Here is a 57,274-nt window from a genome sequence, read left to right as displayed (position 1 = left end):
CTGCGTACCGCCTCTCGCAGTTCCGGCAGGATGAAGCGGCGGTTGAGGGCGGTGAAGCCTTTGTGCGTGTTGACCGTCAATACACGCAAGCGATGAATGGCCGGGGGACTGGTCAACGGCACCGATTCGGCCGTCTGCGACTTGGAATGGGTGGTCACGATCACTCCTCTGAATCCGTGTGGCATATGTATGCGACTGATGCACCGCCGGGCAGTTCAGTTTGAGCGATTGCAGGATCGATACCCGTAAAGTCTTGCCACGGGATGATCCGTTCAGACAAAGACGATTTCATAGGGCAAGCGCATTCGCTCCAGCAGCACGCGGGGCAAGGGCGGAGCGATGCCGATGGCGGGCTCGCCGTCCAGTTGGCTGGCGTAAGCGTGGGTGGCGTGGCTTTTACGCGCAACCGTCCAGGTGTCCAGGCGCAGTTTGCGAGCGCGATGCCACGGGATCAGTTCGCGATCCCGCGCTGGCCAGTGCCACGCCCAGACGGGTACTTCGTTGAACGTCGCGCCGGCGATGGCCGACGCCTGGGCGCTGGCTCGGCCCACGGCGTCATGGTCGCTGTTGCCGTCTGCGGCCCAGGTGCTGAACACCACGTCGCCGGGGCGCAGGTAACGGGCGATGAAACGGGTCAACTCCAGTTCGTGCTCGGCCAGGGCGTTGTCGGTGAAGCCGCCGCGAATCCATTTCAGGCTGTGCATCGGCAAGCCGAGCCGGCGCAGGGCTTCGACACTTTCCTGGGCGCGGAACACACTCAGGCGTTTTTCCGACCACTGCTGCGACCCCGGGTGACTGGCACTGCCGTCGGTAACCGAGATCAATTGCAAGGGATGGCCCATATTGCTGAGCAGTTGCAACAGACCGCCGCAGGTCACCACTTCGTCGCCGGGATGTGGGGCAATTACCACCACGCGGGCGCCGGGCGGGACCAGGGATTGGGTGCTGATGACCGGAACGTTGTCCAGTTGCAGGGCGCTGTTCCAGATCTGTGCTGGCAGGCTGCTTTCGTTGATGGAAACAGGTTTCATGGGATTACGTCCTTGTTTCATGTCGCCTTCAGTCGTGCGCGATGCTGCGACAGGCAAGCACGGCAGACCCGTGAGGGCGGATTGATAACGATCGCGGCATTACTAACCCTGAAATGCCGCGCACCGAGTATTGCTCATGTAACGTTATTCGTCGCGTCCGAGGCCCTTCAGCGGCAATTTTTTAGCTGACCGGTACGTTGCAAATTGTTTACTCCTCTTGTTCATGTTGTAACTCGAACAGCAGCAACGAGCGGCCAGTGACCGAGTACTCGTGGCCGAACTCGAATCGCTCCTGGCCGCGTATCGATGGCTGATTGGTGTCGATCATGCAGGTCCAGAAGCCGCCGTCAGGCACTTCCGGCAACAGGAAGTTGACGATGTCGTGATGGGCATTGACCACCAGCAGCAGTGTCGCATCGGCCCCTTTTCGACGGATGCCGGTTTCCTGTGCGCGACCATCGAGCAGCATGCCCAGGCAGCGATTGTGCGCATCGTGCCAATGTTCGGTGGTCATTTCGCTGCCGTCCGCCGCCAGCCAGGTCACGTCCTTGACACCGATGTCCTCGTTGTAATTGCCGACCAGAAAGCGCCCGCGACGCAGGATCGGGTAAGCCAGGCGCAATTTGATCAGGCGTTTGACGAACTTGAGCAGCGCCTTGCCGTCTTCGCTGAGGTCCCAATTGACCCAGCCGATTTCGCTGTCCTGGCAGTAGGCGTTGTTGTTGCCGTCCTGGGTGCGAGCGAACTCGTCGCCGGCCACCAGCATTGGCGTGCCTTGAGCGAGCAGTAGCGTGGCGAAAAAGTTACGCATCTGCCGGTGGCGCAGTTCGTTGATTTGCGGGTCGTCGGTCGGGCCTTCGACGCCGTGGTTCCAGGACAGGTTGTTGTTGCTGCCGTCCTGGTTGTTTTCGTCGTTGGCTTCGTTGTGTTTGTCGTTATAGGACACCAGGTCATTGAGGGTAAAACCGTCGTGGGCGGTGATGAAGTTCACCGATGAATACGGCCGTCGACCGCGCTGATTGAACATCTCGCCGGAAGCGGTCATGCGACTGGCGAAGTCAGCCAATTGGCCATCGTCGCCTTTCCAGAACGCTCGCACGGTGTCGCGAAACTTGTCATTCCACTCAACCCAACCGGGCGGGAAATTGCCGACCTGATAACCACCGGGGCCGCAGTCCCAAGGCTCGGCAATCATTTTCACCTGGCGCAACACCGGGTCCTGGCGGCAGGCCACGAGGAAACTGTGACGTTCGTCGAAACCGTCGTGGTAACGCCCGAGAATGGTCGCCAGGTCAAAACGGAAGCCGTCGACGTGCATTTCCGTGGCCCAATACCGCAACGAGTCGGTGACCATTTGCAGCACGCATGGGTGGCTCAGGTCGAGGGTGTTGCCGGTACCGGAGTCGTTGATGTAGAAGCGTTTGTCGTCGGGCATCAAGCGGTAATAAGAGGCGTTGTCGATACCACGCATGGACAGGGTCGGGCCTTGTTCGTTGCCCTCGGCGGTGTGGTTGTAGACCACGTCGAGGATCACTTCCAGGTTGGCTTCGTGCAGGTGCGCGACCATTTCCTTGAACTCGGCGATCTTGCCGCTGGCCAGGTAGCGCGGGTCGGGGGCGAAGAAGGCGATGCTGTTGTAGCCCCAGTAATTGGTCATGCCCTTGTGCAGCAGGTGCTGGTCGTTGACGAAGGCATGGATCGGCAACAGCTCCACGGTCGATACGCCGAGTTTGCGAATGTGTTCCAGCACGTCGTCGACCATCAAGCCGGCGAAGGTGCCGCGCAGGTTTTCCGCAACGCCAGGGTGGCGCATGCTGATGCCGCGCACATGTGTCTCGTAAATGATCGTCTTGTCCCAAGGCACGCTGACGCGGTGGTCGTGACCCCAGGTGTGCGCCGGGTCGATGACTTTGCATTTGGGTACGAAGGGCGCGCTGTCGCGCTCATCGAAACTGAGGTCGGCGTCGGGGTGGCCAATGGTGTAGCCGAACAGTGCTTCGGACCACTTGAGTTTGCCCACCAGTTGTTTGGCGTAGGGGTCGATCAGCAACTTGTTGTGATTGAAGCGATGCCCGTTTGCGGGGTCGTAAGGACCGTAGACACGGTAGCCATAGATCAACCCCGGATGGGCGTCAGGCAAGTAACCGTGGTAGATCTCATCAGTGTATTCCGGCAGTTCGATGCGTTCCAGTTCCACTTCCCCGGCATCATCGAAAATGCACAGTTCGACCTTGGTGGCGTTGGCGGAAAACAAGGCAAAGTTGACCCCCAGACCATCCCAGGTCGCACCCAGCGGAAAGGGCAGACCCTCACGGATACGCGAGGGCTCGGCACGGGGTGCTGGCGTGTCTTTTTTTGGTCGGGTCATAAATGCTCCTGCAATGGAGGGAAATCGGCGTGTTTTTTGCGGGCGAGTGAGCCCGTTGTGACGAGCAGGCTCGCCACATGTTCATTCAGGGCAACAGCGGAAACGTCAGACCGCAGGCGGTTTTCGTGCTGCGCGAGGCTTTTTCTCGGCGGCTTTTTCCCCGGGAGGAATGACGGAGGACGCCGCAGCCGGTTTGGTTTTGGCCTTGGGCGCCGTCACCTTGACCTCGCCAGCCTTGCCATTGGCCGTCTTGCTGACGGTGGATTTGCTCGCCGGCGCCTTTGCCGGCTTTTTCGGCGCAAGGGCTTCGGCCTCGGCCAACTTGCGAGCCATTTCCCAGTGCCGGGCTTCCTGACCTTCAGGTTTTCCTTCTGACTCCCAGATCTGATAGGCAAACTCGCGGATGCGTTTATCGTCGGTACTCATCGCTATGCTCCTGCACTGAACTCAAGTGTCGGTAGTTTGGATAAAGAGATTGACCGGGAAATCCCCCAGCGCGGCGCTGATCATCAGCTCCCTGTTTTTTGTGACTGCGACGCCAGAAAAAAGTCCCTTCAGATTTTCCTCAGCGGTGGTGAACGGCAGACTGATGCGGGTATCGCCCCACTGCGGCGCATCCACGTGCGGTACGGCACTGTTTTCCAGCAGCGGCGCACAGCGGATTGGCACGATGACGATGGCGCGTTTTCCCTCCCATTGGCGAACAAACCCAAGCACCCTATGTGCCTGGTTGCCGATGACATCGAGTGCCTGGTAGGTGCCGTGGCGAAACAGTTCGGCATGCTCGGCACGCAGGTTCAGGGTCTGTGCGATCAAGGCTTGCTTGATGCGCCCGTCATGCCAGTGTTGCAACAGATCAGGCAGATCCAATGGTTGCGACAAGGCCTGTTGGCGGCTGGCGTAATCCACCGGGCGACGGTTGTCCGGATCAACCAGGCTGAAGTCCCAGAATTCGTCGCCCTGATAGAGATCCGGCACCCCAGGCACGGTCATGCGCAGCAAGGTTTGCGCCAATCCATTGAGGGCGCCGGGGACGGCGATGGTACGTGCCACCTTGCCAAGGGCGCTGCGCAGCAGGTCACCCTCCGGGCTCAGCAGCAGGCGCCGGGTGAAGTTTTCGCTGGCTTGTTCGTAAGCATCGTTGGGTGCACTCCAGCTACTTTGCAACTTGGCTTCGCGCAGGGCTTTGCGTTGCCATTGGCTGACACGCGCGGCGTAGGCTTCAAGCGCCGATGGGTCATCGGCCTGCAAATCGAGCGGCCAACTGCCAAGCAGTGCCTGATAAAGAATCAACTCGTCACCGGCAGACGGCATCTGGTCATCGTCGCGCAGTGGCCGGGCGAGGGCGCGCCACAGGCCGATCTGTTCAACGTACCATTTACTGCGCTCACTCAAGATCGCCAGGCGCGCGCGCGTATCTTCACCGCGCTTGTGGTCGTGGGTCGCGGTGGCGAGCAGGTTGTCGGGAAACAGTTCTAAGCGCTTGAGGCAGGCCTCATGGAAGTCAGCCACCGGCGCACTGAATTGCTCGGTGTTGAAACCGACGTCATTGCGTGACAGCAACACCGCGGAGCGATAGAACGCCGTGTCTTCCACGGCCTTCGCGGCGGCGGGTGAAGTCAGCTGCTGGAAACGTACGCAAGCATGCTTGAGGCGCTTGCGCAGGCGGCCGGCGGGGCGTTCGCGCCAGGTTTCACCGCCCAACCATTTAGCCAGGCAATCGAGCACCGGCCAGTCGGCTTCGCCCAGGGTTTGGCGGGCACCGTCCATGGCCTGCTGGAAAAACACCTCGTCCTGGGCTGACCGCCCAAGGGCGCTGATATAAGTGCGGTACACCGAAAAATGCACGATCAGTTCCTGCAAGGCGCGACGGATCGCGCCCAGCGTCAAATCGCGGGTCATGAGGTCATCGCGGGCCACCTGCAGCAAGGCCTGGGCTACGCTTTCGAAATCGCCGGCCAGTGAACCGTTGAGAATCTGCTGACGGGCCAGTTGTGCTTCCTGGCGGAAGTCGGCCGGGCGTTCGCTGTAGCGGTGCCAGACTTCACCCAAGGTGGTTTGCCCGTCGGGATCGTGTTGCAGCAGTGACAACTGATTCATGAATTCATAGCCGGTGGTGCCATCCACCCACCAATCACGGCGCAAGGTTTCACCGTTGCCAAGGATCTTCTCGACGTAGATCGGCAAGTGGCGGCTCGCTGACAGGCTTTCGACCCGCCGCCGCAATTTGCGGCAGTAGCCGCGCGGGTCGGCCAGACCGTCAATGTGATCGATGCGCAAACCGTCGATCAGCCCTTCAGCCACCAATTGGAAAATCTTCGCGTGGGTCGCCTCGAACACCGCTGGACGCTCCACCCGCAAACCACCCAACTCATTGACATCGAAAAAACGCCGCCAGTTGATGTCGTCTGCGGCGGTACGCCAACTGGCGAGGCGATAACTCTGCCGCTCCAGCAGATCGTGCAAGCGTTGGAAGCCTTCAGGGGCCAGCGAATCGTAGGCTTTGAGGTTGTGCTCGATGGTTTGCAGAATCGCGGGGTCGCTGGCCAGTTCGCGCAATTGATCCTTCAATGGACCCGCCAGACTGTGGGCGTCGGTCTGATAGCTCAAGGTGCTGAAGTGGTCCGCCAGCTGTTTGAGCAGCTCGTTGTCCGACTTGAGCAGTTCGCCGTAATGCATCGGGCAAATCGGAAAGTGGTGGTCGTAATGCTCGACATGAAAGGCACCGTTCTGCGCATCGAAGCGCAGGGGCAGTGTGCCATCCTGCAGGGCCACGCCATAATCGCTGCCGAGAAATGGCAGCAGCAGTTGGCCTTCCATCAACGGATCGGGCGAGTGCCATTGGATATCGAAGAACTCGCCGTACGGGCTCAAGCGTCCCCATTCCAGCAAATCCAGCCACCAGGGGTTGTCGCAACCACCCACAGCCATGTGGTTGGATACGATGTCGAGGATCAGCCCCATGCCTTGCCCGCGCAATGCGTCGACCAGGCGCCGCAATGCGGCCTCACCGCCGAGTTCCGGGTTGACCGAAGTCGGGTCGACCACGTCGTAGCCGTGCATGGAGCCGGCGCGGGCTTTCAACAAGGGCGAGGCATACACATGGCTGATCCCGAGGCGGGCGAAGTACGGCACCAGTGGCACGGCATCGTCCAGGGTGAAGCCTTTATGGAATTGCAGTCGCAGGGTTGCCCGCAAGGGCAGCGTCGTCACTTGATTCATTGGTCACGCTCGGCCGCCTGGAGTCGCGCACAAGCGAGCAGTTCCAGACGCCGGGCTGCGTCGGCGTTATCGAGCAGCGCTTCGCTGTAACCGGGCAGGCGTCGCGACCAGTTTGGGTGGGTATCGATGGTGCCGGGCAGGTTGGCCTGCTGTTCTATACCCAGCGCATCTTCCAGCGGCAGCAACACCAGCGGCGCGCGGGTGTGGCCGAGGAAGCGCACGCTGGCATCGAGCACCTGATCGGTCTCGTGGGACTCTTCGCGAAAGTTCTGCGGGTCCTGGCTCAGTGTCCGGCGCAAGCCTTCGCGCTCGCGTTCGCGGTGTTGACGCCATTCGATTTCGCCGCTGGCATCGACCAGGCCGAGGCGGGCGTTCCAGTCGATGTCGCGGCCATGCCACCAGCCATTGAGGGTCGGCAGGTCGTGGGTGCTGGTGGTCGCCAGGGCATTGTCCGGCCAGTCGAGGATCGGTTTGAAATGGGTGTTGTCCTGTTCAAACAGCAACACACGCATGCCCAGCATCGAGCGGGCGCTGAGTTTTTCCCGCAGGCCCTCGGGCACTGTGCCCAGGTCTTCGCCGAGGACGATGGCCTTGTGACGATGGGATTCGAGCGTCAGCAGACGCAGCAAGTCGTCAATCGGGTAGTAAAGGTAGGCGCCGTCGGCAGGCGGTGCGCCGTTAGGGATGACCCATAAACGTTGCAGGCCCATGACGTGGTCGATTCGCAGTCCGCCGGCGTGGGCGAAATTGGCCCGCAACATTTCGATGAAGGCACGAAAGCCGTTGCGTACCAGACCTTCGGGCGAAAATGCCGAAATCCCCCAGCCTTGGCCCGTGCGATTGAGAATGTCCGGTGGCGCGCCGACCGTCAGCGCGGCAAGCAATTCATCCTGACGACTCCAGGCCTGGCTGCCACCGCCATCGGCACCCACCGCCAGATCGGCGATCAGGCCGATGCTCATGCCACTGCTGCGGGCAGCGGCTTGTGCACGCTCCAGACAGCGGGTGATCAGCCATTGGCAGAAGGCGAAGAAGCCGATGCGTCCGGCATTCTCCTCAGCGAACTCAGCCAGCGCGGCGCTGCGCGGATTGCGCCATTGTTCCGGCCACTGGCGCCAGTCGAGGCTTTCTCCATTGGCGGCCCGTGTTTCCTGGATGGCCTCGAAGCGGCAATGGTTTTCCAGGGCTTCGCCACCGGCGTGGCGGAAACTGCTGAAGTCGGCGTGCAACGGGTGCTCGCCTTGTACGAAGCCTTCGTACAGCGCCTGCAACAGTTTGTGTTTGGCTGCCGCGGCGGCGGGCCAGTCGATCAGCGGCAACGCCTCAAGATCCTTGAGCTCGGCGCCCAGACCGGTGGCATCGATAGCGGCACGCATGGCCCGTTCGCCGAGAATGCTCCCCGGCGCGCAGTACAGACTGTTCAGAAACAGACGACTGGAGGGCGAATAAGGGCTGTAGCGTTCGGTATCGTTGCTGAACATCGCATGCAGCGGACTGATCGCCAGGGCCTCGGCGCCGCGCTCACCGGCGACCCGTGCCAGATCTTCCAGCGCCTGGGTATCACCGAATCCGCCATCGCCGGCTCGTCGCAAGGCATATAACTGAACGCTCAGGCCCCAGGCGCGGGGGATCGGACTGTCGACCGCATCGCCGACGCTGTAACAGCGCTCAGGGGCCACGGCCAGGGTAAAGGTTTGTCCGTCGATGGTGACGTGCTGATAACCCACCGGGATCAACCCAGGCAGAATCGCCTCGGCATCCAGTTTCAGATGCAGGCGGGAGCCGTCTTCCAAGTGAACTTCGCAGGGCGTTTCCGGCTGGAAGTAGCGGGCCAGGTCGAGCCCGCTGCCGACGTCCACGGTCATCAAAGGTGGCAGGTGCAGGGTGTCTTGTACCTGTTGCAGCTCTTGCAGGCTGGCGTCGATTTCCTGGGCACTTCCGGCCGGGTGACCAAGACCGGTGAGGACATTGCGCAGCACTGCGGGGGCGACTTTTTGCGGGCGGCCATTGGCGTCGATCCAGTCGACTGCCAGGCCCGCCCGGCTTGCAAGGATTTCCAGTTGCGCATCACTCATTGGCGCTCTCCATCGGGGGTAGCAAAGGGGCTGCGGCCGTGAGGCTGACAAGCGCGCAATACGGAGCCAGAGTGCCTCGGTCGAGCAAACTGGCGGACCGGGGCGGGTGTTCAAACAGCAACGAAGTTCTGGCCGACGCAGTGTGGAGTACAGGCGTGTCGCTTAGGTTCAGGTCAATGTGCAACAAACTGCCGTCGCCCAACCGCCAGGACGCGCTGACTGCACCGACGCCCAGGACGTCGGCATCCAGGGCCTGGGTGCCGGGCAGGCGCGGGATGATCTGCTGGTGGCGGATCTGCAACAGCTGGCGATACAAGGCGTGCATCGGCGAAGTCTGGTTGTGCGCCAGATTCGGCCGTGACGCTTTGAAGGTCTGCGGGTCGTTGGGATCGGGAATCTGCTCGCGTCTATGCGGATCGGCGAAGGCGCTGAAGGCAGCAAACTCATTGCGCCTTCCTTCCCGTACCAGCTGTGCCAACTCGCCGTGATGACTGGTGAAAAACAGAAACGGCTGCTGCGCAGCGAATTCCTCGCCCATGAACATCAGCGGAATCATCGGCGAAAGCAGCAGCAATACGGTTGCAGCTTTCAGTGCATCGGGATGGGCCAATTGGTGCAGGCGCTCGCCGAATGCCCGGTTGCCGATCTGGTCATGGTTCTGCAGGAACAGTACGAAAGCGCTGGGCGGCAAATGACCGCTGGGCTCGCCACGGGGTTCGCCATGGCGGTTGATATGGCCCTGGAACACGAAACCCTGGCTGAGGCAGCGGGCCAGTTGTTGCGTAGGGTTGTTCGCGTAATCGACGTAATAAGCGTCGGTTTCGCCGGTCAGCAGCACGTGCAGCGCATTGTGGCCATCGTCGTTCCACTGCGCGTCGTAGCCTTTTTCCAACAGGCTCGACTGATTGTGTTCGTTTTCCACGGTAAGCCAGATATGTCGCGCGGGGTCCGTCTGCTGGCGCACCCGTTGAGCAAGCTCCTGGAGAAAGTCCGGGTCCTCTATGGCATGCACCGCGTCCAGGCGCAAACCGTCGAAGCGGTACTCCATCAACCACATCAAGGCGTTGTCGATGAAGAAATCCCGCACCTCGCGCCGCCGGAAGTCGATCGCCGCGCCCCACGGCGTGTGCTTGTCCTCGCGGAAGAAGCTTTTGGCGTAGCGATGCAGGTAATTGCCGTCCGGCCCGAAGTGGTTGTAGACCACGTCGAGAATCACCGCCAGACCATGGCCGTGGGCCGTGTCGATCAAGTGCTTGAGTTGTTCGGGCGTCCCGTATGAAGCTTGCGGCGCGTACGGCAACACGCCGTCGTAACCCCAATTGCGCGCTCCGGGAAATTGCGCGATAGGCATCAATTCGATCACGGTCACGCCCAGTTCGACCAGGCGCGACAGATGCTGCTCGACCGCCTCAAAGCCGCCGAGCAGACCTACGTGCAACTCGTAGATCACCGCTTCGTGCCACGGTCGCCCCTGCCAGGCGCTGTTCTGCCATTGATAAGCCAGCGGATCGACCACCACGCTGGGTTGGTCGATACCACCAGACTGGGCACGGGAGGCCGGGTCAGGCACCTCTATCTCGCCATCAATGTTGTAGCGATAGCGAGTTCCCGCCGGGCAACGGGTGTTGATCACGAACCAGCCGTCGGCCTGGGGCATCAACGGCAAGGATTGTCCATTTTCCAATTCGACACTGACGTAAAACGCATCTGGCGCCCACAACGCGAATCGCGTTTGTTCTGCGTCCAGCTTGATTGCGCCGTGGGGCCAGGTCTCAAGGGTCCGTAACGGCATTTGCAAAACCTCTTATTGTTTGTGCGATTTCCCCAAGGCCTTGGCCACCAGTTGTTCATAGAGTTCGGCATAGGGTTCGACGGCTTTGCACCAGTTGAACGGTGCTGCCATGGCTCGGCAACGCATGGCGTGCAACAAGTCCGGAAATGCGAAGACCTTGAACGCGCGGCTCAGGGCCTCCTGATAACTCTCGACCGTGGATTCATCGAACAGGAAACCGGTCACGCCGTTTTCAATGGTGTCGGCCAGGCCCCCGGTATTGCGCGCCACCGGCAGGGAGCCGAAGCGCTGGGCGTACATCTGGCTCAGGCCGCAAGGTTCATAGCGTGAAGGCATCAACAGGAAATCGCTGCCGGCGAACATGCGCCGGGCATCGGTTTCGTTAAAGCCGATGCGCACGCCGACCTGCCCGGGGAACCGCAAGGCCAGCTCGCGCATCGCTTGTTCTTCTTCCGGCTCGCCACGACCGATGATCGCGATTTGGCCACCGGATTTGACGATGTATTCGGAAACCGCTTCGGTAAGGTCCAGGCCTTTCTGGTAAACCAGACGTGAAACCACGGCAAACAGCGGACCTTCGGAGTCGTCGAGGCCAAACAACTCGCGTACATGGGCGGCGTTGGCGGCCTTGCCGTCCCAGTCACCGATGCTGAACGGGCAGAGCAAGTGCGCGTCAGTGGCGGCGTCCCAGCTTTCATCGATACCGTTGGGAATGCCGCTGAGCAAACCTTGCTGGGTCTTGGCGGCGAGAAAGCCGTCGAGACCGCAGCCGAAATCCGGTGTAGTGATTTCCTGGGCGTAGGTCGCGCTGACGGTGGTGATGTGGCTCGAGTAGGCCATGCCGGCCTTGAGGAACGACATCTTGCCGTAGAACTCCATGCCTTCCTGTTGCAGTGCGTGATGGGGAATACCCAGTTCCGGGCAGGAACCCAGACTGGTCACGCCTTGATAGGCGAGGTTATGGATGGTGAACAGCGTCGGGGTACGCTGCCCGCGCCAGTGCATATAGGCAGGCGCCAGGCCGGCCGGCCAATCGTGGGCGTGCACCAGGTCCGGGCACCAGTGGATTTGGGCGAGGTTGGCGGCGATATCGGCAGCGGCCAGACCGAGGCGGGCGAAACGAATGTGATTGTCCGGCCAGTCGCGGCCATTGTTGGCGCCATAAGGCGAACCTTCGCGCTCGTAGAGTTCAGGGCAGATCAACACGTAAATGACCAAGCCATCGGGCATGTCCATGCGCCCGATCTTGCACGGCGGCAATGCGGCATGACCGCCAAGCTCGCCAATGATGTGAATCGGATTTTCGCTGTGCAGCACTTGCGGGTAACCCGGAATCAAAACCCGTACATCGTGCAAGTGCGCCATGGCGCGGGGCAGTGCAGCGGAAACGTCGCCCAAACCTCCGGTTTTCACCAGGTCGGCGATTTCCGAGGTCACGAACAAGACTTTTTTCTTGTTCGGATTTCGGCTGGCCACGGGAGCCAGTGTCTTGGTGCCGGGAACGCTGATCGATTGGGAAGCCGGTGCACTCACAGTGCTTGATTCGCCGACATGCTGATGAGCACGTTCTCCCTGAACATCTAAAGCCGCACTAATCATATGAATCTCCCGCGTTGTTGATCTTCTTAGGCCTGGCAGACGGTGTTTCGTGGCCAAATCCTGTGGCCGGGCGCTGAAGCGCTGCGCATCAGTGAGCAAGCGCTGCCCAATGCGCTGTAGCAAGATGGGTGGAGTAGCCATTGCAAGGATTGCACCAGTCGCATCGCAGCTTCCTTTTAGTCGACCGACCACGCGTGGCAAAAGTTTCGACTTTTTTCCCACTTTGTGACCGACTGGTTTTACCCCCCGAAAATGAGTCTAGGCCAGAAGTTAGAGCGGTAAAGTGCAGATGGCAAAATTGTTCGACAATCGGTTGACGAGGTACGAGCGTGCCGGATTTGGGGGCTTACGCACCGACGAAGGGCAGGTTTTTTTGCAGTTTTGTCAGGAAATGAAGCAGTACTGTCACATCGGTGTGCGTCTGTGAACAGCGGCAATGCACCATTGCAGTGCAGGCTCTTGGGTGGTCGCCATGAGTACGGGTCTCATCGCGAGCAAGCTTTGCTCCTACAGGTCGCTTCAGTAGGAGCAAAGCTTGCTCGCGATGAACGATAACGCGGTATCCGTTGAGTACACGAACGGGCTGACCCCACGAATCGCCAATCAGCGTCATTGGCACCGCCTTCAGCCTTGCCTCAATTAACGCACAGGGTTGGTTTTGTTCAGCCAGTCGAGCAGGGCCTTGTGGAATTGCGCCGGTTCTTCCATTTGCGGGGCGTGGCCCATGCCGGGGAATTCGACCAGTGTCGATTGGGGAATCAGTTTTGCCACCTGCTTGCCGAGTACGTCGTAACGGCCGATCTTCGCCTTGACCTCGGGTGAAGCGAGGTCCTTGTTGATGGCGGTGCTGTCGGCCGTGCCGATCAACAACAGGGTCGGCATCTTCAAGTCCTTGAACTCGTAATACACCGGCTGGGTGAAGATCATGTCGTAGATCAGTGCCGAGTTCCATGCGACCTGAGCCTTGCCCGGGCCTTTGGCCAGACCGGCGTACATGTCTACCCAACGATCAAACTCCGGTTTCCAGCGCCCGTCGTAATAGGTGCTGCGCTGATAATCATGAATGCCCTGCGCGTTGACCTTCAGCTCACGTTCGTACCACTGATCGACGGTGCGGTACGGGACGCCGAGGGCCTTCCAGTCTTCCAGGCCGATGGGATTGACCATCGCCAGTTGTTCAACCTGATCGGGATACTGCAGCGCATAGCGGGTGGCGAGCATGCCACCGGTAGAGTGGCCGAGCAGGGTGGCTTTCTGGATGCCGAGGGCTTTGAGCAATTGCTGGGTGTTGCTCGCCAATTGCTGGAACGTGTACTGATAGTGGTCAGGCTTGCTGGATGTGCAGAAACCGATCTGGTCCGGGGCGATGACCCGGTAACCGGCGTCACTCAGTGCCTTGATCGAGGTTTCCCAGGTGGCCCCGCAGAAATTCTTGCCGTGCATCAGCACCACGCTGCGCCCGTTGGCCTTGCCATGGGCGGCGACGTCCATGTAACCCATTTGCAGGGATTTGCCCTGGGATTGGAAGGCAAAGTGTTTGACGGTGTAAGGGTATGCAAAACCTTGTAATTCAGGACCGTACGCCGGGCCTTCAGCGGCAAGGGCCGGCAGTGCGGCGGTGAGCAGCAGGCCGGCAAACCAGTGTGAGCGGGTCAAGGGCATAGGTGAACTCCATTGGAAATCCGCCGATCCTGGATCGGCATGATTAGGGCGACATTAAACAGGCAATCGCCACCACGGTTGGTTCAACCCATCCAGCCCAAAGTGGCCAATGCCAGTACGCCATAGCGGGCGCCCTTGGCCAGGGTCACGATCAGCAGGAATCGCCCCAGCGGCTCACGCAACACACCGGCCACCAGCGTCAGCGGGTCGCCGATGATCGGCAGCCAACTGAGCAGCAGTGACCAATGTCCGTAGCGCTGATAGTGGATACGGGCTTTTTCCAGGTGAGCAGGGCTGACCGGGAACCAGCGCCGGTCACGGTAGCGTTCAACGGCGCGGCCCAACCACCAGTTCACCAGCGAGCCGAGGACATTGCCCAGTGTCGCCACTGCCAACAATGCCCATAGCCAGTATTTGTCGCTGAGCAGCAAGCCCACCAGCAGGGCTTCGGACTGCAACGGCAACAAGGTCGCGGCACCAAATGCCGCCAGGAACAAACCGATATAGGCGCCGAAAATCAATGGGCCGGGTAGTCGGCCACGACCACATCCGTGCCGTCCTTTTTCAGGCCGATCACCTGATAGGCATCGCTCATGCCGTCCATCTCCATGCCGGGCGAGCCCATGGGCATGCCGGGCGCGGCCACGCCCAGCAGGTCGTTGCGTTTGCTCAGGGCCAGCACCTGATCGGCCGGGACATGGCCTTCAACGAATTTGCCGTTGACCAGCCCGGTGTGGCAAGACGCCAGACGCGGCGGTACGCCATGCTGTTGCTTGAACTCACTCATGTTGGCTTCGACGTGGTCCTCGACCTTGAAGCCGTTGGCTTCCAGGTGAGTGATCCATTTTTTGCAGCAGCCGCAATTGGCGTCGCGGTGGACTTCGATCGGGATCAGGTCAGCGGCCTGGGCCAGGGAAGAAATGAAGAGGGCGCTCAAGGCAGCCAGACGCAGAGAGTTTCGCATGACGGGTCAAGTCTCGGATTGCGGGCGAAAAAACGCATTCTGACCGGTTTTTCCGGGCAGGCATTCATGGTTTGTTTCAAAGTACTACGGCGCAGTGCAGCCCTATTATCGTAGATCAAGGCTGTCAGGCAGATGAGGGCGGCATGACAAATTTGTCAGCCGGGGCGACGCTCAGGCAGTTGATGTAACATGTGGCCCCGGTTGCAACGCCCATCTCCACTGAACGGTAGGGATCTGGCAGCAATCGGGTACACAGCGCATACACTTATTCAGATTCAGGAACTGCAATGACCCAGTCGCAACGTTTGAAATATTCGATTCTGATCTCCCTGGTGGTCCTGGGGATCATGTTTGGCCTTTCGTATTTGCAGAACACCGGTGTCATCAGTGAAAAACTGTTCCAGTACATCGCCATTGGCGTGGCGGTGATCGTGGTCGTGATCAATGGCGTGATGCGTCGCAAGGTGAAGCCCTGAGCCGTGAGGCTCAAGGCCACTTGATCAATCGTTGTGCAGCACCGCGGCGGCCCGTGGGTCGAGGCTGTAGCTTTTGTCCGGGTTGAGGACGATCACGCCCTCGCTGCACAGACGTTTCAACACCTCGCGCACACTCAGAAAGGACAGGGGAATATCCAGTTCCAGCAAATGACTGTGTACACCGCGCACGCCCAGGCTGCGGTCGCTTTCGGCGGCTGTCAGCAAAGCGTCGATGACTTTCAGGCGAATCAGACTCGTTCGCAAGCCAAAGCTTTTGAGCAGGAAGCGAATCCTCTCGTTGCCATTGCGCTCGGTACGCTGGTCGAAAACGCCGACCCCAATGGAGGTGCTCTTTGGCGCGTTGCTACCGTCCGTTGGCAGATGCGAGTTGTACATTGCAAAACTCCTTTTCAGAGCCTGATCAGGAAAAATGGGGCGCTCTTGCATAACAAGACGTATGAGCGACCCAAATAATGAAGACTTGAATGTAGAAATTTCGTCGTCATTACGTCACCGCTCTGTCGGGCGCCTCTGGATGGCAGTTCATTCTCCTAAATTTTTGTCGTTTGCTTCGTCCCTGAAAGGATGCGCAGTGCGTGTCAGTACGCAGAACTGTGACCATTGTTTTTCGATCAGGAGCGAGTGTGATTATTTCCAGCCAGTTAACCAGGTTGAGCCTGGCAGGTTTGTTCTTGGGGCTCAGTCTCGCGGCGAATGCACGCAGCCAGCCTGAGCAGGCGAGTGCCGATATCCGCCGGACCACGTTCGGTGTTCCGCACATTCGTGCCGAAAACGAGCGAGGGCTCGGTTATGGCATCGGCTATGCCTACGCTCAGGATAACCTGTGTTTGCTGGCGAATGAGATCGTCACGGTGAACGGTCAACGCTCGCGTTATTTCGGCCCTGATCAATTCACGTTGGAAGAGCGAGCAAACCTGGCCAGCGACTTGTTTTTCAATGGCTTGAACACAGAGCAGGCGGTCAGCGGGTTCTGGCGGGCACAAACCCCTGAAGTGCGCGAACTGATGGAAGGTTATGTGGCCGGCTACAACCGATTCCTGTCGCAAAGCCGAGGGCAGGGGCTACCGGCGCAATGTCAGGGCGACTGGGTGCGGGAAATCACCACCACGGACCTGGTCAAGTTGACTCGACGGCTGTTGGTCGAAGGGGGGATCGGGCAATTTGCCGAGGCGGTGGCGGGGGCGACACCCCCGACTGCCGTCGCCACCCATGCCGGTGAGCGCGCGTCATTTCAGCTGGCTGCTTCGCGCCTGCAGCGTTTTGCCCTCGACCGCGGCAGCAATGCGGTGGCGGTGGGCAGCGAGCGCTCCTTCAACGGCCGTGGCATGTTGTTGGCAAACCCTCATTTTCCGTGGGTCGGCGGCATGCGTTTCTATCAGATGCACCTGACCATTGCGGGCAAACTGGATGTGATGGGGGCTGCATTGCCGGGCCTGCCGTTGATCAATATCGGTTTCAACCGGCATTTGGCCTGGACCCACACCGTGGACACGTCCAAGCATTTCACCCTGTACCGCTTGCAACTCGATCCAAAGGATCCGACCCGCTATCTGCTCGACGGCCAGTCACTGCCGATGCACAGGCAAGCACTGACCGTGGATGTGAAGCAAGCCGATGGAACGGTCAAAGCCATTTCCCACGTGGTGTACAGCTCGCAGTTCGGCCCGATCGTGCAATGGCCCGGCAAACTGGATTGGGATAACCAGTTTGCCTACAGCCTGCGTGATGCCAACCTGGAAAACGATCGGGTGTTGGCCCAGTGGTACGCGATGAATCGCGCTGATAGCCTTGAAGCGTTTCAGGCCAGTGTCAACAAGATCCAGGGCATCCCTTGGGTCAATACGCTGGCGGCGGATGACAAGGGGCAAACCCTGTACATGAATCTGTCGGTGGTGCCCAACGTCGGTGCCGAGAAACTGGCGCAGTGCAGCGATCCGCGTATCGGTCTGGAAATGATCATTCTCGACGGTTCGAACAGTGCGTGCGCGTGGGACATTGACCCGCGGGCCGCGCAGAAAGGCATTTATGCAGCAGACAAGCTGCCGCAACTGTTGCGCAAGGACTTTGTGCAGCATTCCAATGATTCGGCTTGGATGGCCAACCCGGCGCAACCGTTGACCGGTTACTCGCCGCTGATCAGCCAGGACAATCAGCCATTGGGTTTGCGTGCGCGATTCGCCCTGCAACGGTTGGGCAGACTGACCCAGGCGGGAACGCTCAGCGCGCAGGATCTGCAACACATGGTGATGGATGATCAGGTCTATCAGGCCGCACAAGTGATGTCGGACCTGCTGCAGTTCTGCGCCGATGGTCTTGGCACCGATGCGAAAACGCTGGCCCCGCTGTGCGCCAGTTTCAAGGCCTGGGACCGCAAGGCAAATCTGGACAGTGGCCTGGGCTTCGTACACTTCCAGAATGTCATGGAAGCTTTGCAGCAAATGCCGGATGTCTGGCGTGTAGCGTTCGATCCCAAAGACCCGCAACACACGCCACGGGGGTTGGCGCTTGATCGTCCGCACGTGGTGAAAGCGTTGCGCCAGGCGATGTTGGCCTCGGTGGAGCAGGTCAACGCCTCTGGGCTGAAGCAGGCCACGCGCTGGGGTGATGTTCAAGTCGTCAGCAGCGGTGGCCAGCAAACGCCGATTCACGGTGGGCCGGGAACATTGGGCGTCTACAACGCCATCCAGAGTGTGCCCCGCAGCGACGGCAAACGCGAAGTTGTCAGCGGCACCAGCTACTTGCAGGTGGTGACGTTCGATGAGAACGGTCCGCAGGCCAAAGGTGTGTTGGCGTTCTCGCTCTCCAGTGACCCGTCTTCGAAGTACGCGCGGGATCAGACTGAGGCATTTTCGAAAAAACAGTTGAGTGTGCTGCCGTTCACCGAGCAACAGATCCAGGCCGATCCGCACTATCAGGCCATGACCCTGCGCGAGCAGGATGAAAGAACCGGGAAGGTGGCGGCACAGTAAACACTGCTGCAGCCGTTGAATGAAAGGCCGCACTCGGCAAAGGATGCGGCCTTTCAGCTTTTCGGCGGTTGTTGCGGGATGGAGTTGAGGACCGGGTTGCCCTCTTTGTTGCGGGTCAGGTAGACCGGCAGCACTTTGGGCAGGGTTGCCACCAGGCTATTGAGTTCCTTGATGTTGTAGATACCCCCAATCCGGATCGCGCCGGTATTGTGGTCGGCAACCATCAACGGGTTTTCCAGGTAGCGGTTGATCAATGGCAACGCATCGTTGAGCGCCAGGTCATCGAGTACCAATTTGCCGTTGAGCCAGGCCAGCGCGTTGTCGTTGTCGTAGGTCTGGCTGATCCGCGGAATGTAATCGCCCTGGCGGTAACTGGCCTGCATCGACGGGCCAAGCCTCAAACCATCTCCCGGCAGGTCATCATTGCTGCTGACCAGCACCGATCCTTCGATCAGATTCACTTTGACCTGGTCTTCATACATCCAGACATTGAACCTGGTACCGGTGACGCGGATCTTGCCTTCAGCCGCCTTGACCACGAAAGGATGGCCAGTGTCATGGCTGACGCTGAAAAACGCTTCGCCCTTTTTCAGAGTGACCTGACGACGATCCTTGTAATTGCTGTAGGTCAGCTCGCTGCCCAGGTTCAGTTCGACTTTGCTGCCGTCATTCAAAGTGACCTGGCGTATGTTGTTGGTCGCTTCAAAGTGCTGGTATGAATTGGGCAGCCAGCCCAGATTCCAGCCGCTGTAGGCCGCCAGCGGCAGTGCCAGTACACAGACGGCGGCGGCCATGCCAACGGTGCGCCATGGAGACTGTGACTTGACGGGCACCATCGGCACGACGACAGCAGGCTCTGGACGAGGCAAATCCCCCGCGACATCCCAGATTTCCAGCATGGCTTCGTACTCGAAGGCATGAAGCGGGTGTGCACTGCGCCACTGCTCGAACGCCAGACGCTCCTGCGCGGTGCAGTCTTCGGCGTGCAAGCGCATGCACCAATGCGCTGCGGCATCGGTGATGGCGTCGTATTCGTCTTGGGAGAGAGAGTGGTCGGTCATTGACTCATCCTGATTTGCGCCATTCTAACCTTGAGGGCGGCCGGCGAGAAACATCGGTCATGGCAATTAACCATCAAAGAGTGTTTATTTTTACCGGGATGCCCGTAAACACGGGGACGCCAGGTTTTATTCGTTGTCAGTGTGAAAAAACATTCACGGGCAGACCCGGCGGAACTGCGCATGTTTAATAGATCAGGCTGACGTGTTGGAAGTGGATGGAAGCGGGTCGAGCTGCCGCCCCATTTCACAAATCAGAAAGGCAATCGAATCGGCATTGCGCAAAATGATGTCGATCCGTTTCTCTGCGTTACTCGGATCCAGGAACGCATCGCGGGCTGCTGCCATGGTACGGGTGCCCGCAATAGTGAGGATTTCCTTGCCAATGTGAGTCGAACCCGGGATCGAATCCAGGCTTATCCATGACTGCAAGCGACTGTTCCAGCGTGCGAAGAGTTCCTCCTTTGGGGTGCTCAGGGACAACGCCTCCCGCTGAAACTTCGTCTGACTTTGCTTCATTGCCCGACCGTAACCGGTGATCGGTGCGACAAGATCGAGAAATGGCCGCCGGGCTTCCAGGGTCGCGATATCCAGGGTTTTTGAAAACTGATGGGAAAATTCGTGAATCAGCGTGGCTGCCTGGCTGTGACCATCGACATCAAAGGGTTCAGTCAGACAGGACTTGTACCAGTCCAGTTGTTGATCGAAGAACCTTTCAGTGAAATGCACATGGTTGCTTGCGTCATCATTGACCACGAACGCGATCAGATTGGCTTGCTGGTATTTGTTCGAACCGACGACAAAGCGCTCGGTGTTCATCAAGTCTTCGTCCGGATCCACCAGTGCCGTACACACCGGCAGTATCGCCTGTTTGATTTTATCGAGCAGGGACGTGTCGACGGTGCTGACATCAAAAAATCGCTTGAGAAAGGTGTCGAGGCGCGTGCCACTGGTGAGTTGCCTTTGTTGCGCCAGATTGTGCAGGCTGTTGAAGGCGTAATAGCGCGCCAGGTCGATGGCCTGCACAATCATGCGGGCCTTTTCCGGATGATTGGCGCGGATGGCTGCCATGCCCCGCGCTTCGATGTTCAGTACCAGCCTGGCTTCGAGGCTGGCCACATAGTCGTTACGCATTTTTGACAGGGCTTTTCCGTAATGCACGGTGTGCACGTCGGGGTCGAGCACCAATTGCCGGGTCGATGTGCTCGCCAGATAGGGCCCGTCGTGGCTGGCATTGAGGATTTGCCAGACCGCAGCGGGTTTATCGACGCGATAGACCTTGCCGGCGATGGGCGCGTAACGGTGTTTGTCGACTGAATTGAGGTAGGTGCCATCGACGGCATTTTTGCTCAGATCTTTCAGGGACACGGTCGACGCCTCGAAGGTTTGCAATTGAGTGCGTGAGGCAGACGTCAGTTTGATCTCAGACCATTTCGGTTTAGTCACGGCGGTGATGACCGGTGTTGTTTCGCTGGATTCCTGCAATGTCAGCTGTTCATTCTCGAGCGACAAACGCCCCAAGGAGACCATTTGTACCGTACCGGCAATAAACGCCTGCAAGGCCCGCGTCCAATGGTGGTCCTGCAACGCTTGGGCGGAGGCTTTGAAATCCTTGAAGCTTTGCCATAAGAACTGCACATAGGCGAGTTTGCCCGGCAACAGACCGGACGCCAATTTGAGACCGGAGCTGAACAGATGTTTGACGGCCTCCCAATCCGACTGGCCGTTGGCAAGCGATCGGCTGCCGAGCATTCGCTGCAACAGGCTGGCATTGTCGCTGAACAAGCTATCCAACAGATTGCCGTCAATGGCAGACGAGGCGAGGGTGATTTCGCTTTCCTCGCCGATCGTGGACTTGAGCAGGTTGCTGAAGATCGATTGTTGGTTTTCAGGTAATCGTCGAATCACCAGGTCCTGGAATGAACCGGGGGTATTGACCGCTGCAATGACTTTGGCCTCGCTTTCAAACTCGCTGAAAGCCGAGCCTGCAAAGTATGGCGCATACAGGACATGCGGCCCGTGATGATCGGCACCAGGGCTGATCAAATACAGTCCCAGGGTTTTGATGGCAGCGGCCCCCGCTGTCTTGATCAGTTCGAGCGGTCGGACGATAGCGTGTGCGCCTTCCACCGAGGCTCGAGCGGTGGCGTCCGGCATATCGAGCACTTGGCTGACCAGATCGAATGCCTCGCCGGAAAGACGCTGTTGCAACTTCAATGCGTGAGCATGCTGCAAGAGCTGCCAAGGAAGCTGTTGGGCAAAACGACGTTTACACACTTCAGTGTCAGCGCCGGTCAATGTATCCGCCACCCGTTTTGCAAAGTCACTCTCGATATTCAGGGACTGCAAAAACTGTTGAACAACGCTCTGGTTCAGTCCCTCGGGCAGCGAGGTGGTCGTGGTTGATGTGATCTTGAAGCCCGTGCCTTGAGCAATCTTGACGTGATTGAGGGCGAAATCGGTCAGGGCCAGAGGCGGGCCGGCCAACGCCAGGTTGGGGGTGATTGTGATGTCGTCAGGGCTGAGCGACGTCCCGGGAAACCGGCTGGCAAGCAATGACTTCAACCGCTCGCGCGTGTAGTCAGATAGCGTCTGTATTCCATGCAGATAGTCTTTGTCATCGGTAACGCTGTTGCGGTACTGCTCCAGCAGTTCGATGTGCAACTGTTGCTCTTCGACGGGCGCCATGCCCAGCCAGGCGGGTAAGGACTGCTGTTGTGAAATGGCTTTGGCGATACTGGCGGCCCTGGGCAAGTTGGTGTCGATGATGTTTTTCGTCAGTTCGCCAAGTGCCTTGCGCTCTTTGGCCTGCGCAAGCTTGCGCGAGCGTACCTGCTCACAAGTGGCCAGAAAGTGTTCGATGGATGATTGCGTGAGGTGCTCCATCACGTTGCCTTCGATCAGCCGCAACGCGTGGATTGAGTAGCGTTGATGAAATTGACGCAGGGCGGGGGACAGGTTCTCCAGCAGCTCCAGACGGATGCGAGGGTCGAGCAGGCGTCGGTTCAGTACCTGTTTCGCGCGGTTGAGCGAATCAAAGACCTCGAGTCCTGCTGCCGGGGACCTTAAAATGACGCGTCCCGAATGTTGGTTATCAAGTCCGCCACGCTCGGTCAGCAGCACGCAATTGGCCAAGGGCAGCAGCTCTTTCTGTCCGCTGCATTCAAGCATCAGCGTGTAGGCGTCAGGCCGGAATCCATTGAGTGCGCGGCGACTTTTGCGATCCGGTTGATCGGGGTTGAACACCGTATCGACGATGGACTGTTCTGCCGTCCGCAAGGTTTTATCAAGCACCCGCAGTTTGGCTTCCCCGCCAACTCCGACGGACAGGGCATGGGCTATTTTCGGTTTGATTTTCTCCAGATAGAGCCGTTGCAACGCCAGTGAGGTGATCGGTTGGGCGGCGAAGTCTGTGCTGATCGGTGTTTCGACAGCCGTGAAAGTTTTCACGTAGGCCGCCGCGGTGTCGCCGCGCACCGCCGAGGGTTTTTGCTTGCCCACCAGCATTGGCTGTGTACTCCAGCGACCATCGGTGCCGAGCGCGAGCAAGCGTTCGCTGATCATCGAACGTATATCCAGCGCTTTGTCGAACAGGGCATGGAGGTTCACCGTGCCGTCGCTGTGACGGAAAACCTGCAAGGCGTATTCGATGTTTTGCCGTTGTTTGGTGATGATTGCCTCGAACAGTACCGTGAATATCGGGCCGTAAACGACCTCTCCGGAGACTTGCGGCTGATCGAATCCGATGAAGCTGTTTCGTTCGCCCAGACTCAGCAGGCCATAGAGTTCATCCTCGTGACCACTGGCGCTGAACTTGCTCATCAACGTCGCTTTCAAGTCTTGATAGTCTTTCAGTACCTGTAATCCCTGGGTCGGGGTGTAAAGGTAGGCAGTCGAGTGGCTGATCATCAGCGAGCCCGCCAATTCCACGAAGTTGGCTTGCTGCTCCCACAGGCGCACCGTCTCCAGGGTAACGGTGTGCGTGGTGGCGGTTGGTTGAAACAAAGTGTGCAGGGCACGGCTTTGGTCGGGGCTGATGATCTTCGCCTCACGCTTGAGCAAAATATCTGCTCGTGCCTGCTGACACAGGGCCCTGCTGAAGAGTGACCGGCGCGTTGCACCGTCACCGGCCGCGGGTGCTTCCCAGTAGGCTTCCAAGCGCTGGAAAAGCAGGGGCAGCAGTTTGCTGGAGGCGCTAAGTACCGCAGCTTGCCAATGTTGCTGGTCGGAACTGCTGGCGTTTTTCTGCGGGTGAGAAAACTCGACATGTTGACCCGCTGGCCACTGTTGATTGCGGTAATGGGACAGCACCGCAGCCTTCAGTGACAAGGAGTTGCTCAAGCGTTCAAAGGTGTTCTGCGTCTGGCCGACAGTGGCGTCGAGATAAAAATCTGCCCGGGTCTGACGCTGATCGAGCCCGGGCTGCGTGTTTGCCAGCAAGTCGGCAATTATCGTGTCGAGCAATGAATCGAGGGACGGCAGGGCAACCAGTTCGTCGATGAGTGCCTGATCATTCACAGCCAGGTTTTGGCGAATGGCAGCACCCTGGTCTTCGAATACATCGCCATCGATCGTCTGATAAGTCACCTGGACGCTGGTAGCCTCCGCCAGCGTCTTGCGCTGGGCAAGGGACATGAAGGCCAGCAGGTTATCGTCCTCGTCAGCGTCGCCAAGTTTTTGTACCAGGTGTTCGGTCAAGGCTGCTCGGCTGTAGAACTTCTGAATGCCGGCGTAGGGTGTATAAACGATCGCCCCGTTGGTATCCGGAGAAGGGCTCAACACGAAACAGCCGGCAAGAGGCACCGGTACCTGGTCGGAGGTGCCTATCAGTATTCTTTCGACGAGCATCGGTGGTGACTGACGACTGCGCAGGGTCTGGCTGGTGAGTTCAATGTGCTTGAACCATTCGAAATCTTTGCGCGCCAGGCCGTGGATATTGCCCAGTTCAGTCCAACGGCCGGGGGACTGCAGGGCTTCGGGGAAAAACAGTGGATCTGGAGGTACAGGCATTATCGAATCTCGAACAAGGCACTGCGCAGAGCGCCAATGGATGGAGCGTCGAGACTAAAAGCCGCGGCTGCGGTACGGGTGGTAGATAGTTAACGCACGACAGGTCCATGTTCATGCAAACAGGCACCACCGAAGGGTTGACAGCGCATACGCCGCGCGTTGTTAATCGGCGCTCTACGTACGCTGTAGCCCCCTCCAATAATTAGTCTGGAGCTTCAGATGTCTGCGCCACACGAACATGTGTCTACTGTTGTCTCGCAAAACCTGTCACTCGATGAGCTGACGGCACTGCTTGAGAAGATATTCCTGCGTCACGGCACTTCGGCCGATGTCGCGCGGGTGCTGGCGCAAAACTGCGCCGGTGCCGAGCGCGACGGCGCCCACAGCCACGGCGTGTTCCGTATGCCTGGCTATGTCTCGACGCTCAAGAGCGGCTGGGTCGACGGCCAGGCTGTTCCGACGGTCGAGGATGTGGCTTCGGGGTTTGTCCGGGTCGATGCCAAAAACGGTTTTGCGCAACCGGCCCTGGCTGCCGCTCGGCCACTATTGATAGAAAAGGCTCGCAGCGCGGGCATCGCGGTCCTGGCGATCCGTAATTCCCACCACTTCGCGGCACTCTGGCCGGACGTTGAACCCTTTGCCTATGAAGGGTTGGTGGCGCTCAGTGTGGTCAACAGCATGACGTGTGTGGTGCCCCACGGTGCCGATCGACCGTTGTTCGGCACCAACCCGATTGCCTTCGCTGCCCCTCGGGCTGACGGTGAGCCAATCGTGTTCGATCTGGCCACCAGCGCCATCGCCCACGGCGATGTTCAGATCGCTGCGCGCAAGGGCGAGCGCCTGGCACCCGGCATGGGCGTGGACAGTCTCGGTCAGCCGACCCAGGACCCGAAGGCGATTCTTGAAGGTGGCGCGTTGTTGCCGTTCGGCGGGCACAAGGGCTCGGCGCTGTCGATGATGGTGGAGCTGTTGGCGGCGGCGTTGACCGGGGGTAATTTTTCTTTCGAGTTCGACTGGAAAAATCACCCGGGCGCAAAGACTCCCTGGACCGGTCAATTGGTGATCGTCATCGACCCGAGCAAAGCCGCCGGGCAGAACTTCGCCGAACGCAGTCAGGAGTTGGTGCGACAGATGCACGGTGTGGGGCTCAAGCGATTGCCGGGTGATCGGCGTCACTATCAGCGGGCCAAGTCGCAAGCCGACGGCATCGCACTCGATGAGCAGACACTGGCGGATCTGCGGGAGCTGGCAGGGCTCTGATCTGAAAAACCTGTGGGAGCGAATTCGCTCCCACAGGTTTTGTGTTCAGGTTGATGATCAGCGGCGTGCCAGGAGCATCCCCACCACAAGGCCGAAACCCGCCGATACCGCAACCGTCTGCCAAGGGTGGCCGCCGATGTAGGTTTCAGTGGCCTCGACTGCAGGCAGTGTCCGGTTGCGTACGCTGGTCACCGAATCCCGGGCCTGCTGGAGTTTCAGGGCGATTTGCCCACGCAATGTCTCTGCTTCCTCACCGACCAGTGAGGCACTGCTTTTGAGCAGCTTTTCCGACTCTTCGATCAGCGATTGAAGCTCGCTGAAGGCTTGATCCTTGATTTGTTCATCGGCAGCCTGTGCGGCGGTTTTCCGGGCCATTGAAGTACTCCTTGCAGTGGGTGAACAGTGAACAATGGAGTCCTCGGCACTGGAAAAAGTTGCAGCGATTTCTCGCGTCAGCCCGATTCCAAAGAAATCCAGCGCAGGACGATTCATCCTACAGTGTAAGATGTCGCCTATTTTATGCAGCAGGAAAAATCCCATGAGCTTCAATCTGGCCGACAAATCCCTCGCCGAGCGCGCTGCGCTTGAAGATGAAAAATCCCGTCTGTTCGAACTCTGGCAAAACAACCTGGGCAAAGCCAAGGGTGAAGCGGCGCGCTTGTTTGGCGAACGTGCTAAACGCAAAGGCAAGTGGGCCGAGTGGGTTCGTTCCGAGCTGGACGGCATGTCGCCACCGGAGTACTCGAACATGGTGCGCAGTGAAGTCAATCGCCTGATGGCCGCCAACAAGTAAGTCGCTACATAAAACTCGCCACGATCGCCTCGCGCACTTTCAGCACCACCGGGTCTGGTTGGGTGCTGGTACGCCAGCCCAGTTCGATCGGATAGCGCGGCAATGCCAAGGGGCAAGGCAGCAATGTCAGGCCGCTGAGCGCAGCAATGCTCCTGGCCGCGTGAGCCGGAATGGTCGCCACCGCCTGGCTGCCCTTGAGCAGATGCGGCAGTGCTGCAAAGTGCGTGGTCGAGGCGCACACCCGGCGACTCAAGCCCACTGCCGCCAGCCCTTCATCGGTAATGCCGATAAAGCCCCCCGAAGACACAAGGATGTGCTCACGGGTGACGAACTCCTCCAGACTGATGGTCTGCTGGCCCTCGCTGAGGCTCAGCGGGTCGACCAGACGCAAGTAACTTCCTTCCCCCAGCACCTGACGGCTCAGCAAGCGTTCGGCGAACCCGCCGGCGGTAATCGCCAGATCGATGCTGCGTTCCATCAAGGCCTGAGCGACGATCTGGCTGTGGGTCTGGCGAAAGATCAGGCGCAACTTCGGCGCGCAGCGGGCAATTTCCTCTATCAGCCGACGCCCGTAGGCAATCTCGAAATCATCCGACAAGCCGATACTCACCGAGCGTCCGTCGTAATGGTGGGTAGTCGGATCGACCATCGCCAGGCTCTGCCGGCATTTATTCAGTGCATCGCTGACCACCGGCTTGAGTTGATTGGCCTTGAGCGTTGGCGCGAGGCCCCGGCCGGTTCGGACAAACAATTGGTCGCCATACACCTCACGCAACCGCCGCAATGCGGCACTGACCGCCGATTGCGTGACACCAAGGCGCAGCGCCGCTCGACTGGCACTGGACTCTTCGTGCAGGGCTTCAAAGACTTTCAACAAATTGAGATCGATATCGCTGATATTCATTTGGTTCATATCATTCAGCAGCTGACTGGGCTTTATTCATGATCCCGTGTCGCCGCAGAATCAGCAACATCTGACCCCGCTGGAGTTACTGTGATGCCCAAGTCAATCGTTGCTGCGCTGCAAATCGGCGCCTTGCCCGGCGGCAAGGCCGACACGCTGGAGCAAATTCTGTCGTATGAAAGTGCGATCATCGAATCCGCCGCCGCTCTGGTGGTGATGCCCGAAGCGCTGCTCGGCGGTTATCCGAAAGGTGAAGGGTTCGGCACCCAATTGGGCTATCGACTGCCGGAAGGGCGCGAAGCCTTTGCCCGTTATTTTGCCAACGCCATCGACGTGCCGGGCTTGGAAACGCAAGCGCTGGCCGGGCTTTCAGCGCGTACCGGCGCCAACCTGGTGATCGGCGTCATCGAGCGCTCGGGCAGCACGTTGTATTGCACTGCGCTGTATTTCGATCCGCAGGCGGGACTGGTCGGCAAGCATCGCAAATTGATGCCGACCGGCACCGAACGGCTGATCTGGGGCAAGGGCGATGGTTCGACGTTACCGGTGATCGACAGCCAGGTCGGGCGGGTCGCGGCGGTGGTGTGCTGGGAAAACATGATGCCGCTGTTGCGCACAGCGATGTACGCCAAGGGGGTGGAGGTGTGGTGCGCGCCGACGGTGGATGAGCGGGAAATGTGGCAAGTCAGCATGCGGCACATCGCGCACGAGGGGCGCTGCTTTGTGGTCAGCGCTTGTCAGGTTCAGGACTCGCCACAGGCCTTGGGCCTGGAAGTCGCCAATTGGCCTTCGGACCGGCCATTGATTGCTGGCGGCAGTGTGATTGTCGGGCCGATGGGCGATATTTTGGCCGGTCCGCTGCGTGGTGGTCGCGGTTTGCTGACCGCCGAAATTGACACGGACGACTTGATCCGCGCGCGTTACGACTACGACGTGGTCGGGCACTATGCGCGCCCGGATGTGTTCGAGTTGACGGTGGATGAGCGAGCGAAACCGGGTGTGCGCTTTGCTTCATAGCCTCTGCATCTGCAGCGTTACCGGCTGCCCGTCGCCGGCCCTGGCAGGCTGAGCTTGCCGCTATCGACAAAGCGCATGGTGCCGAACAAGCCGCCGGCGAGTTTGCCACGCAGGATGTAGGGCATGTTGTTCAGGGTCTGCGTCTTGCTCAAGCCGAAGGTCTGGCGCAGCACCGAGAACGCCGAGACGCTGACGGGAACCGTGAGCACGGTTTCGGAGAAGCGCGCAATCGAACCCGACTGATCGCTGACACCGGAAGCGAAGGGTTGGCCGTTGATGTCCAGATCCAGCGCCACCCCGTTGAAACTGATCGAGCCCTCATTGGGATTCTGCACACGAATCTTCACCGCAAAACGGATCTCCATGTCCTGGCTTTGCAAAGGTTCGATGCCAACCACATTGATGTTCAACGGATCGCGATTCGGGAGCAGGGCGCAGGCGCTGAGGGAGAGTAACAACAGGGAAAGGATAACGGCGTGGACGCTGCGCATGGACGTGCTCTCACAAGTAAAAAAGGGCTGAGCCGCAATGGCTCGGCCCTTGAGCATTTGCCTAGCTGTTCAACTGTGCGACAACCGCAGGTCTGGCGGGTTCACTCTTGGCCGGGACATCCGGGTTTTCCATGACCTGCAGAATCGACGCTTCAGGATCGAAATCGTCTTCTTCCAGCTCGATGAATTCTTCCGGCAGGAAGATGTTCAGAACGATGGCGCACAATGCACCGACGGTGATCGGCGATTCAAAGATGTTGTGCAGCGCCTTCGGCAGCTCACGCAAGACTTCCGGCACCGCGGCCACACCCAGGCCCATGCCGATGGAAATCGCCACGATCAGCATGTTGCGCCGATGCAGACCGGCTTCGGCGAGGATCTTGATCCCGGCCACGGCAACCGTGCCGAACATCACCAGTTCAGCGCCTCCGAGTACCGGTTTTGGCATCAATTGCAGCACGGCGCCGATCATCGGGAACAGCCCCAGCACGACCAGCAAACCCGCAATGAAAAACGCCACGTAACGGCTGGCCACGCCGGTCAGCTGGATGACGCCGTTGTTCTGCGCGAACGTCACCATCGGCATGCTGTTGAACACCGCGGCCATCGCCGAGTTGAGACCATCAGCCAGCAATCCGGATTTGATCCGGCGAATGTACACCGGGCCTTTGACCGGCTGCCGGGAGATCATTGAGTTGGCGGTCAGGTCACCGGCGGCTTCCAGTGGCGACACCAGGAAAATCACCGCCACCGGCACGAACGCGACCCAATCGAAAGAGAAGCCGTACTTGAACGGCACCGGCACGCTCATCAACGGCACAGCAGGCAGGCTGGCGAAATCGACGTGCCCCAGCAGCCAGGCGACGACATAGCCAAGGGTCAGGCCGATGACGATTGCCCCCAGGCGCAGGAACGGCACGTCCACGCGGTTGAGTACCACGATAGTGCCAAGCACCAGTGCGGCCAGGCCAAGATGGCTCGCTGCACCGAGGTCAGGCGCGCCGAAACCGCCGGCAATGTCGGTCATCGCGACCTTGATCAACGACAAGCCCATGAGGGTGATGATGGTGCCCGTCACCACCGGGGTGATCAGCATACGCAGCTTGCCGATGAATTGGCTCAGCACCACTTCGATGAACGCGGCGAAGAAGCACACGCCGAAGATCGTCGAGAGAATCTCATCGGTGCCGCCGCCCCGGGCCTTGACCATGAACCCGGCGCTGAGGATCACGCTGATGAACGAAAAACTCGTGCCTTGCAGGCACAGCAGGCCTGAACCGACCGGTCCGAAGCGTCGCGCCTGAACAAATGTGCCCAGGCCGGAAACGAACAGCGCCATGCTGATCAGGTACGGTATTTCGCTTTGCAGGCCGAGGGCGCTACCCATGATCAGCGTCGGCGTGATGATACCGACGAAACTGGCCAGCACATGTTGCAGGGCTGCGAACACGGTAGCCGTCAGGTGAGGGCGGTCGTCGAGGCCGTAGATCAGGTCATTATTGCGCGGGGTTTTTTCTGGGGAGGTCATGGTGGTTTGCGTGCCGGGAGGCGGGACCGGGTCGGAAAATGGAGGCGCAGGATGCCAGAACGGTCCGATCACGGCAAAAGAACCTTCAGGCAAAAGCCGCCAGTAAATCCTCTTCAAACGCTTTCTGCGCATCCCCCGGCACCAGCGCCCGATGCCTGGCCAGATGAAACGCCACGTCGAAACTCATTTCCTCGCGGCGCACCGCGCGCAACAGGCCTTTGTCTTCCCAAGCACGGGCAAAGTGGCTGGGCAGATAACCGATATGCTTGCCGGACAGAATAAAGGCGAGGGTGCCTTCGACCTGTTCTGCCCGCGCCGAACACAGTTTGCCCTGGAAGGGCTCGTCACTGCGCAGGAAGCGGTAAGGGTGATCGACCCGGTCGCAGGCTTGCAGGGCCCGGTCATCCGGCGCTGCATCGGCGAACAGCGGATGGCCGACTGCGCAATACAAATGCTGGGTTTCACTGAAAAGTTGGCGGTAATCAAAAGCGTTCTGGATCTGCGAGAAGTACCCGATCGCCAAATCCAGTCGCTGTTGCAGCAGCAGGCGTTCCATTTCGCCGGGCATGGCACTCATCAACTCAATACGCACCGATTCGTCGCGCTGGCGAAAGCGTCGGATGGCCTCCGCGACCCGTTGCAGCACCGATTGATCCAGCGCTTCGGACAAGCCCAGGCGCACTTCGCCGATCAGGCGACCGGCCACGCCATTGGATTGGTGACGGAACGCTTCGATGGACTCGAACAGGCTGCGCGTGGCGTTGAGCAGTTGCTCGCCCTTGGGCGTGACATTGAAGCCACCCTTGCCACGGCTGCACAGCCGATAGCCGAGGCGAGTCTCGAGCTTGGCCATTTGCTGGCTGATGCTCGACTGGCTCAAGCCCAGCTCGCCCTGCGCCGCGCTGAAGCCGCCGCACTCCACCACACTGACAAACAGACGCAACAGTTGCAGGTCCACATCGTGGAGTTGACCGAGCATCAAACATTACTCCCGGGTAATGTCAGGTTAATAAACGTGATATTTCACCAATGTATCCGACGCGGCATCCTGCAACCACTTCCAATGGTCAGGTGTTCGTCATGGCTCCCACGTTCAAGCTGTGTTTACCCGCGTTGTTTCTTGTCGTGTCCGCGTCGGCCAGTGCCGAGGAGAAAGTGCTCAACCTCTACAGTTGGGCCGATTACGTGGCACCGCAAACCTTGAAGCGATTCGAGCAGGAGACCGGCATTCATGTGCGCTACGACACCTTCGATGCGCCGGAAGTGCTGGAAACCAAACTGCTGACCGGTGGCAGTGGCTATGACGTGGTGGTGCCGTCCTCCAGTGTGCTGGCACGCGGCCTGGCGGCGGGTGCACTCAAAGCCATTCCCCACGATGGCTTGAAGGGTTACGCCAATCTTGATCCCGACCTGTTGGAAAAACTGGCGGCGGTCGATCCCGGCAACCGCTACGGCGTGCCCTACACCTGGGGCACGCTGGGCTTGGGAATGAATGTGCAGGCGGTCAAACAACGCCTGCCGAACGTGCCGCTCAATAGCCTGGACCTGCTGTTCAAGCCCGAATATGCCCACCAGCTCAAGGACTGCGGCATTGCGATCATCGACTCACCGCAAGAGGTGATCGGCCTGGCACTGCACTACTTGGGCAAAAACCCCTACAGCACCGACAAGCGCGATCTCGAATCGGCCCAGGCGTTATTGCAGCAATTGCAGCCATCGGTGCTGTACGTCGCCAGCGGCCGGCAGATCAATGATCTGGCCAATGGCAGTGTGTGCCTGGCACTGACCTACAACGGTGACGCGAGCATGGCCGCCGAGCAGGCGCGCAAGGCGGCCAAGCCCTATGACATTGCCTACCGGATTCCCAGGGAAGGCACGCTCGTGTGGCAGGACAACCTGGCAATCCCCAAGGATGCACCGCACCCCGAAGCGGCGCGCCAGTTCATCGAATTCATGCTGCGCCCTGAATCCGTCGCCGCACTGACCAATACCCTGTTTTTCGCCACCGCCAACCAGGCTGCAACGCCGCTGGTGGATGAGGTTGTGCGCACCGACCCGGACATTTACCCGCCCGCCGAGGTGCGTGAGCGGCTGTATGCCGACCGCAGCATGAGCCTCAAGGACATGCGCCAGCGCACCCGCGTATGGACCAGTTTCCGTAGCCGTCAATAACAAGGAGCCTTCAATGGACGTCCCAGCGCAGAACGACCAAGCCATCACCCGTGACAGCCTCTACGGCACCGCGGCCGAAAGTACTTACGCTGGCATCACCAGTTTCATGCGCCGTCGTTACAGCCGGGATTTGCGCGGTGTCGACGTGGCGGTCAGCGGTGTGCCGTTCGACACCGCCACCAGCAACCGTCCCGGCGCACGCTTCGGGCCACGCGGCATTCGTGCAGCGTCCACCGGGATTGCCTGGGAACGCCACTGGCCGTGGGCCTTCGACCCGTTCGATCATCTGGCGGTGATCGACTTCGGCGATTGCGACTTCGATTACGGTTCACCACAGTCGACTCCGCAAGCCATCGAAGCCCACGCCGAACATATCCTCGGTGCCGGCAGCGCGATGTTGACCTTTGGTGGCGATCACTTCATTACCTATCCGCTGCTCAAGGCTCACGCCCGCAAACACGGGCCGCTGTCGCTGATCCACTTCGACGCCCACAGCGACACCTGGCCGGACGAAGAGGGCAAGCGCATCGACCACGGCACCATGTTCTGGCACGCGGCCAAGGAAGGGCTGGTCGATCCGTCGCGCTCAGTGCAGATCGGCTTGCGCACCACCAACGATGATCATCAGGGGTTTGAGGTGCTGGACGCGCGACAGGTGCATCGATGTGGCGTGGATGCAATCGTCGAAGCGATTCGGGCGCGGGTCGGCGACAATCCGGTGTATCTGACGTTTGACATCGACTGCCTCGACCCCGCTTTCGCCCCGGGGACCGGCACGCCGGTGTGTGGCGGATTGAGCACGGTGCAGGCGCTGGAAATCCTCGGCGGCTTGCGCGGGATCAATCTGGTGGGCATGGATGTGGTGGAAGTGGCGCCAGCCTATGACAATGCAGACATCACCTCGCTCGCGGCGGCGACGTTGGCAATGGAAATGTTGTGCCTCTATGCGGCAAAACATAAAGTCGACCGTTAAGTAGCAATCTCCCGTGGGAGCAAGCTGAACTGGCCAAATGATTTTGCACACTTCAAGCGGGCGCTATGATGGCGCCCGAATCTGAGTGTTTGCTACTGCCAATTTCTGTCAGTGGCCTCTGCTAAGCTCACTCGAATTTCCGGACTGGGCCTGCCGATCGTGTCGCGAACCACTCGTTTACTGACGTTGCTGCAAGTGTTGCGCGGCAGAAGCCGGCCGGTGACGGCGGCGACGCTGGCCGGGGAACTGGAGATCTCCGAACGCACGCTGTATCGCGACATCGCCGAACTCACCGCCCTCGGTGCACCGATCTATGGCGAGGCGGGAATTGGCTACGTGTTGCGCAGCGGTCTGTTCCTGCCTCCGTTGATGCTCAATGCCGATGAAACCGAAGCCATCGTGCTTGGCTTGCGTTATGTCGACCAGCGAGGGGACGAGGTATTGAGCAAAGCCGCTGCCGACGCCCTGGCCAAGATTGCCGCGGTACTGGCGCCGGAAGCGCTGGACGCGTTGCACAACCCGACCGTTCTGCCGGGACCGTCCGGTTATGGCTTTGCGCCAAATGCGGTGCCGTTGAACGTGTTTCGCCAGGCCATTCGCAGTCAAGCCAAGTTGCACATCGATTATGCAGACGCGCAGCAAGTGCCCAGTCAGCGGTTGATCTGGCCACTGGCCCTGGGTTTTCTCAATGAGGTGCGAATCATCGTCGCCTGGTGCGAATTGCGCAGTGCCTATCGCACCTTTCGCACAGACCGTATTTCGCAAGCGAGGGAGCAGGGCGAGCGCTATCCGGGGCGACGCAGCGACCTGCTGCGAACATGGCGCAAGCAGATGCAACTGGACGATGCAGGGCGTTTCACTCCTGACAAGAACTGACATTCACCTGTTCTAGCATGGCTCCAGAATCAACCAACAAGGAGCCATATCATGTCTCATTCAGCTTCTGCGCTGGCGCCGGCCATCGCCGCCTACATTGCTGCCGCCAATGCCCGTGACACTTCGCGCGTCGGCAGTTTTTTCGCTGAAGATGCCAATGTGTTCGATGAGGGCCAGCATCGGGTCGGCACCCAGGCCATCGCCCAATGGATGCAGGACACGGCCGAGCGGTACCAGCCACGGGTCGAAGTGCTGGGAGTGCAGCAACGCACTGGAAAGGTGCTGGTCAACGGCCTGATTTCCGGCACATTTCCCGGCAGTCCGTTGACGTTGCGCTACATGTTCCGCCTCAATGATCAGGGCAAGATCGCCCGGTTGGACATTTCACTGTAGCTGTCGCGATCTGGTGGCATACTGCCGCGCATGAATGTCGACTCCCCACTCAAAGCCTGGCAACACGCCATCGAACAGAAGGGCTTCGTCCAGGACGAAGCCCAGGAACATGCCGTCTGGGCCTTGCAGAAGTGCCATGAGGCGCTGCATGAAGGGCGCTCGCCCGTCATGGGCGTTTATCTGTGGGGGCCGGTCGGGCGCGGCAAGACCTGGTTGATGGATCAGTTTTACCAGCACTTGCGGGTGCCGGCCCGGCGGCAGCACTTTCACCATTTCATGGGCTGGGTGCACCAGCGCTCGTTTCAATTGACCGGTACCGCTGACCCGCTGAAGGCGCTGGCGCGTGAATTGAGCGAAGAAGTGCGGGTGCTGTGCTTCGATGAGTTGTTCGTCAACGACATTGGTGACGCAATCATTCTCGGGCGCCTGTTCCAGGTGATGTTCGAACAGGGCGTGGTGGTGGTCTGCACCTCCAACCTTCCACCCGATCAACTGTATGCCGATGGCTTCAACCGCGACCGGTTCTTGCCGGCCATTGCCGCGATCAAACAGCATATGCAGGTGATTGCAGTCGACGGCGGCGAGGATCATCGTCTGCATCCGGGGCAGGGGTTGCAACGCTACTGGGTTGCCGAACCCGGACAGCCCAGTCCGCTGGCGGATGTGTTCAAGGTCCTGACCGTGGGGCAAACGGTTTCCAGCGCGCCGATCAACGTGGGTTATCGACCGCTGGCTGTGGTGCAAGCCAGTCAATCCGTGCTCTGGTGTCGTTACGCCGATCTCTGTGAGCAGCCGTTCGCCGCCATGGATTTCATGGCTTTGTGTGACACCTTCAGCGCTATTGTGCTGAGTGACGTGCCCAACCTCAGCGCGCAAAAACGTGCCGGACGCATTGCCCGGGGCACCGAAGACGCGCCCGTGCGCGTGGAAGCCGGCGACCGGGAGTTGCCGCAGTTGTCGGTGCACGACGACGGCGTGCGACGTTTTATTGCCCTGGTGGATGAGTGCTACGACCGCAAAGTGCCGTTATACCTCGAAGCACAAGTGCCGATGGATGCGCTGTACACCGAGGGTTATCTGGAATTCCCGTTCCGCCGCACGCTCAGTCGTCTGCAGGAAATGCAGCTGGAACGTTTCGCCGAGGTTTGAACCCCAGGAGGAATGACCATGAATCAACCTCTTTCGCATCACTTGCTGACCATGGCTTACCAGAATGCCTGGGCCAATCATCGCCTGGCCAAGGCCTGGTGCCAATTGAGCGAGGATGAGCTGCAGGCGCACCGCGTCAGTTTCTTTCCCGGTATCCGCGCGACCCTGAATCACATCCTGACTTGCGACTGGTTTTACGTGGATGCCCTTGAGCGGGAGCTGCGCGGCGATGAGCCTCATCCCGATTGCCAAGTGTTTTTCAATGAGGACGAGCCGTTCACCCGCGCTGTGGATCTCAAGCGCGAACAGGCACATGTTGACCGACGCCTGATCGCTTATTGCGAACAAATGCGTGACGCCGATCTGGGCAAAATCGTTACCATTGCCCGCGATACGCCGCAGTACGACAGCCGTTTACGCCTGTTGTCACATCTGTTCGAGCATCAGATCCATCATCGTGGCCAGGTTCACGCGATGCTCAGTGGAACGCGGGTCAAACCACCGCAACTGGACGAGTTTTTCTGCGCGGGTGAATCGTCCCTGCGAGCACAGGATTTCGCCGAGTTAGGCTGGACCGAAGCCTTGATCTGGGGGCATTAGGACCTTTCGATTTTTTGCTGCTCGCGATATCGTCACGCCGGCCTTCCAGGACGAACTGCGTTCCGGGGCCTTTTTTCGATCGAGGATGGAAATGGATTCCGCAGAAATTCTTGTACTGCAAGCCAGCTACACCAACCCGGTGCATGCCGAAGCCATCGGGCTGGTGCTGAACAGCTACGCCCAGGACCCGATGGGCGGCGGTCATGCCTTGGCCGCCAGTGTTCTGGAGCATCTACCGGGCGAGCTGGCCAAGCGCGCGCATGCGTTCAGTGTATTGGCGTTCGTCAATGGCGAACCAGCCGGGCTGATCAATTGCTTTGAAGGCTTTTCGACTTTTGCCTGCCGGCCATTGGTCAATGTCCACGATGTGGCGGTGGTGCCGAAGTTTCGCGGGTTGGGTTTGAGCCAGCGGATGCTGCAAAAGGTCGAAGAAATAGCCCGTCAGCGTGGCTGCTGCAAAATCACTCTGGAGGTGCTGGAGGGCAATGCGGTGGCGCAAGCCTCCTACGGCAAGTTCGGCTTTGCGCCAGGCGAGTTCGACCCCGCCCACGGGCGCATGATGTTCTGGATCAAGCCACTGTAGGAGGGGGCCTGCTCGCGAAGAAGGCGAATACGCCGCGGTGAATCAGAGTTCACGCGCCATCGTCGGCGATCATCGCGAGCAGGCTCGCGCTTGCAAGCAAGTAGCCAGGTCAATCATTTCGGTTTGTAGGTTTCAGTCATTTGTGCGGTTTGGTCGTCCGGGACTCGCAGCTCGTTGGCCTGGCTTTGCGTGATATTGCCCAGTGCCAGTTGCTGGTTGTAGCGCAGCGTTTCGAAGTAATACCTCATGCGCTCGGCGCCTCCTTCGGCAAATGCGCTGGCGGAACCGAATGTCATGAGTGCGGCGAGAATGAGTGTGGTGCGTTTCATGGTGTGCCTCCCACTTACAGATGTCGGATGCCTGTCGTCCATGAGTCAATGAATCAAAGTCGAACGCTCATTATCCGCCGATTCCGTTAAATGGGAACGCTATTGCACATCTTTGAATCTGCGGTGGGAGCAAGCGTGCTCCCACCGGGTTTGTGTTGCAATGAACTGACTATTTGAGGACAACTTCCGCCGCGACCGGCGCTTTCGGTTTGATCAGGCTGAAATCAATCAACGCCCGCTGTTGCCGCTCGTAAGGGTTGCCGATCATCAAGGGGCGAGGTTTGAAGCTGTCGCTGACCAGGCTCTTGCTGTGATCGAGCTCATCGAAACTCAGGCCCGCCAAGTCTGCCCAGGTGTGGATCAGATGGGAGCTGCTGTACGGCCGCCCCAGATCAGCGGCAAAGTTCCAGTCATGGGTTTCACGCCATTTTGGCGAGGCCCAGGCCATGAAAGGGATGGTGTACATCGGCGCTGTCGGTTTGCTTTCGTTGCGCCCGAGCGTGCTGTGGCCCGGGGAGTCGAAGACGTCTTCACCGTGATCGGAGAGGTACAGCAAAAAGCCGTTCGGGTCGGTCCTGGCGTAGTCCTTGATCAGGCTCGACACCACGAAGTCGTTGTACAGCACCGCGTTGTCGTAGCTGTTGTACGTCGGCAACTGATCGTCACGGACACCGGCCGGAACCCCATTGCGATCCTTGAACTTGTCGAAAGTCGAAGGGTAGCGGTACTGGTAACTCATGTGCGTGCCGAGCAAATGCACGACGATCAGCTTGCGCGGCGCTGTGTCAGCCAGGGCCTTGTTGAACGGCTCGATGACGTCGCCGTCGTACTGGGCGGCGTTCTGATTACGGTTGTTGTTCAGGTACACCTGCTCGTCGGCCTGTTGGGAGAACGTCGTGAGCATGGTGTTGCGCTTGGTCATGGTCTGCTGGTTGGTGATCCAGAAGGTCTTGTAACCGGCCTGTTTCATCATGCTGACCAGCGAAGGCGTGCTCAGGTACAGGTCAGGGTTGTCTTCGTCGGCGAAGGTCAATACCTGCTGCAACGCTTCGATGGTGTAGGGGCGTGGCGTGATGACGTTATCGAAGACAGCCAGTTGATCCTTCAGCTTGTCCAGTTCCGGCGTGGTCTTGCGCGGGTAGCCGTACAGGCTCATGCGTTGCCGATTGGTGGACTCACCGATTACCAGCACCAGGGTGGAGGGCTGGTTGGCCATCGAATCCTTGAAGTTGTGCAGGGGTGGAATCGTGCTGGCGCTGTTGAGCATTTCTTGCATGCCGGCCAGGGTGTCCAGATAGCGGTGGTAGGCCACAGCCATCTGCCAAGGCACTGCCGGTTCGATACGGGTTTCGAATTTTTCGAAGCCGGCGGCAAAACTGCCGGTGCGCAGGGTTTGCTTGACTAATGGATAACCGACAACGGCCACCAGGATCGCTGTGGCTGCGACCAAAGCCTTGCCGCGCGGCAGGTACACCGGGCGCAAGCGCGTCCACAGGAAGTAGCCGAAGGCGGTATGGGCGAGGAAGGCCGGGACCATCCACCAGGCAAAGTATTGCGTCATGTATTCGCCGGCTTCAGACACGTTCGATTCGAACATGATGAAGATGACGCTCTGTGAAAATTCCTGTTGATAGATAAAGAAGTAACCCAGGCTGGCCATGGAGCAGGCCCACAGCACAACACCGATCACGGCAGCCATGACGCGGGTCTGTTTCGGGAACAGCAACATCGGCGCGAGCCAGATGGCGCTCATCACGAAGGCTTGGCGAAAGCCGGAAAAACCGGAAGTGCCGGTCAACTGAATCAGCAGTTGGGTGATGCCGGAAAAATACCAGAAGAACAGGAAGAGCCAGAGAAAGCCTGCCCAATCGAAACCATTCGCAGACTGTTCGCTGCGTTTAAACCAAGACATTCACCGCTCCAATCTCTATTCACTTCCACCGTCGAGCCACTGCAAAGTCGCCGACGAACGGGAGGCGCGCGCATACCGAGCGGCCACAATGAACCGGAGTATCAACAAGCGGATGTGAAAACTTTGTGAGTTGCCAGGACTGGCAAAGCGCTATGGCGTGTCGGAAGCAGGGCGGTGCTGCTTCCGATTCAAGCGAGAGATCAGGCGTGAGGGGCGCGCTGGGTCACCGCTAACGGCTGTTGACCCTGGATCAGCAAGCGCAAGTGCGCCAGCTCCTGCTTCATTTGCTCGTGCTCATCTTTCAACTGACGCAATTCATCGCGACGAATTGTGACGTAAAGGGTTTGTGCTGGCAGTGCGGTGTGTACTGTGCCCATTGCTCACCTCGCAAATGGCGTGTCTCAACTGTAGATCCGCCTGAAATCAGCGGCTGATCTACTATCGGCGCCAATTTTGATTTCTTTTGCCCCCGAAGGGAACTTTTTTATTTTTCATGGTCGGTGTGTCTTCGGCACGATTCCCGACGTTATCAATCAGGATCGGGCACAATGCCCGGAAACTTCACGCCTGCTCGCTGGACTAAACCGAATGAGTCGCGTTGGGCTATAACCTTTGACACACTTTTTATTTGTAGTAGGGAGCATCAGCACATGCAACTCGGGATTATTGGACTGGGCCGCATGGGCGGTAATATTTCGCGGCGCCTGATGCTCAACGGACATTCCACCGTTGTGTACGACCGCAATACCGCTTTTGTCGAAACCCTGGCCGAAGAGGGTGCCACCGGCGTAGCCGATCTGCCGGCCCTGGTGGCTGGCCTGAGCAAGCCGCGAGCGGTGTGGGTCATGTTGCCGGCAGGCGCACCGACCGAAGACACCATCAACACCCTGAGCACCTTGCTCGAAGCCGGCGACACTATTATCGATGGCGGCAACACCTTCTATAAGGACGATATCCGCCGGGCGAAAACCCTCGCCGAAAAAGGTCTGCACTACGTCGATGTCGGTACTTCCGGTGGCGTCTGGGGCCTGGAGCGCGGTTACTGCATGATGATCGGCGGCGATACCGAGACCGTTCAGCGCCTCGACCCGTTGTTCGCAAGCCTGGCACCGGGCATGGGAGATATCCCGCGCACCAAAGACCGCAAGTCCGATGACGACCGTGCCGAGCGCGGTTACATCCACGCCGGCCCTGCTGGCGCCGGGCATTTCGTCAAGATGATCCACAACGGCATCGAGTACGGAATGATGCAGGCCTTTGCCGAGGGCTTCGACATCCTCAAGACCAAGAACAGCGAGAAACTGCCCGAAGATCAGCGCTTCGACCTGAACGTCGCCGACATTGCCGAAGTCTGGCGTCGCGGCAGCGTGGTGTCCTCATGGTTGCTCGATCTGACTGCCGACGCGCTGGCCAGCGATCCGAAACTCGATGGTTTCTCCGGCTCCGTAGCCGACAGCGGCGAAGGTCAATGGACCATTGAAGCCGCCATGGAACAAGCGGTGCCGGTGCCGGTGCTGTCGAACTCGCTGTTCTCTCGCTACCGTTCACGCGGGCAGGGCTCATTTGGCGACAAAGTCCTTTCGGCCCAGCGCTTCGGCTTCGGCGGCCACGTGGAGACTGCGAAAAAATGACCCATGCGATCCGCAGAAAATCCAAGACTGAACCCGCACCACCGACCACTCTGTTTTTGTTTGGCGCACATGGTGATCTGGTCAAGCGTCTGCTGATGCCGGCGCTGTATAACCTCAAGCGCGACGGGTTACTCGGGGATGGACTGCGGATCATTGGCGTTGACCACAACGCCATCAGTGATGAAGGCTTCGCGAAAAAACTCGAAGACTTCATTCGCAACGAAGTGGCCACCAAGGTCGGCAAGGGAGATCAGTCTCTTGATCCGCAATTGTGGGCTCAACTCGCAAGAAACATCAGCTACGTCCAGGGCGACTTCCTGGACGACAGCACCTATCAAGCGCTGGCGGCGAAAATTGCCGACAGCGGCACTGGCAACGCGGTGTTTTACCTGGCTACCGCGCCGCGTTTCTTCAGTGAGGTCGTTCGCCGCCTCGGCGCCTCCGGTCTGCTGGAAGAAACGCCCGAGGCGTTCAGAAGGGTGGTGATCGAAAAGCCTTTCGGGTCTGACCTGCACACCGCCGAAGCGTTGAACGCTTGCTTGCTCAAGGTCATGTCGGAAAAGCAGATCTACCGCATCGATCACTACCTGGGCAAAGAGACCGTACAGAACATTCTCGTCAGCCGCTTTTCCAACAGCCTGTTCGAAGCGTTCTGGAGCAACCATTACATCGACCATGTGCAAATCACCGCCGCCGAAACCGTCGGCGTGGAAACCCGTGGCAGTTTCTACGAACACACCGGCGCCCTGCGCGACATGGTGCCCAATCACTTGTTCCAATTATTGGCGATGGTTGCCATGGAGCCACCGGCTGCTTTTGCCGCTGACGCCGTGCGCAGTGAGAAAGCCAAGGTCGTTGGTGCGATCCGCCCCTGGTCGGTCGAAGAGGCCCGGGCCAACTCGGTGCGCGGGCAGTACACCGCTGGCGAGGTCGACGGCAAACCCATGCCGGGGTATCGCGAAGAGGACAAGGTGGCCCCCGACAGCAATACCGAAACCTATGTCGCCCTCAAAGTCATGATCGACAACTGGCGCTGGGTTGGCGTGCCGTTCTACCTGCGCACCGGCAAACGCATGAGTGTGCGTGACACCGAGATCGTCATCTGCTTCAAACCGGCGCCCTACGCGCAATTCCGCGATACCGCAGTCGATGAACTGGCCCCGACCTATCTGCGGATCCAGATCCAGCCCAATGAAGGCATGTGGTTCGATTTGCTGGCTAAACGGCCAGGGCAGGCCTTGAAGATGGACAACATCGAACTGGGTTTTGCCTACAAGGATTTCTTCGAGATGCAGCCGTCCACCGGCTACGAAACGCTCATCTACGATTGCCTGACCGGCGATCAGACGCTGTTCCAGCGTGCCGACAACATCGAGAATGGCTGGCGCGCAGTGCAACCCTTTCTCGATGCCTGGCAGCAGGATTCAACGGTGCAAGGCTACGCGGCGGGCGAGGACGGTCCGCCGTCCGCTGAAGAACTGCTGAGCCGTGATGGTCGGGTCTGGCATTGTTTGGACTGAGCGACCCGCGTTCTGCCCGATGACCTGGACGGCACGTTGCTGCTGCCCGTGGGGTTCGAGCCTCAGATACCGCCCTCTGGAGGTGCCTGAGGCTGCGATTTTTTGATTTTGTTCTTCAAGTTCAAGTTCAAGATCAAGAAATCGCCGCCTTCGGCAGCCCCTGCAGGGATAGAACGATTACAGCCAGTAGCTCACGGCATACCAACCCAACGCACCCATTACCACGGTATAGGGCAAGGCCATCCAGACCATGCGTCCATAGGACAGTCGAATCAGCGGTGCAATAGCGGATGTCAGGAGAAACAGGAACGCTGCCTGGCCATTGGGTGTTGCCACGCTTGGCAGGTTGGTGCCGGTGTTGATCGCAATGGCCAGCGTTTCGAAATGCTCGCGGCTCATGTGTCCGGAGATGAATGCCTGCTTCACTTCGGTGATGTAAATGGTCGCGACAAACACGTTGTCACTGATGGCAGACAACAAGCCATTGGCGATGAACAGCATGCCCGGTTGTTGATCGGCGGGCAGGGCCAGCACCCATTGGATCAGCGGCGTGAACAACTGCTGATCGTGAATCACCGCCACTACAGCGAAGAACACCACCAAGAGTGCAGTGAACGGCATGGCGTCCTTGAACGCACTGCCAAGCCGATGCTCGTCAGTAATACCGGTAAACGCGGTAATCAACACAATGACCATCAGCCCGATCAGGCCGACTTCCGCCACATGGAATGCCAACGCGACAATCAGAATCAAGGCCGCCACGCCTTGCACGATCAATGCAGCGCGCTGACGCGAAGTACGCTCGGCATTGTCTTCATCAGCGTAATTGGCCAGCACCGCGCGTACGTTGTCCGGCAGCAACGTGCCGTATCCGAACCAGCTCAGCTTCTCCAACACTACGCAGGTCACCAGGCCTGCCACCAACACCGGCAACGAGACCGGCGCGATCTTCAGAAAGAACTCGGAAAAGTGCCAGCCCATTTCATGGCCGATCAACAGGTTTTGCGGCTCACCCACCAGTGTGCAAACGCCGCCGAGCGCGGTGCCCACTGCGCCATGCATCAGCAGGCTACGCAGGAACGCGCGGAATTGTTCCAGGTCGCCATGATGAAGTGCAGGTAGTTTCTGGTCATCGCCGTACTCGCTGTCCTGACGCGGATCGGAGCCGGATGCCACGCGGTGATACACCGAATAGAACCCCACGGCGGCGCTGATGATCACGGCGGTCACCGTCAATGCATCGAGAAACGCCGACAAGAACGCAGACAGGAAACAAAACATCAACGCCAGCATTGCCTTGGAGCGAACCCCTAGCAGTAAGCGTGAAAACAGGAACAGCAGCAGATCTTTCATGAAGTAGATACCCGCCACCATAAACATCAGTAGCAGGATCACCGGAAAGTTGTGCAGAAGTTCGTCGTAGAGTGCCTGAGGGGTGGTCATTTTCAGCTGCAGCGCTTCGACCAACAACAAGCCACCCGGCATCAATGGATAGCACTTGAGCGCCATGGCGAGGGTGAAGATGAACTCCAGCACCAACAGCCATCCTGCGGCAACCGGCCCTACGGTCCAAAAGACCAACGCGTTGAGTATCAGGAAACTGATAATACAAACCTTGTACCAGCGGGGTGAGTTGCCGAGAAAGTTATGCGCGAACGCCTGGGCCATGGAACCGGACATCGGCTACTCCTTGTATAAAGAAGCGCGCAAGTTGCCGTAAGCGGAGAAGAAGATCAAGTGTAGGAAAAGTACCTTTTGACTAGGCCAGATAGCGAGCGACAACTGCCCGATAGTTGCCATCAAGTGAATAGCCGCCGACAACGATCTTGCCATCGTCCTGGACGGTGATAGAGGTGGCCGTGTCGAGGCTGCGGCCCAGACGCGTGCGAACCCATCCGGTGCGGTCGCCAAAGTCCGAATCCAGCTGCCCGTCAGGTTGATAGCGGCCCACCAGGAAATCGGCCTCGATACCACCGATGGTGGCTCCGGCGGTCAGCACATGGCCATCAGGCTCCAGGTGAGCGGCGGTCCATTGACTGCCTCCACGAGCGATTTCCAGCAATTGCGGCAGGCCGCCGTTGCAATGAATGTCCGGACGACCATTACTGTGCACTTTCAAGGCAAGACAATGCATCGGATCGCGGCTGCTGCCAAAACAGTGAATGTCACCGTTTTGATGCTGGACGATGTGGCTGATCTGGGCACTGCGGCCCTGCGCCTTGAAGCTCATGAAACCGTCCACGGCAAAACTTTCATCAAGACTGCCGTCACTGTGATAACGGGCCAGCAAACCTTCCTCGGGGAAGTTGATCGAGCCGCCGACAAGGATTCGGCCATCACTCTGCAGTTTCAGCGTACTGAGCCAGGTGTTCATCAGCAAATGCCTGACGATCACGAAACCTCGCCCATTGAAGGTTGGGTCCAGGGATCCATCGGTGTCGAGGCGTATGAGAATGCCAGCGTGGTCTGCCAGCTCAAAATGGTGATTGGCCACCAGCAAAATCCGGCCATCCTCCTGGACGTTGATATCGCAAGCTTCGGCCCCCGGCACGCCGGGTGGCAGCCAGGCATCGCGCACACCATGGGACAGATTGCCCGGCAATCGAACGACGCAAAGGCCGTTGTCACCGAATTCCTGGACGGGACGGCCTTGTGCGTCGAACATCGCCAGGGCCGGCAGCGTGCGGTGGGCATTCTCGTAATGCAGGCCGATGACCAGCAGGCGACCATCCGGCAGTACCTGAACCTTCCCGGCCATCGCATCGAAGCCCGGTTCGAACTGGCCGATGATGCTGCCTTGTTTGCCGAAGCCCAAATCTGCCGAGCCATCTTCCAGCAAGCGCGCCAGACCGAAACGGCTGCCGTCCGCCATGCCGACTTTCGCCGCCACCAACAGCCGGCCGCTGGAATCGATCGTGACCCCGTTGGTCATGCTTGAAAGACTGTCGGCGAAATACACCTGCGCTTGGCCATGGGAGGCAAAACGTGTGTCGAGCTGTCCCGAGGAATGGGCGGGTAGAGGGAAGGCTAAAACGGACTGGGTTGACATGCACGCATCTCCTTGCGAGTCGTCCTTATCCGGATTGGGGGAGGCGACCTGATAAGGAGATCATTCAATCCTTGAATGCTTGGATGCACAACTGACAGAACTAACAGACGGAGGGTCGTAGTGCGCCACAACAGTGTCTTTTCGAACCAAAGGCAAGCCTGCAAAGAATCCAGGCGTTGCGGAGTTCAAATAGCAATACGTCGCAAATACAGATATGCCAGGGTTGACCAGGCAACTAATCAAGACAAAGAGGGCGCGGATTACTCATGGAGTAATCCGCACAAGGATCAATGCGGCATCGACCATGACTGGAGCGTGTAACCTTCTTCGCTCAACTCGGCACGGGCCTGTTCAAGCAAACGTTCGAGCTGTGCCGGATCGGTGTAGGCACTGCTGGGGATCAGCTTGCGACCTATACTGGTATTGGTCCGGTCAATAACCGTCAGGCTGAGTTCACCGTTGCCATCCTGTGGCGCCCAGGCCACGCACTGAAAAGGCTTGAAAGCGCGGTCGGCAATTAAAAGAGCTTCGTTGATACGGATCGGGGCGTTCATGGAATGTTCTCTCAGTATTGCCCAATCAGATGATGTGCCGAAGGTTGGGCTTACCAATCGGCTGGTTACTTGTACTGATGTCCGCAACCAAGGTTCAGGTCACACCCAAACAAAAGAAATTTCAACTTTCTTTCGAAAGGCCCAGGCAAAAGTGGCTATTTGAAAGCTTAATGAAAGATTGAAGTTCGTTAGGTAACTATCCAACTACCTGCTTATAACTAATTACGCAATAACCCTATAGTCAATCGGTACAAGCACACGTCAAATTCTTGCTAATGTTACAGCCAGGTCCGCCAAATGACTGTTTTTAATAAAATTTCTTAAATTTGGCGCCAAGGAACAGTCATGAGTGAAGCGCCTGCCTTACGACGTCTATTAGTGGTTGACCCGTGTGACGACTGTCATCGTCTATTACCGGGATTGCGCTCCGTGGGTTGGGATGTAGACAGCTGTTCGCTGGAAAACGCCATCGACCGAACGTGTGACGTGGGGCTGCTACGGTTGCAGCCTTTTCACCTCGAACGACCGGATGCCGTCAAAGAACTCATCAGCCGCAGCGGTACGGAGTGGATTGCCGTTCTCAACCAGGAAGTCCTGCGATTGCAGAACGTAGGCGACTTTGTCTGTGAATGGTTTTTCGATTTCCATACCTTGCCGTTCGATGTATCCCGGGTACAGGTCACGCTCGGGCGCGCGTTCGGCATGGCGCGCCTGCGCGGTCAGGGCACTGTTCATATCGATCAGCCTGAACATGAATTGCTTGGCGACAGCAAGCCGATACGGGAGCTGCGCAAACTGCTGAGCAAACTGGCACCCACCGAGTCGCCGGTGCTGATCCGGGGCGAGAGCGGTACCGGCAAGGAATTGGTCGCGCGCACGCTGCATCGACAATCCCAACGTCACAGCAAGCCTTTTGTCGCGATCAATTGCGGGGCAATACCTGAGCATCTGATCCAGTCGGAACTGTTCGGCCACGAAAAGGGGGCCTTTACCGGCGCCCATCAACGCAAGGTCGGACGAATCGAAGCGGCCAATGGCGGCACGTTGTTTCTCGATGAAATCGGTGATTTGCCTTTGGAACTGCAGGCCAACCTGCTGCGGTTCCTCCAGGAAAAACACATCGAACGGGTCGGTGGCAGTCAGCCTATTCCCGTGGATGTGCGGGTTTTGGCTGCGACCCACGTTGATCTTGAAGCAGCGATTGAAAAGAAGCGCTTTCGTGAAGACTTGTACTATCGGTTGAATGTCCTGCAAGTCGTGACAGCTCCACTGCGTGAGCGTCATGGCGATCTGTCGATGCTGGCCAACCACTTTTCCCATTTCTACAGCCATGAAACCGGGCGCCGTCCTCGCAGCTTCAGTGAAGACGCGTTGATTGCCATGGGTAAACATGATTGGCCGGGCAATGTCCGGGAGCTGGCCAACCGGGTCCGTCGTGGGCTGGTACTGGCTGAAGGCCGGCAGATCGAAGCGCGGGATCTGGGCTTGATTAGCCAGCAGGCAATTGCCACGCCAATGGGCACGCTCGAGGACTACAAGACCCGGGCCGAGCGTCAGGCGCTGTGCGATGTGTTGAATCGCCATAGTGACAACCTGAGTGTGGCTGCACGGGTGCTGGGCGTTTCGCGGCCGACGTTCTATCGGTTGTTGCACAAGCATCAAATTCGCTAGGCAGCCAACAAAAAAGCCTGGCTGTGATTGAGATCGCAGCCAGGCTTTATGTTGTGGGTCAGAAGTAGTACGGGAATTTCAGGCTGAACTGGAAGTCCGGGGCATCGTCCGTCATGCCGATGGACAGGTTGGGAACGATGGTCAGGGCGTTGGTGGCGGCAATGGTCATGCCGATGTTGAAGTAGCCCGCGTTGGCGTCACTGGACACCACCGACTCCCAATCACCGCCATCCTGTTTGATTTTGCTTTTGCGTTGCACCACATCGGATACCGAGAACGACATACTCATCTTCTCGTTGAGGGCGAATGCAATACCGGCACCGAGCTGGAAGCTGTCGCCGATGTCCACTTTGCCCGGGTTGTCCTGTCCGACCGTTGAACTGATGTCGTCGAATGACTCCTGGAAGTTATGGGTATATGACAGGCTGCCGAACAGCACGGCCGGGTCGTAGGTCTTGACCAGGGAAATGCCTGGCGTGATCGACCAGACGCCGTTACCGGTCGGCAGAGTGTCAGGTACGAACAGGTTGGAGTTGGCGTCCACCTGGCGCAGCTTGATGCCGAACGGGTCCTTGCCGGTAGGAGCCTTGACGCGCAAGGTGACCACCGCATCGGGCGTGTTGACCGACTCGTCGAGGAATTTGTAGGCGATACCGAAGTTGACGTCACCGATTTCCGGATCGCGGGTTACGGTTTCTTCGGTTGTCACACCGGCGGAGCCACCATTGCCTCCGCCCGACTGGTAAGTGGATTCGCGGTAGATCACCGGCACGTTCAGGTCGAATTGCCAGCGGTTGTCGAAGTTGTAGCGACCGGTCAGGTCGAGTGTCCAGGTATCGGCCTTGATCCGGTCAAGGTTGATGTTGCCCAGAAAGATAGAATCCAGTGCGAGGAAACCGTTAAGGATCAACTGGCGAGTGTCGTACCGCGAATAGGTCAGCCCGGTTTCCACGCTGAACCTGCCGCCGCCGAAGAATCCGCTGGCCTCGTCATACAGGTTGGAAACGCTTTGTGCCGGTTGGGAATCGTCTGCCAGCGACTGCCCGTAGGAACTGCCGCCCCCGGCTGCGCCTCCCGAAGCCGCAGCAGCACCGGTGCCGACCGCGACTTGCGAGTTGCCTTTCATGTCTGCTGGCGATTTGGCCAGGCGTTTCGGAGGAGGGGCTGCCGGTTGTTCCTCAACCTGGCGGACCCGTTGTTCGAGTACCGCCAGGGCTTTTTGTTGTGCTTCGTATCGTTGCTTCAGCTCCATAAGTTCCTGTTTCAGAAGCTCTACTTCCGCATTCGGTGCTGCTTGCACCATCACCGCCGGGAACAGAGTGCTCAAACATACAACTGCACGCAGTGATACTGATCGATACATGAATCAAGCCGTCCCTTTAATGCCTAATGGTCGAGACTCAGCGTAGTTCAATATCCCAGGGAGCGAAGGGCAGTGAGTTGGTTCAGGTTGCAGTCCAAAGCACCTGCAGTCGGGCCATTGTTATTGAGAACGACGTTGAGCTGAGTGAGGTTGCTGACCATGTTGCTGTTGCCCAGCAATCGAGTGTTTTGCAGCAGGCCGCCCTGGGCGACTTGCTGGATGGCCGAACCTTGATTGTTGTTGGCCTGAATAGCCATTTGCACGCCGCCATTGCTGGCAGAAACCGCAATGCTGCCAGCGGCGCTGCTGCCGGTGATGGTATGGCCGGCCATCAGTGCCTGCCCTTGGGCCGGTACCAAAGCCGGCGCATGGCTGGCTTCTTTCACATCAATGGCGATGTTGTTGTAAGCGCTGTTGCCGTCACCTGCGGCGCGCACACTCTGGTTGATACCCTGAGTGCTGTTGAGTCCTGCACCTCCAATCACACTGCCGGTGCCTTGTTCGGCAGGTCCACCGTTACCGCTTTGGCTATAGGTTGAAACGTAGAACTCGGGTTTTACCGTTGCGGCCTGTATCTGCATTGAGGTGGTTGCCCCGATCAGATCGCCACTGGCATTGCGCCAGGTACTGCTCATGACCACACCGAAGCTGATGATCCTGCCCGGCATCACATATCGACCACGCAGCTCGGCCAGCTCCTGATCTTTTATCTCGATGGGTTTGAATCCATTGGCAAAACCTGAGGTGCTGGCTACCAGACACGCAGCCGCCACCCAATAAGAGGTTTTCATGTGCTGCTCCCGGAGCGTCCTGCTCCAAATCTTCTTGTTGGCGATTAAAAGAAGTCGCTCTGTATGAAACCAAAATCCATCAATTCAGCATCTTTGACCGGGTTGAAGTTATCCAGCTTGTTCTTGGCTGTCAGGGGTTCCGGTGGGCTGCGCAGTACATTTGTTTTTTCGTAACCGGCACCCACAATAGCGAAGACAATACCGTTCCAACCTTTGACAAAGTCATCATGGGAGTAGCGTTTTTGACCGAGTACCGGGTCGGCGATGTAGACCCAGTTTTTGTCAGCACGCTGCAACACCACGAAGTGCTTGTAACCGCGAACTTCCGTCAGTACCACCACCGGGATTGTTACTGCGTCGAGCTTTTCCGGCGGGATCTTGTAGCCCCGGGCGCGCATGCCGATGCTTTCTATGTAGCGCTTCATGTCGAGCATGGAAAAACCCTGGGTACGAACCAGGTCCTGGTCTGCATTGACCAGCATGCCTTTGATGACGTGCTCTTCATCGACGTCGAGCCAATAGGCCTGGCGCAAGATCGTTGCCAGCGCGGCGGCGCCGCAGCTGAAATCGGTCTTCTGTTCGACAATGTTGCTGAATTTGCGCTCACGCAAACTCTGCACCTGTTTGTAGATGAGTGTTCCGCCAGGCAGGGCGGCCACTGACATCTGTGCGGCCTCGGTCAGGCCAGACAGGCAGAGAAGGGCGATAAGGGCAGTCTTACGCATGGTCGATACGCCTTGGGACTGAGGAAAAAAGCCCCGTTGCCGGGGCTTTCAGTGCTATCGCGATTACAGGCAGGCTCTGCAGCCGGCAGCGATGGACAGCGAGTTGCTTTGTTGGTTGCCAACACCGGCAGCGTTGTTGAACCCTGCGTTGCCGGAGAAGTTGTTGCCTACGTTGCTGACACTGGCATTGTTGGTGACAGGGTTTTTCCAGCCGTCTGGAGTCATCACTTGTTGAGTGGTTACGCCAGCCAGACCGAATACACCTACGGCTACGAAGTCGGAAGTGGTGTCGCCGTTGCCGCCGTGGCCACCACCGTGGCCGCCGCCATGACGTGGGCCACCGTGGCCGCCGCCGTTGCCTTCGGTTTTTGCCTTGCCGACTGCGACGAACTTCCCGGCAGCGTTGAAGGTCCCGGTGAGCGTGTCGGTGGAGTAGACCTGATCAGCATTGTTGGTAACGCTCAAGCCGGTGGAGCTTTGGTTGGCCGCTGCAGCAGCTTGTGCGACACGGCCGCCCGATACGGCAATTGCCAGGTTGTTTTTCTGTTGGTTGAAGTTGCCGGCAGCGTTGTTCACACCCATGTTGCCGGAACCACCATTACCCACGTTGTCGAGGGTTGCGCGAGCAGTGCTGGAGTAGTTGGATACGGTGTTGCCGCCGTTCACTTGAGTAGCGCTGGAAGCGGCGACTGCGGTGCCGAAGATGAAGCTTTCGTCAGCCGTAGCCAGTGCAGCGGCGTTGTCTTGTTGGTTGCCGTCACCACCAGCGTTGTTGAGGCCCACATTGCCGTTGGAGCCATTAGCCGAGTTTTCGACAGTGGCACGGTTGGTGGTGCCCTGGTTCAGTACTTCGTTGCCGCTGCTGCTTTGCTGATCCATGACGGTGGCCCCGGCACCGGCGGTGATCTGCAGAATTTGTTCCAGAGACGGGCCTCTAGGTCCGTTGTTGCCGTGCCCGTTGCCGTGACCATTGCCATGACCGTGATCATCACGACCGCCTGCTTGTGCTGCGATTGCCATCACTGCTGCGAGAGCGAAAACCAGTGGTTTTAAGGCCATTGTAGGTTTCATGGTGTTTCTCCGTGCTTATTAGTTGGTTAAGTGTTGGTACTTTCTAATCGCACTGCGTTTGGGTCAGTCAGCGACCCGGATGCTCAGGGTGTTAGCCATTCGGTTTCCCACCCCGGCACTCTGGTTCACCTGAATCACCCCTCGGCTGCCGGTGAAAGCCTGGTCGCTTGTCACGACCTGGCGACTGCCGGTTGGGGTGCCAGTTGCTCCTGAGCCTGGTAGCAACGCCACGTTCTGTTGCGAAAGGGCGCTATCGTCAATCGCCTGCGGAGCAGCACTGATGCTGATGCGCATGACGTTGGCCATCTGGTTGTTGGCCCCGGCGCTCTGGTTGACGCCCAGTACACCGTTGCCATTGCTGAAAGAAGTGCCGCCGATGGTGGCCGTCGCGTTCATTGACGGATTGGCGGGCGTATTGAGTCTTTGGTTGACAATGGTGGTCGCACCGGCTTCTGTGCCAATGGCGATCGCTCGAACGTTGGTCTGTTGCTGTTGGTCACCAGCGGCCTGGTTGACGTTGAAGTTGCCCCTGTATTGCGTGCCGGAATCCTGGATGTCCGCGTTGTTGATGGCCTTCACGCCGGAATCAGCCATGACGCTGGCGCAGCCGAACAAAGCGAGGAAAAACAGGGAGCGATTCATGTCATTGACCTCCAGCCAGTCTGCCCAGTGGGGCGAGGCCGGAACTCATGGCGCGGTTGATGGTTCCCGAAATCGCATTGCCGCTGCCGCCCTGATGGCCGGCACCCATGCCGGGCATGCCGTTGGGGTTGGTGACAGTGTTGAGACCCTGCATGCCGCCCATGGCCTGGTTGTTGGCGCCACGGAAAGAGGTGCCGCTGGCGACGTTGGCGAAATCGCCATCGCTCAGTTCACCAGTGATGCGTGCCGAGGGGTTGGTATTGACGGTAACCGGATTCGGATCCTTGCCCTGATTGCGGCCGATGTGCACCGGCTGGACAGTCCGTTGAAGAACGATAACGCCATCGCCTTCAGCCTGGACATTGAAACTGAGCACCGAGCTGGCGGCGCTTGCGATCAGCAGGAGGCAGGTCAAGCCTTTCGTGTAAGTCCCCACGGTACAATTCCTTCTTTTTGTGGGCTGGCCCTGGTCAGCGTTGTGAAGGAGAGAGCGAAAGCTATGCCTGTTTTGAATTTGTGTTTGGATTCAATAGTTTGTGGATTTTGTCCGGGCGCACGGCAACGACGCTGTTTCAACCATGAGACAGCTCGTCGTGCTTACGCCGGGCCAAAGTGCTTGCGATGCTCTAGAACAGTACTTTGCGCGAAGGTGTATCAACGCTTTAACAAATGCGTTGGCAACGAGGGAAGAGTGTTGAGATAGGCCTTCTGCGGGTACAAGGGTGTTTCAGGAGCGGACACTTTTTCCCCAGAAAAGGGCAAAGGATGGGTAAATACCCCCAGAATCAGGGGCTAGGGCCAATCAATTTCGCAACCGCATCAAACGCCTGGGCGCGTCGCTCAGCCCAGTTGCCGCATAGGACTTTCACCGGTTTCCCATGCTGTTCAAGCCACGCCCGGATGTCGTTGAAAAAAACCTGGCGTTCTTTCAACTCAGGCTGGCAGCGCTGACCATCGTCGGTCCACTCAACGTTGTCCGGTGACAACAACAAGTGCAGGTCATATCGCCGGGCCAGGAGTGCCTGCTCGATCCAGCCTGGACAGTCACCAAAGAGCGTGCGACTCCAGAGGATATTGCTGAGCAAATGGGTGTCGAGGATGAGCAGTTGCGGTAGCAAGGTGCGAGCCTCGTCTTCCCATTGCAACTGGCCGCGGGCGATGGTCGGGATGTCTGCCAGACAGGTATCTCGCGGGTTCTCTTCAATGAATCGGCGCACGTATTCACCAACCAGCACCCCGCCGAAATGCGCTTGCAGCTCGCCCGACAGCCAGCTCTTGCCGCTCGACTCGGGACCTGTGAGTACCAGTACTTTCATGTGCGTAACGCCGGGGCCGCGCGCCATTCACGCCAACCTTGCACGGCCAGCAGCAAAAACAGACCGTACAGTGCGGCCGTCAAGTACATGCCTTTGTAAATGAATAGCCCGACGAAAATCACGTCCACTGCGATCCAGAGCGGCCAGCACTGGACGCGCTTTTGCGCCATCCACACTTGCGCCACCAGGCTGAAACCCGTGAGGGCCGCATCGAGCCAGGGTTGGGCGGCATCCGTCCAGTGCGCCATCGCGGCGCCCAGCAGCAGGCTGCCGATGGCACCGAGGATCAATCCGAGGGTCACTGATTGCGTGTCCAGCCGGCTCACTTCACGGCCATGGCTGGCATCGCCCGCACGTGTCCACTGCCACCAGCCATACAATTGCAACGCGGCATAGATCACTTGCAGCAACATGTCCGAATACAGCTTCACCTCGAAGAAGATCCAGCTATAGATAAGTACCATGACCAGGCCGATCGGCCAGCACCAGGGGTTCTGCTTGACCGTCAACCAGACGGCAATCACACCGAGGGTGGCGGCAAACAGTTCAAGCCCGGACATGTCGGTTCCTTGGAGAAAATCGAAGAGGGGCGGATTGTAACCGCAGGCAGCGGATTTTGGTTTGCAGATCAACAGAACGCAGACTTCGGCAAGCCTTTAGCCGCTGCCCAAGCCTGCGTTCTTTTAAGGCTTATACCCTGAACTGCTTCAGCAGCCCGTTCAACTGCTCACTCAAGCCCCTGAGCCGCACGCTGGCGGCACTGGATTGCTCCGCCGCCAGTGCAGTGGAATGGGATAACCCGGCTGCTTGCGTAACGTTCTGATTGATGTCCTCGACCACATGCGCCTGCTGCAAGGTCGCGCTGGCAATCGAGGCATTCAATCCGTTCAGATTGCGCAATGCCTGGCCGATGGCATTAAGGCTCGCGCCGGCGAGGCCAGCCTGTTCAATCGTCAGTTGCGACGCACGGCTGCTGTCGCCGATGACCTTGACCGCCGCTTCGGAATGACTTTGCAGGCGTTCGATCATCGACTGGATCTCCGCCGTGGACTTCTGTGTACGCTGGGCCAGCAGTCGAACCTCATCGGCCACCACGGCAAATCCGCGACCTTGCTCGCCGGCACGGGCAGCCTCGATGGCCGCGTTCAAGGCCAGCAGATTGGTCTGCTCGGCGATGGAGCGGATCACCTCCAGCACGCTGCCGATCTGCGTGCTTTCGGCGGCCAGGGTACGAATGACTTCCACGGCCTGATCGATGGTCGAAGACAGCGTATCGATCTGTTGCAGGCTGCCGTCGATGTTGATCTGGCCTTGTTGAGCCTGGGCTTCGGCGTCGCGCATTTCACTGGCGGCATGTTCGGCGTTTTTGGCCACATCCTGCACGCCATAGGTGACTTGGTTGATCGCCGTGGCCACCAGTTCCATTTGCTGCGACTGTTGCTGGCTGCGTTGCTGGGCCTGAGTGGCGTCGTTGCCCAGTTCGCTGGACGACTGGCCCAAGGCACTGGCAGATGCCTGCAACTCGCCGATCACCAGGCGCAGTTTGGCGGTGAAAGCATTGAAGTGCCGCGCCAGTTGCGTGACTTCATCCTGGCCATGGGTGTCGAGGCTGCGGGTCAGATCACTTTCACCGCTGGCAATGTTGGCCATTGCGTTCACGGTTTCCTGGAGCGGACGCACGATGCTGCGGGCAATCAGGATCACCAGCGCAACCATGATCAGCGCAATGGTCACCCCAATGATCGTTGCTTTCCATACTTGCCCGTAAAACTCGGCCTGCATGTCATCAATGTACACCCCCGAGCCGAGCACCCAGCCCCAGGGCTCGAACAGTTTGACGTAGGAGGTTTTCTCGACCGGCGCGCTGGCCCCCGGTTTCGGCCAGCGGTAATTGATGATCCCGGCGCCTTTGCTCTTGGCCACGGCGACCATTTCGTTGAACACGGCAAAACCGTCGGGATCGCGGATCGCCGAAAGGTTCTGGCCGTCGAGCTTCGGGTTGGCCGGGTGCATGATCATCACCGGCGTCAGATCGTTGATCCAGAAGTAGTCATTCTGGTCATAGCGCAGGCCGCGTACGGCGGTCAGCGCCTGTTTCTGGGCGTCTTCACGGCTCAGCGTGCCGGTGGTCTCCAGGCCATGGTAATAACTCAAGATACCGCTGGCCGTCTGCACCACATGCTGGGTTTTTTGAGCCTTGGCGTCATACAGGTCATCGTGAATCTGCTTGAGCATCAAAACGCCCAAGGCCAGCAGCATCATGACGGCCACGATCAAGATGAGCCACAACCGACGGCTGATCGACATATTGCGCAAGCTGTTCATAACGCGGTGCTCCGGTTTCTTGTTTTTGTAAAGTGATCGCCAGCATCCTGCCAGGTCCGATAACGCGGCAGCGCTTTTCAGACTTGTCTGTTAGGATTTCGGCCCGGCGCGCAAAAACCTGAATCCAAATTGATTTTCCACGCGATTTTCAGGGGCCAGGGGGGACTTTGCGCACGCGGACTTCAACGACGCTGATCGCAGTGAACGCTTGGTATTAATGACGGGGCATGCGCAGATGCATAGCCTTTTGGGGGATCGATGGACCTTTGGACTGCCTTTCAGGCTTTGATTCTTGGCGTTGTAGAAGGACTGACGGAGTTTTTGCCCATTTCCAGTACCGGGCACCAGATCATTGTTGCGGACTTGCTCGAGTTCGGTGGTGAACGCGCCATGGCGTTCAACATCATCATCCAGCTCGGGGCGATCCTGGCGGTGGTCTGGGAGTTTCGCCGCAAGATTTTCGACGTGGTCATTGGATTGCCAACCCAGCCGAGTGCGCGACGTTTCACCGCGAACCTGCTGATTGCCTTCCTGCCGGCCGTGGTTCTGGGGGTGATCTTCGCTGACTTGATTCACCATTACCTGTTCAACCCGATCACCGTGGCCGCAGCCCTGGTCGTGGGTGGCGTGATCATGCTGTGGGCCGAAAAGCGTCAGCATGAAGTGCATGCCGAAACCGTCGATGACATCACCTGGAAAGATGCGCTCAAGGTGGGTTTCGCCCAGTGCCTGGCGATGATTCCCGGCACTTCGCGCTCCGGCTCGACGATCATCGGTGGACTGCTGTTCGGCCTGTCGCGCAAGACCGCTACCGAGTTCTCGTTCTTCCTGGCCATGCCGACCATGGTCGGTGCCGCGGTGTACTCGGGCTACAAGTACCGCGACCTGTTCGTGCCGGCAGACTTCCCGGTGTTCGCGATAGGTTTCGTCACCGCTTTCATCTTTGCGATGATCGCCGTACGTGGCTTGCTCAAATTCATCGCCAGCCATAGTTATGCGGCGTTCGCCTGGTATCGCATTGCCTTCGGCCTGCTGATCCTGGCCACCTGGCAGTTCGGCTGGGTCGATTGGACAGCGGCCCAGCCATGAGTGATTCCAGCGCACGCAACAACCCCGGTCGGCAATCCGGGGGAGGGGTGCAAAACCTTCGCCTGAAGTGGCTGGTGTTTGCGATCCTGTGTGCGCTGCCTCTGTTCGGTTCGATGTCGTTATGGCTGTATGGGGTGTCGACGATTCCCCTGGCGGCCTATGGCATCGTCAGTGTGCTGGCGTTTTTGCTGTATTGGAGCGACAAGCGCAAGGCCCGCGCCGATCAGTGGCGAACCCCGGAAAACGTGCTGCATGCGCTGGAGTTCGCCGGTGGCTGGCCGGGCGCCTTGTTGGCTCAAC

Annotated in this window: 51 protein-coding genes (2 of these 51 only partly in view); 17 read left to right on the top strand and 34 right to left on the bottom strand. The window is 58.8% G+C overall.

Going from position 1 to position 57,274, the window contains the following annotated elements; translation table 11 throughout:
* The 11 genes from D8U73_RS20695 to D8U73_RS20645 form a co-directional block, all read right to left on the bottom strand.
* Positions 1 to 158 carry the beginning of an endonuclease/exonuclease/phosphatase family protein gene (locus D8U73_RS20695; RefSeq protein ID WP_056855599.1) on the bottom strand. The gene continues 643 nt to the left of window position 1, outside the view, so only the first 158 of its 801 coding nucleotides appear in the window; the start codon lies at positions 156 to 158; its stop codon lies beyond the left edge, outside the window.
* 114 nt (positions 159 to 272) lie between these two features.
* The gene (locus tag D8U73_RS20690) at positions 273 to 1,031 is read right to left on the bottom strand and encodes a PIG-L family deacetylase (protein WP_056855484.1); all 759 of its coding nucleotides are present in this window, start codon (positions 1,029 to 1,031) and stop codon (positions 273 to 275) included.
* Positions 1,032 to 1,239: 208 nt separating this feature from the next.
* Complete coding sequence (glgX, locus tag D8U73_RS20685) at positions 1,240 to 3,399, bottom strand: glycogen debranching protein GlgX (RefSeq protein WP_056855483.1); 2,160 nt, start codon at positions 3,397 to 3,399, stop codon at positions 1,240 to 1,242.
* A gap of 105 nt (positions 3,400 to 3,504) precedes the next feature.
* The gene (locus D8U73_RS20680; RefSeq protein ID WP_056855482.1) at positions 3,505 to 3,825 is read right to left on the bottom strand and encodes a DUF2934 domain-containing protein; all 321 of its coding nucleotides are present in this window, start codon (positions 3,823 to 3,825) and stop codon (positions 3,505 to 3,507) included.
* Positions 3,826 to 3,846: 21 nt separating this feature from the next.
* The gene (locus D8U73_RS20675; RefSeq protein WP_130905630.1) at positions 3,847 to 6,621 is read right to left on the bottom strand and encodes a malto-oligosyltrehalose synthase; all 2,775 of its coding nucleotides are present in this window, start codon (positions 6,619 to 6,621) and stop codon (positions 3,847 to 3,849) included.
* Positions 6,618 to 8,696: a 4-alpha-glucanotransferase gene (malQ, locus tag D8U73_RS20670; protein WP_056855480.1), complete on the bottom strand. Its 2,079-nt coding sequence runs from the start codon at positions 8,694 to 8,696 to the stop codon at positions 6,618 to 6,620. Before malQ ends, D8U73_RS20675 begins: the two co-directional genes overlap by 4 nt.
* Positions 8,689 to 10,488, bottom strand: a complete 1,800-nt coding sequence (gene treZ, locus D8U73_RS20665) for a malto-oligosyltrehalose trehalohydrolase (RefSeq protein ID WP_130905629.1) — start codon at positions 10,486 to 10,488, stop codon at positions 8,689 to 8,691. Before treZ ends, malQ begins: the two co-directional genes overlap by 8 nt.
* Positions 10,489 to 10,500: 12 nt before the next feature.
* The gene (glgA, locus tag D8U73_RS20660) at positions 10,501 to 12,087 is read right to left on the bottom strand and encodes a glycogen synthase GlgA (protein WP_130905628.1); all 1,587 of its coding nucleotides are present in this window, start codon (positions 12,085 to 12,087) and stop codon (positions 10,501 to 10,503) included.
* 639 nt (positions 12,088 to 12,726) lie between these two features.
* Positions 12,727 to 13,749, bottom strand: a complete 1,023-nt coding sequence (locus tag D8U73_RS20655; RefSeq protein WP_056855477.1) for an alpha/beta hydrolase — start codon at positions 13,747 to 13,749, stop codon at positions 12,727 to 12,729.
* An 83-nt stretch (positions 13,750 to 13,832) separates the two neighbouring features.
* Positions 13,833 to 14,267: a YqaA family protein gene (locus D8U73_RS20650; RefSeq protein ID WP_056855598.1), complete on the bottom strand. Its 435-nt coding sequence runs from the start codon at positions 14,265 to 14,267 to the stop codon at positions 13,833 to 13,835.
* A complete protein-coding gene (locus D8U73_RS20645; RefSeq protein ID WP_130905627.1) occupies positions 14,267 to 14,713 on the bottom strand; it encodes a DUF411 domain-containing protein in 447 nt (148 codons plus the stop codon). Before D8U73_RS20645 ends, D8U73_RS20650 begins: the two co-directional genes overlap by 1 nt.
* A gap of 287 nt (positions 14,714 to 15,000) precedes the next feature.
* On the opposite strand from D8U73_RS20645, the gene D8U73_RS20640 reads away from it, so the two are divergent.
* Entirely contained in the window at positions 15,001 to 15,189 is a 189-nt protein-coding gene (locus tag D8U73_RS20640; RefSeq protein WP_028620074.1) for a hypothetical protein, read from the top strand.
* A gap of 24 nt (positions 15,190 to 15,213) precedes the next feature.
* Here the strand turns inward: D8U73_RS20640 and D8U73_RS20635 are convergent, their stop codons facing one another.
* Positions 15,214 to 15,585, bottom strand: coding sequence for a hypothetical protein (locus D8U73_RS20635; RefSeq protein ID WP_056855475.1), 372 nt, complete (start codon positions 15,583 to 15,585; stop codon positions 15,214 to 15,216).
* Between the two features lie 248 nt (positions 15,586 to 15,833).
* Here D8U73_RS20635 and D8U73_RS20630 point away from each other — a divergent pair, with 248 nt between their 5' ends.
* Positions 15,834 to 18,179 carry an acylase gene (locus D8U73_RS20630; RefSeq protein WP_130905626.1) on the top strand — a complete coding sequence of 782 codons (2,346 nt, stop codon included), beginning with the start codon at positions 15,834 to 15,836 and terminating at the stop codon, positions 18,177 to 18,179.
* Positions 18,180 to 18,232: 53 nt separating this feature from the next.
* Here the strand turns inward: D8U73_RS20630 and D8U73_RS20625 are convergent, their stop codons facing one another.
* Together D8U73_RS20625 and D8U73_RS20620 are read right to left on the bottom strand one after the other, a co-directional pair.
* Entirely contained in the window at positions 18,233 to 19,240 is a 1,008-nt protein-coding gene (locus tag D8U73_RS20625; RefSeq protein ID WP_130905625.1) for a FecR family protein, read from the bottom strand.
* A 192-nt stretch (positions 19,241 to 19,432) separates the two neighbouring features.
* Positions 19,433 to 24,247, bottom strand: coding sequence for a DUF6543 domain-containing protein (locus D8U73_RS20620; protein ID WP_130905624.1), 4,815 nt, complete (start codon positions 24,245 to 24,247; stop codon positions 19,433 to 19,435).
* Between the two features lie 219 nt (positions 24,248 to 24,466).
* On the opposite strand from D8U73_RS20620, the gene D8U73_RS20615 reads away from it, so the two are divergent.
* Positions 24,467 to 25,507, top strand: a complete 1,041-nt coding sequence (locus D8U73_RS20615) for an Ldh family oxidoreductase (protein ID WP_130905623.1) — start codon at positions 24,467 to 24,469, stop codon at positions 25,505 to 25,507.
* Positions 25,508 to 25,564: 57 nt separating this feature from the next.
* Here the strand turns inward: D8U73_RS20615 and D8U73_RS20610 are convergent, their stop codons facing one another.
* Positions 25,565 to 25,882, bottom strand: coding sequence for a DUF883 family protein (locus D8U73_RS20610; protein ID WP_056855470.1), 318 nt, complete (start codon positions 25,880 to 25,882; stop codon positions 25,565 to 25,567).
* 163 nt (positions 25,883 to 26,045) lie between these two features.
* Here D8U73_RS20610 and D8U73_RS20605 point away from each other — a divergent pair, with 163 nt between their 5' ends.
* The gene (locus D8U73_RS20605; RefSeq protein WP_130905622.1) at positions 26,046 to 26,300 is read left to right on the top strand and encodes a hypothetical protein; all 255 of its coding nucleotides are present in this window, start codon (positions 26,046 to 26,048) and stop codon (positions 26,298 to 26,300) included.
* A gap of 4 nt (positions 26,301 to 26,304) precedes the next feature.
* On the opposite strand, the gene D8U73_RS20600 is transcribed toward D8U73_RS20605, so the two are convergent.
* Entirely contained in the window at positions 26,305 to 27,213 is a 909-nt protein-coding gene (locus tag D8U73_RS20600) for a LysR family transcriptional regulator (protein ID WP_130905621.1), read from the bottom strand.
* 84 nt (positions 27,214 to 27,297) lie between these two features.
* Here D8U73_RS20600 and D8U73_RS20595 point away from each other — a divergent pair, with 84 nt between their 5' ends.
* The gene (locus D8U73_RS20595; RefSeq protein WP_056855467.1) at positions 27,298 to 28,221 is read left to right on the top strand and encodes a carbon-nitrogen hydrolase family protein; all 924 of its coding nucleotides are present in this window, start codon (positions 27,298 to 27,300) and stop codon (positions 28,219 to 28,221) included.
* Positions 28,222 to 28,238: 17 nt separating this feature from the next.
* On the opposite strand, the gene D8U73_RS20590 is transcribed toward D8U73_RS20595, so the two are convergent.
* The 3 genes from D8U73_RS20590 to D8U73_RS20580 form a co-directional block, all read right to left on the bottom strand.
* Entirely contained in the window at positions 28,239 to 28,712 is a 474-nt protein-coding gene (locus tag D8U73_RS20590) for an LEA type 2 family protein (protein WP_130905620.1), read from the bottom strand.
* Between the two features lie 61 nt (positions 28,713 to 28,773).
* On the bottom strand, positions 28,774 to 30,240 hold the full coding sequence (locus tag D8U73_RS20585; RefSeq protein ID WP_130905619.1) for a nucleobase:cation symporter-2 family protein: 1,467 nt from the start codon (positions 30,238 to 30,240) through the stop codon (positions 28,774 to 28,776).
* 85 nt (positions 30,241 to 30,325) lie between these two features.
* Entirely contained in the window at positions 30,326 to 31,219 is an 894-nt protein-coding gene (locus D8U73_RS20580) for a LysR family transcriptional regulator (RefSeq protein WP_056855465.1), read from the bottom strand.
* A 101-nt stretch (positions 31,220 to 31,320) separates the two neighbouring features.
* Between D8U73_RS20580 and D8U73_RS20575 the strand changes: the two genes are divergently transcribed.
* The 7 genes from D8U73_RS20575 to D8U73_RS20545 all read left to right on the top strand — a co-directional run bounded on the left by D8U73_RS20575 (position 31,321) and on the right by D8U73_RS20545 (position 36,986).
* Entirely contained in the window at positions 31,321 to 32,412 is a 1,092-nt protein-coding gene (locus tag D8U73_RS20575) for a polyamine ABC transporter substrate-binding protein (protein ID WP_130905618.1), read from the top strand.
* A gap of 13 nt (positions 32,413 to 32,425) precedes the next feature.
* Positions 32,426 to 33,385 carry an agmatinase gene (speB, locus tag D8U73_RS20570; RefSeq protein ID WP_056855464.1) on the top strand — a complete coding sequence of 320 codons (960 nt, stop codon included), beginning with the start codon at positions 32,426 to 32,428 and terminating at the stop codon, positions 33,383 to 33,385.
* A 159-nt stretch (positions 33,386 to 33,544) separates the two neighbouring features.
* Positions 33,545 to 34,261, top strand: coding sequence for a YafY family protein (locus D8U73_RS20565; RefSeq protein WP_130905617.1), 717 nt, complete (start codon positions 33,545 to 33,547; stop codon positions 34,259 to 34,261).
* Between the two features lie 51 nt (positions 34,262 to 34,312).
* Entirely contained in the window at positions 34,313 to 34,654 is a 342-nt protein-coding gene (locus D8U73_RS20560) for a nuclear transport factor 2 family protein (RefSeq protein WP_056855462.1), read from the top strand.
* Between the two features lie 30 nt (positions 34,655 to 34,684).
* Complete coding sequence (gene zapE, locus D8U73_RS20555) at positions 34,685 to 35,803, top strand: cell division protein ZapE (protein ID WP_130905616.1); 1,119 nt, start codon at positions 34,685 to 34,687, stop codon at positions 35,801 to 35,803.
* 18 nt (positions 35,804 to 35,821) lie between these two features.
* The gene (locus D8U73_RS20550) at positions 35,822 to 36,403 is read left to right on the top strand and encodes a DinB family protein (protein ID WP_130905615.1); all 582 of its coding nucleotides are present in this window, start codon (positions 35,822 to 35,824) and stop codon (positions 36,401 to 36,403) included.
* Positions 36,404 to 36,494: 91 nt separating this feature from the next.
* Positions 36,495 to 36,986, top strand: a complete 492-nt coding sequence (locus D8U73_RS20545; RefSeq protein WP_056855459.1) for a GNAT family N-acetyltransferase — start codon at positions 36,495 to 36,497, stop codon at positions 36,984 to 36,986.
* 113 nt (positions 36,987 to 37,099) lie between these two features.
* On the opposite strand, the gene D8U73_RS20540 is transcribed toward D8U73_RS20545, so the two are convergent.
* From D8U73_RS20540 to D8U73_RS29245, 3 genes are all read right to left on the bottom strand, one after another.
* Positions 37,100 to 37,315 carry a hypothetical protein gene (locus tag D8U73_RS20540; protein WP_056855458.1) on the bottom strand — a complete coding sequence of 72 codons (216 nt, stop codon included), beginning with the start codon at positions 37,313 to 37,315 and terminating at the stop codon, positions 37,100 to 37,102.
* A 169-nt stretch (positions 37,316 to 37,484) separates the two neighbouring features.
* The gene (locus tag D8U73_RS20535) at positions 37,485 to 39,227 is read right to left on the bottom strand and encodes a phosphoethanolamine transferase CptA (RefSeq protein WP_130905614.1); all 1,743 of its coding nucleotides are present in this window, start codon (positions 39,225 to 39,227) and stop codon (positions 37,485 to 37,487) included.
* Positions 39,228 to 39,427: 200 nt separating this feature from the next.
* Positions 39,428 to 39,604 carry a DUF6026 family protein gene (locus D8U73_RS29245; RefSeq protein WP_177336590.1) on the bottom strand — a complete coding sequence of 59 codons (177 nt, stop codon included), beginning with the start codon at positions 39,602 to 39,604 and terminating at the stop codon, positions 39,428 to 39,430.
* A gap of 273 nt (positions 39,605 to 39,877) precedes the next feature.
* Between D8U73_RS29245 and gnd the strand changes: the two genes are divergently transcribed.
* Positions 39,878 to 40,858 carry a phosphogluconate dehydrogenase (NAD(+)-dependent, decarboxylating) gene (gene gnd, locus D8U73_RS20530; RefSeq protein ID WP_056855456.1) on the top strand — a complete coding sequence of 327 codons (981 nt, stop codon included), beginning with the start codon at positions 39,878 to 39,880 and terminating at the stop codon, positions 40,856 to 40,858.
* On the top strand, positions 40,855 to 42,378 hold the full coding sequence (gene zwf / locus D8U73_RS20525) for a glucose-6-phosphate dehydrogenase (RefSeq protein ID WP_056855455.1): 1,524 nt from the start codon (positions 40,855 to 40,857) through the stop codon (positions 42,376 to 42,378). Before gnd ends, zwf begins: the two co-directional genes overlap by 4 nt.
* A 177-nt stretch (positions 42,379 to 42,555) precedes the next feature.
* Here the strand turns inward: zwf and nhaB are convergent, their stop codons facing one another.
* The 3 genes from nhaB to D8U73_RS20510 all read right to left on the bottom strand — a co-directional run bounded on the left by nhaB (position 42,556) and on the right by D8U73_RS20510 (position 45,981).
* Positions 42,556 to 44,058 (bottom strand): sodium/proton antiporter NhaB, encoded by a 1,503-nt coding sequence (gene nhaB / locus D8U73_RS20520; RefSeq protein WP_130905613.1) that lies wholly within the window; start codon positions 44,056 to 44,058, stop codon positions 42,556 to 42,558.
* Positions 44,059 to 44,137: 79 nt separating this feature from the next.
* Positions 44,138 to 45,427: a hypothetical protein gene (locus D8U73_RS20515; protein ID WP_130905612.1), complete on the bottom strand. Its 1,290-nt coding sequence runs from the start codon at positions 45,425 to 45,427 to the stop codon at positions 44,138 to 44,140.
* 287 nt (positions 45,428 to 45,714) lie between these two features.
* Complete coding sequence (locus D8U73_RS20510) at positions 45,715 to 45,981, bottom strand: hypothetical protein (RefSeq protein WP_056855452.1); 267 nt, start codon at positions 45,979 to 45,981, stop codon at positions 45,715 to 45,717.
* 345 nt (positions 45,982 to 46,326) lie between these two features.
* On the opposite strand from D8U73_RS20510, the gene D8U73_RS20505 reads away from it, so the two are divergent.
* The gene (locus D8U73_RS20505; RefSeq protein ID WP_056855451.1) at positions 46,327 to 47,652 is read left to right on the top strand and encodes a sigma-54 dependent transcriptional regulator; all 1,326 of its coding nucleotides are present in this window, start codon (positions 46,327 to 46,329) and stop codon (positions 47,650 to 47,652) included.
* Between the two features lie 58 nt (positions 47,653 to 47,710).
* Here D8U73_RS20505 and D8U73_RS20500 read toward each other — a convergent pair whose 3' ends face one another.
* The 9 genes from D8U73_RS20500 to D8U73_RS20460 form a co-directional block, all read right to left on the bottom strand.
* Positions 47,711 to 49,015, bottom strand: a complete 1,305-nt coding sequence (locus tag D8U73_RS20500; protein ID WP_056855450.1) for a hypothetical protein — start codon at positions 49,013 to 49,015, stop codon at positions 47,711 to 47,713.
* Between the two features lie 47 nt (positions 49,016 to 49,062).
* Positions 49,063 to 49,806: a hypothetical protein gene (locus D8U73_RS20495; RefSeq protein WP_056855449.1), complete on the bottom strand. Its 744-nt coding sequence runs from the start codon at positions 49,804 to 49,806 to the stop codon at positions 49,063 to 49,065.
* Positions 49,807 to 49,850: 44 nt separating this feature from the next.
* A complete protein-coding gene (locus tag D8U73_RS20490; RefSeq protein WP_056855448.1) occupies positions 49,851 to 50,531 on the bottom strand; it encodes a C39 family peptidase in 681 nt (226 codons plus the stop codon).
* Between the two features lie 63 nt (positions 50,532 to 50,594).
* The gene (locus tag D8U73_RS20485) at positions 50,595 to 51,602 is read right to left on the bottom strand and encodes a heme utilization protein (RefSeq protein WP_130905611.1); all 1,008 of its coding nucleotides are present in this window, start codon (positions 51,600 to 51,602) and stop codon (positions 50,595 to 50,597) included.
* A 63-nt stretch (positions 51,603 to 51,665) separates the two neighbouring features.
* Positions 51,666 to 52,244, bottom strand: coding sequence for an adhesin (locus tag D8U73_RS20480; RefSeq protein ID WP_130905610.1), 579 nt, complete (start codon positions 52,242 to 52,244; stop codon positions 51,666 to 51,668).
* A 1-nt stretch (position 52,245) separates the two neighbouring features.
* Positions 52,246 to 52,680 (bottom strand): hypothetical protein, encoded by a 435-nt coding sequence (locus tag D8U73_RS20475; RefSeq protein WP_130905609.1) that lies wholly within the window; start codon positions 52,678 to 52,680, stop codon positions 52,246 to 52,248.
* A gap of 349 nt (positions 52,681 to 53,029) precedes the next feature.
* Complete coding sequence (locus D8U73_RS20470) at positions 53,030 to 53,560, bottom strand: AAA family ATPase (RefSeq protein WP_130905608.1); 531 nt, start codon at positions 53,558 to 53,560, stop codon at positions 53,030 to 53,032.
* Complete coding sequence (gene pnuC, locus D8U73_RS20465) at positions 53,557 to 54,120, bottom strand: nicotinamide riboside transporter PnuC (protein ID WP_056855595.1); 564 nt, start codon at positions 54,118 to 54,120, stop codon at positions 53,557 to 53,559. Before pnuC ends, D8U73_RS20470 begins: the two co-directional genes overlap by 4 nt.
* A gap of 130 nt (positions 54,121 to 54,250) precedes the next feature.
* Entirely contained in the window at positions 54,251 to 55,885 is a 1,635-nt protein-coding gene (locus D8U73_RS20460) for a methyl-accepting chemotaxis protein (protein ID WP_056855443.1), read from the bottom strand.
* A gap of 258 nt (positions 55,886 to 56,143) precedes the next feature.
* On the opposite strand from D8U73_RS20460, the gene D8U73_RS20455 reads away from it, so the two are divergent.
* Together D8U73_RS20455 and D8U73_RS20450 are read left to right on the top strand one after the other, a co-directional pair.
* Positions 56,144 to 56,974, top strand: a complete 831-nt coding sequence (locus tag D8U73_RS20455; RefSeq protein ID WP_056855442.1) for an undecaprenyl-diphosphate phosphatase — start codon at positions 56,144 to 56,146, stop codon at positions 56,972 to 56,974.
* Positions 56,971 to 57,274, top strand: partial view of a DUF1294 domain-containing protein gene (locus D8U73_RS20450; protein ID WP_130905607.1) — the 5' portion only. 125 nt of this gene lie beyond the right edge of the window; the window shows 304 of its 429 coding nt (coding positions 1-304); its start codon is at positions 56,971 to 56,973; the stop codon falls past the right edge of the window. Before D8U73_RS20455 ends, D8U73_RS20450 begins: the two co-directional genes overlap by 4 nt.

The organism is Pseudomonas sp. Sample_22, from assembly GCF_004307635.1.
Taxonomy (GTDB): Bacteria; Pseudomonadota; Gammaproteobacteria; order Pseudomonadales; family Pseudomonadaceae; genus Aquipseudomonas.
Note: the sequence above shows the minus strand (reverse complement) of the source record. Positions and strands in the feature narration are given on the sequence as shown.

Excerpts from the sequence above, each read along its gene's own strand:
- D8U73_RS20470 (WP_130905608.1), bottom strand. The coding sequence starts at position 53,560 with ATGAAAGTACTGGTACTCACAGGTCCCGAGTCGAGCGGCAAGAGCTGG.
- D8U73_RS20505 (WP_056855451.1), top strand. The coding sequence starts at position 46,327 with ATGAGTGAAGCGCCTGCCTTACGACGTCTATTAGTGGTTGACCCGTGT.
- D8U73_RS20640 (WP_028620074.1), top strand. The coding sequence starts at position 15,001 with ATGACCCAGTCGCAACGTTTGAAATATTCGATTCTGATCTCCCTGGTG.
- D8U73_RS20610 (WP_056855470.1), bottom strand. The coding sequence starts at position 25,882 with ATGGCCCGGAAAACCGCCGCACAGGCTGCCGATGAACAAATCAAGGAT.
- pnuC (WP_056855595.1), bottom strand. The coding sequence starts at position 54,120 with ATGTCCGGGCTTGAACTGTTTGCCGCCACCCTCGGTGTGATTGCCGTC.
- D8U73_RS20620 (WP_130905624.1), bottom strand. The coding sequence starts at position 24,247 with ATGCCTGTACCTCCAGATCCACTGTTTTTCCCCGAAGCCCTGCAGTCC.
- D8U73_RS20560 (WP_056855462.1), top strand. The coding sequence starts at position 34,313 with ATGTCTCATTCAGCTTCTGCGCTGGCGCCGGCCATCGCCGCCTACATT.
- D8U73_RS20495 (WP_056855449.1), bottom strand. The coding sequence starts at position 49,806 with ATGAAAACCTCTTATTGGGTGGCGGCTGCGTGTCTGGTAGCCAGCACC.
- D8U73_RS20675 (WP_130905630.1), bottom strand. The coding sequence starts at position 6,621 with ATGAATCAAGTGACGACGCTGCCCTTGCGGGCAACCCTGCGACTGCAA.
- D8U73_RS20455 (WP_056855442.1), top strand. The coding sequence starts at position 56,144 with ATGGACCTTTGGACTGCCTTTCAGGCTTTGATTCTTGGCGTTGTAGAA.
- zwf (WP_056855455.1), top strand. The coding sequence starts at position 40,855 with ATGACCCATGCGATCCGCAGAAAATCCAAGACTGAACCCGCACCACCG.
- D8U73_RS20500 (WP_056855450.1), bottom strand. The coding sequence starts at position 49,015 with ATGTATCGATCAGTATCACTGCGTGCAGTTGTATGTTTGAGCACTCTG.
- D8U73_RS20485 (WP_130905611.1), bottom strand. The coding sequence starts at position 51,602 with ATGAAACCTACAATGGCCTTAAAACCACTGGTTTTCGCTCTCGCAGCA.
- D8U73_RS20510 (WP_056855452.1), bottom strand. The coding sequence starts at position 45,981 with ATGAACGCCCCGATCCGTATCAACGAAGCTCTTTTAATTGCCGACCGC.
- D8U73_RS20540 (WP_056855458.1), bottom strand. The coding sequence starts at position 37,315 with ATGAAACGCACCACACTCATTCTCGCCGCACTCATGACATTCGGTTCC.
- D8U73_RS20690 (WP_056855484.1), bottom strand. The coding sequence starts at position 1,031 with ATGAAACCTGTTTCCATCAACGAAAGCAGCCTGCCAGCACAGATCTGG.
- D8U73_RS20535 (WP_130905614.1), bottom strand. The coding sequence starts at position 39,227 with ATGTCTTGGTTTAAACGCAGCGAACAGTCTGCGAATGGTTTCGATTGG.
- treZ (WP_130905629.1), bottom strand. The coding sequence starts at position 10,488 with ATGCCGTTACGGACCCTTGAGACCTGGCCCCACGGCGCAATCAAGCTG.
- nhaB (WP_130905613.1), bottom strand. The coding sequence starts at position 44,058 with ATGTCCGGTTCCATGGCCCAGGCGTTCGCGCATAACTTTCTCGGCAAC.
- D8U73_RS20595 (WP_056855467.1), top strand. The coding sequence starts at position 27,298 with ATGCCCAAGTCAATCGTTGCTGCGCTGCAAATCGGCGCCTTGCCCGGC.
- D8U73_RS20580 (WP_056855465.1), bottom strand. The coding sequence starts at position 31,219 with ATGCTCGGTCAACTCCACGATGTGGACCTGCAACTGTTGCGTCTGTTT.
- D8U73_RS20680 (WP_056855482.1), bottom strand. The coding sequence starts at position 3,825 with ATGAGTACCGACGATAAACGCATCCGCGAGTTTGCCTATCAGATCTGG.
- D8U73_RS20600 (WP_130905621.1), bottom strand. The coding sequence starts at position 27,213 with ATGAACCAAATGAATATCAGCGATATCGATCTCAATTTGTTGAAAGTC.
- D8U73_RS20550 (WP_130905615.1), top strand. The coding sequence starts at position 35,822 with ATGAATCAACCTCTTTCGCATCACTTGCTGACCATGGCTTACCAGAAT.
- speB (WP_056855464.1), top strand. The coding sequence starts at position 32,426 with ATGGACGTCCCAGCGCAGAACGACCAAGCCATCACCCGTGACAGCCTC.
- D8U73_RS20490 (WP_056855448.1), bottom strand. The coding sequence starts at position 50,531 with ATGCGTAAGACTGCCCTTATCGCCCTTCTCTGCCTGTCTGGCCTGACC.
- malQ (WP_056855480.1), bottom strand. The coding sequence starts at position 8,696 with ATGAGTGATGCGCAACTGGAAATCCTTGCAAGCCGGGCGGGCCTGGCA.
- D8U73_RS20515 (WP_130905612.1), bottom strand. The coding sequence starts at position 45,427 with ATGTCAACCCAGTCCGTTTTAGCCTTCCCTCTACCCGCCCATTCCTCG.
- glgX (WP_056855483.1), bottom strand. The coding sequence starts at position 3,399 with ATGACCCGACCAAAAAAAGACACGCCAGCACCCCGTGCCGAGCCCTCG.
- zapE (WP_130905616.1), top strand. The coding sequence starts at position 34,685 with ATGAATGTCGACTCCCCACTCAAAGCCTGGCAACACGCCATCGAACAG.
- D8U73_RS20460 (WP_056855443.1), bottom strand. The coding sequence starts at position 55,885 with ATGAACAGCTTGCGCAATATGTCGATCAGCCGTCGGTTGTGGCTCATC.
- D8U73_RS20625 (WP_130905625.1), bottom strand. The coding sequence starts at position 19,240 with ATGACCGACCACTCTCTCTCCCAAGACGAATACGACGCCATCACCGAT.
- D8U73_RS20635 (WP_056855475.1), bottom strand. The coding sequence starts at position 15,585 with ATGTACAACTCGCATCTGCCAACGGACGGTAGCAACGCGCCAAAGAGC.
- D8U73_RS20615 (WP_130905623.1), top strand. The coding sequence starts at position 24,467 with ATGTCTGCGCCACACGAACATGTGTCTACTGTTGTCTCGCAAAACCTG.
- D8U73_RS20545 (WP_056855459.1), top strand. The coding sequence starts at position 36,495 with ATGGATTCCGCAGAAATTCTTGTACTGCAAGCCAGCTACACCAACCCG.
- D8U73_RS20655 (WP_056855477.1), bottom strand. The coding sequence starts at position 13,749 with ATGCCCTTGACCCGCTCACACTGGTTTGCCGGCCTGCTGCTCACCGCC.
- D8U73_RS20480 (WP_130905610.1), bottom strand. The coding sequence starts at position 52,244 with ATGAATCGCTCCCTGTTTTTCCTCGCTTTGTTCGGCTGCGCCAGCGTC.
- D8U73_RS20590 (WP_130905620.1), bottom strand. The coding sequence starts at position 28,712 with ATGCGCAGCGTCCACGCCGTTATCCTTTCCCTGTTGTTACTCTCCCTC.
- D8U73_RS20575 (WP_130905618.1), top strand. The coding sequence starts at position 31,321 with ATGGCTCCCACGTTCAAGCTGTGTTTACCCGCGTTGTTTCTTGTCGTG.
- D8U73_RS20585 (WP_130905619.1), bottom strand. The coding sequence starts at position 30,240 with ATGACCTCCCCAGAAAAAACCCCGCGCAATAATGACCTGATCTACGGC.
- D8U73_RS20645 (WP_130905627.1), bottom strand. The coding sequence starts at position 14,713 with ATGCGAAACTCTCTGCGTCTGGCTGCCTTGAGCGCCCTCTTCATTTCT.
- D8U73_RS29245 (WP_177336590.1), bottom strand. The coding sequence starts at position 39,604 with ATGGGCACAGTACACACCGCACTGCCAGCACAAACCCTTTACGTCACA.
- gnd (WP_056855456.1), top strand. The coding sequence starts at position 39,878 with ATGCAACTCGGGATTATTGGACTGGGCCGCATGGGCGGTAATATTTCG.
- glgA (WP_130905628.1), bottom strand. The coding sequence starts at position 12,087 with ATGATTAGTGCGGCTTTAGATGTTCAGGGAGAACGTGCTCATCAGCAT.
- D8U73_RS20605 (WP_130905622.1), top strand. The coding sequence starts at position 26,046 with ATGAGCTTCAATCTGGCCGACAAATCCCTCGCCGAGCGCGCTGCGCTT.